Annotated in this window: 58 protein-coding genes (1 of these 58 running past the window's edge); 36 read left to right on the forward strand and 22 right to left on the reverse strand. The window is 69.2% G+C overall.

What is annotated here, in order from left to right; all coding sequences use genetic code 11:
* Positions 1–157: 157 nt before the first annotated feature.
* From prmC to hisS, 3 genes are all read right to left on the reverse strand, one after another.
* On the reverse strand, positions 158–979 hold the full coding sequence (gene prmC, locus ACLBKU_RS06570) for a peptide chain release factor N(5)-glutamine methyltransferase (RefSeq protein ID WP_410178726.1): 822 nt from the start codon (positions 977–979) through the stop codon (positions 158–160).
* Between the two features lie 2 nt (positions 980–981).
* Positions 982–2,049: a peptide chain release factor 1 gene (gene prfA, locus ACLBKU_RS06575; protein ID WP_410178727.1), complete on the reverse strand. Its 1,068-nt coding sequence runs from the start codon at positions 2,047–2,049 to the stop codon at positions 982–984.
* Between the two features lie 106 nt (positions 2,050–2,155).
* The gene (gene hisS, locus ACLBKU_RS06580) at positions 2,156–3,391 is read right to left on the reverse strand and encodes a histidine--tRNA ligase (protein WP_410178728.1); all 1,236 of its coding nucleotides are present in this window, start codon (positions 3,389–3,391) and stop codon (positions 2,156–2,158) included.
* Positions 3,392–3,495: 104 nt separating this feature from the next.
* On the opposite strand from hisS, the gene ppa reads away from it, so the two are divergent.
* On the forward strand, positions 3,496–4,029 hold the full coding sequence (ppa, locus tag ACLBKU_RS06585) for an inorganic diphosphatase (RefSeq protein WP_410178729.1): 534 nt from the start codon (positions 3,496–3,498) through the stop codon (positions 4,027–4,029).
* Between the two features lie 239 nt (positions 4,030–4,268).
* Here ppa and ACLBKU_RS06590 read toward each other — a convergent pair whose 3' ends face one another.
* Complete coding sequence (locus ACLBKU_RS06590; protein WP_410178730.1) at positions 4,269–4,679, reverse strand: hypothetical protein; 411 nt, start codon at positions 4,677–4,679, stop codon at positions 4,269–4,271.
* Positions 4,680–4,893: 214 nt separating this feature from the next.
* Here ACLBKU_RS06590 and lptB point away from each other — a divergent pair, with 214 nt between their 5' ends.
* The 3 genes from lptB to ctrA all read left to right on the forward strand — a co-directional run bounded on the left by lptB (position 4,894) and on the right by ctrA (position 8,088).
* Positions 4,894–5,670: an LPS export ABC transporter ATP-binding protein gene (gene lptB, locus ACLBKU_RS06595; protein ID WP_410178731.1), complete on the forward strand. Its 777-nt coding sequence runs from the start codon at positions 4,894–4,896 to the stop codon at positions 5,668–5,670.
* Positions 5,671–5,678: 8 nt separating this feature from the next.
* On the forward strand, positions 5,679–7,172 hold the full coding sequence (gene rpoN, locus ACLBKU_RS06600; protein ID WP_410178732.1) for an RNA polymerase factor sigma-54: 1,494 nt from the start codon (positions 5,679–5,681) through the stop codon (positions 7,170–7,172).
* Between the two features lie 220 nt (positions 7,173–7,392).
* Positions 7,393–8,088, forward strand: a complete 696-nt coding sequence (gene ctrA / locus ACLBKU_RS06605; RefSeq protein WP_017665026.1) for a response regulator transcription factor CtrA — start codon at positions 7,393–7,395, stop codon at positions 8,086–8,088.
* 175 nt (positions 8,089–8,263) lie between these two features.
* Here ctrA and ACLBKU_RS06610 read toward each other — a convergent pair whose 3' ends face one another.
* The gene (locus ACLBKU_RS06610) at positions 8,264–8,494 is read right to left on the reverse strand and encodes a hypothetical protein (RefSeq protein ID WP_410178733.1); all 231 of its coding nucleotides are present in this window, start codon (positions 8,492–8,494) and stop codon (positions 8,264–8,266) included.
* A 108-nt stretch (positions 8,495–8,602) separates the two neighbouring features.
* Between ACLBKU_RS06610 and ACLBKU_RS06615 the strand changes: the two genes are divergently transcribed.
* The 5 genes from ACLBKU_RS06615 to ACLBKU_RS06635 all read left to right on the forward strand — a co-directional run bounded on the left by ACLBKU_RS06615 (position 8,603) and on the right by ACLBKU_RS06635 (position 11,578).
* Positions 8,603–8,809 carry a DUF2945 domain-containing protein gene (locus ACLBKU_RS06615; protein WP_410178734.1) on the forward strand — a complete coding sequence of 69 codons (207 nt, stop codon included), beginning with the start codon at positions 8,603–8,605 and terminating at the stop codon, positions 8,807–8,809.
* A gap of 4 nt (positions 8,810–8,813) precedes the next feature.
* On the forward strand, positions 8,814–9,140 hold the full coding sequence (locus ACLBKU_RS06620) for a hypothetical protein (protein WP_410178735.1): 327 nt from the start codon (positions 8,814–8,816) through the stop codon (positions 9,138–9,140).
* Positions 9,141–9,173: 33 nt separating this feature from the next.
* Positions 9,174–9,875, forward strand: coding sequence for a tRNA (guanosine(46)-N7)-methyltransferase TrmB (gene trmB / locus ACLBKU_RS06625; RefSeq protein WP_410178736.1), 702 nt, complete (start codon positions 9,174–9,176; stop codon positions 9,873–9,875).
* Positions 9,876–9,951: 76 nt separating this feature from the next.
* A complete protein-coding gene (locus ACLBKU_RS06630) occupies positions 9,952–10,953 on the forward strand; it encodes a glycoside hydrolase family 43 protein (protein ID WP_410178737.1) in 1,002 nt (333 codons plus the stop codon).
* A gap of 124 nt (positions 10,954–11,077) precedes the next feature.
* On the forward strand, positions 11,078–11,578 hold the full coding sequence (locus ACLBKU_RS06635; RefSeq protein ID WP_410178738.1) for a ferritin-like domain-containing protein: 501 nt from the start codon (positions 11,078–11,080) through the stop codon (positions 11,576–11,578).
* A 175-nt stretch (positions 11,579–11,753) separates the two neighbouring features.
* On the opposite strand, the gene ACLBKU_RS06640 is transcribed toward ACLBKU_RS06635, so the two are convergent.
* Both ACLBKU_RS06640 and ACLBKU_RS06645 read right to left on the reverse strand, forming a co-directional pair.
* Entirely contained in the window at positions 11,754–12,878 is a 1,125-nt protein-coding gene (locus ACLBKU_RS06640) for an aminotransferase class V-fold PLP-dependent enzyme (RefSeq protein WP_410178739.1), read from the reverse strand.
* A 4-nt stretch (positions 12,879–12,882) separates the two neighbouring features.
* Positions 12,883–15,156 (reverse strand): NADP-dependent malic enzyme, encoded by a 2,274-nt coding sequence (locus tag ACLBKU_RS06645; RefSeq protein WP_410178740.1) that lies wholly within the window; start codon positions 15,154–15,156, stop codon positions 12,883–12,885.
* A gap of 147 nt (positions 15,157–15,303) precedes the next feature.
* Between ACLBKU_RS06645 and mutS the strand changes: the two genes are divergently transcribed.
* Positions 15,304–17,949: a DNA mismatch repair protein MutS gene (mutS, locus tag ACLBKU_RS06650; protein WP_410178741.1), complete on the forward strand. Its 2,646-nt coding sequence runs from the start codon at positions 15,304–15,306 to the stop codon at positions 17,947–17,949.
* A gap of 49 nt (positions 17,950–17,998) precedes the next feature.
* Positions 17,999–18,373, forward strand: coding sequence for a hypothetical protein (locus tag ACLBKU_RS06655; RefSeq protein ID WP_410178742.1), 375 nt, complete (start codon positions 17,999–18,001; stop codon positions 18,371–18,373).
* Positions 18,374–18,396: 23 nt separating this feature from the next.
* Here ACLBKU_RS06655 and ACLBKU_RS06660 read toward each other — a convergent pair whose 3' ends face one another.
* The 5 genes from ACLBKU_RS06660 to gluQRS form a co-directional block, all read right to left on the reverse strand.
* Positions 18,397–18,984, reverse strand: a complete 588-nt coding sequence (locus ACLBKU_RS06660) for a hypothetical protein (RefSeq protein ID WP_410178743.1) — start codon at positions 18,982–18,984, stop codon at positions 18,397–18,399.
* Between the two features lie 71 nt (positions 18,985–19,055).
* Entirely contained in the window at positions 19,056–19,925 is an 870-nt protein-coding gene (locus ACLBKU_RS06665) for a 3-hydroxyacyl-CoA dehydrogenase NAD-binding domain-containing protein (protein ID WP_410178744.1), read from the reverse strand.
* A gap of 63 nt (positions 19,926–19,988) precedes the next feature.
* Entirely contained in the window at positions 19,989–20,555 is a 567-nt protein-coding gene (locus tag ACLBKU_RS06670; protein ID WP_410178745.1) for a cob(I)yrinic acid a,c-diamide adenosyltransferase, read from the reverse strand.
* Between the two features lie 12 nt (positions 20,556–20,567).
* Positions 20,568–20,798 carry a hypothetical protein gene (locus ACLBKU_RS06675; RefSeq protein ID WP_410178746.1) on the reverse strand — a complete coding sequence of 77 codons (231 nt, stop codon included), beginning with the start codon at positions 20,796–20,798 and terminating at the stop codon, positions 20,568–20,570.
* Positions 20,799–20,822: 24 nt separating this feature from the next.
* Positions 20,823–21,653, reverse strand: a complete 831-nt coding sequence (gene gluQRS, locus ACLBKU_RS06680; protein ID WP_410179008.1) for a tRNA glutamyl-Q(34) synthetase GluQRS — start codon at positions 21,651–21,653, stop codon at positions 20,823–20,825.
* Between the two features lie 143 nt (positions 21,654–21,796).
* On the opposite strand from gluQRS, the gene ACLBKU_RS06685 reads away from it, so the two are divergent.
* From ACLBKU_RS06685 to hisN, 5 genes are all read left to right on the forward strand, one after another.
* Positions 21,797–22,405, forward strand: a complete 609-nt coding sequence (locus ACLBKU_RS06685; protein ID WP_410178747.1) for an HNH endonuclease — start codon at positions 21,797–21,799, stop codon at positions 22,403–22,405.
* 375 nt (positions 22,406–22,780) lie between these two features.
* Positions 22,781–24,169 carry a family 16 glycosylhydrolase gene (locus tag ACLBKU_RS06690; RefSeq protein WP_410178748.1) on the forward strand — a complete coding sequence of 463 codons (1,389 nt, stop codon included), beginning with the start codon at positions 22,781–22,783 and terminating at the stop codon, positions 24,167–24,169.
* Positions 24,170–24,347: 178 nt separating this feature from the next.
* Positions 24,348–25,283, forward strand: coding sequence for a ribose-phosphate pyrophosphokinase (locus ACLBKU_RS06695; RefSeq protein WP_410178749.1), 936 nt, complete (start codon positions 24,348–24,350; stop codon positions 25,281–25,283).
* Entirely contained in the window at positions 25,283–25,636 is a 354-nt protein-coding gene (locus ACLBKU_RS06700; RefSeq protein WP_410178750.1) for a ribose-phosphate pyrophosphokinase, read from the forward strand. Before ACLBKU_RS06695 ends, ACLBKU_RS06700 begins: the two co-directional genes overlap by 1 nt.
* Positions 25,626–26,396 carry a histidinol-phosphatase gene (gene hisN, locus ACLBKU_RS06705; RefSeq protein ID WP_410178751.1) on the forward strand — a complete coding sequence of 257 codons (771 nt, stop codon included), beginning with the start codon at positions 25,626–25,628 and terminating at the stop codon, positions 26,394–26,396. The genes ACLBKU_RS06700 and hisN overlap by 11 nt, the downstream gene beginning before the upstream one ends.
* Positions 26,397–26,400: 4 nt before the next feature.
* Here hisN and ACLBKU_RS06710 read toward each other — a convergent pair whose 3' ends face one another.
* On the reverse strand, positions 26,401–27,054 hold the full coding sequence (locus ACLBKU_RS06710; RefSeq protein ID WP_410178752.1) for a class I SAM-dependent methyltransferase: 654 nt from the start codon (positions 27,052–27,054) through the stop codon (positions 26,401–26,403).
* Positions 27,055–27,304: 250 nt separating this feature from the next.
* On the opposite strand from ACLBKU_RS06710, the gene rpmI reads away from it, so the two are divergent.
* From rpmI to ACLBKU_RS06725, 3 genes are all read left to right on the forward strand, one after another.
* Positions 27,305–27,508, forward strand: a complete 204-nt coding sequence (gene rpmI / locus ACLBKU_RS06715) for a 50S ribosomal protein L35 (RefSeq protein WP_026092007.1) — start codon at positions 27,305–27,307, stop codon at positions 27,506–27,508.
* A 132-nt stretch (positions 27,509–27,640) separates the two neighbouring features.
* The gene (rplT, locus tag ACLBKU_RS06720) at positions 27,641–28,000 is read left to right on the forward strand and encodes a 50S ribosomal protein L20 (RefSeq protein WP_264393186.1); all 360 of its coding nucleotides are present in this window, start codon (positions 27,641–27,643) and stop codon (positions 27,998–28,000) included.
* A 143-nt stretch (positions 28,001–28,143) separates the two neighbouring features.
* A complete protein-coding gene (locus ACLBKU_RS06725) occupies positions 28,144–29,073 on the forward strand; it encodes a helix-turn-helix domain-containing protein (protein WP_410178753.1) in 930 nt (309 codons plus the stop codon).
* Positions 29,074–29,166: 93 nt separating this feature from the next.
* On the opposite strand, the gene ACLBKU_RS06730 is transcribed toward ACLBKU_RS06725, so the two are convergent.
* Positions 29,167–30,048, reverse strand: a complete 882-nt coding sequence (locus ACLBKU_RS06730) for an SH3 domain-containing protein (RefSeq protein ID WP_410178754.1) — start codon at positions 30,046–30,048, stop codon at positions 29,167–29,169.
* Positions 30,049–30,154: 106 nt separating this feature from the next.
* Between ACLBKU_RS06730 and ACLBKU_RS06735 the strand changes: the two genes are divergently transcribed.
* From ACLBKU_RS06735 to ACLBKU_RS06780, 10 genes are all read left to right on the forward strand, one after another.
* A complete protein-coding gene (locus tag ACLBKU_RS06735) occupies positions 30,155–31,063 on the forward strand; it encodes a helix-turn-helix domain-containing protein (protein ID WP_410178755.1) in 909 nt (302 codons plus the stop codon).
* 82 nt (positions 31,064–31,145) lie between these two features.
* Positions 31,146–32,246: a phenylalanine--tRNA ligase subunit alpha gene (gene pheS / locus ACLBKU_RS06740; protein WP_410178756.1), complete on the forward strand. Its 1,101-nt coding sequence runs from the start codon at positions 31,146–31,148 to the stop codon at positions 32,244–32,246.
* The gene (gene pheT / locus ACLBKU_RS06745) at positions 32,243–34,633 is read left to right on the forward strand and encodes a phenylalanine--tRNA ligase subunit beta (RefSeq protein ID WP_410178757.1); all 2,391 of its coding nucleotides are present in this window, start codon (positions 32,243–32,245) and stop codon (positions 34,631–34,633) included. The genes pheS and pheT overlap by 4 nt, the downstream gene beginning before the upstream one ends.
* Entirely contained in the window at positions 34,630–35,379 is a 750-nt protein-coding gene (locus ACLBKU_RS06750) for an SDR family NAD(P)-dependent oxidoreductase (RefSeq protein WP_410178758.1), read from the forward strand. Before pheT ends, ACLBKU_RS06750 begins: the two co-directional genes overlap by 4 nt.
* Positions 35,380–35,391: 12 nt before the next feature.
* Positions 35,392–35,676 carry a hypothetical protein gene (locus ACLBKU_RS06755; protein ID WP_410178759.1) on the forward strand — a complete coding sequence of 95 codons (285 nt, stop codon included), beginning with the start codon at positions 35,392–35,394 and terminating at the stop codon, positions 35,674–35,676.
* A gap of 4 nt (positions 35,677–35,680) precedes the next feature.
* Positions 35,681–37,201, forward strand: coding sequence for a peptide chain release factor 3 (locus tag ACLBKU_RS06760; protein ID WP_410178760.1), 1,521 nt, complete (start codon positions 35,681–35,683; stop codon positions 37,199–37,201).
* Positions 37,202–37,324: 123 nt separating this feature from the next.
* Entirely contained in the window at positions 37,325–38,194 is an 870-nt protein-coding gene (locus tag ACLBKU_RS06765; protein ID WP_410178761.1) for an alpha/beta fold hydrolase, read from the forward strand.
* Positions 38,195–38,211: 17 nt separating this feature from the next.
* Positions 38,212–38,769: a pyridoxamine 5'-phosphate oxidase family protein gene (locus ACLBKU_RS06770; protein ID WP_410178762.1), complete on the forward strand. Its 558-nt coding sequence runs from the start codon at positions 38,212–38,214 to the stop codon at positions 38,767–38,769.
* A gap of 182 nt (positions 38,770–38,951) precedes the next feature.
* On the forward strand, positions 38,952–39,290 hold the full coding sequence (locus ACLBKU_RS06775; RefSeq protein WP_410178763.1) for a P-II family nitrogen regulator: 339 nt from the start codon (positions 38,952–38,954) through the stop codon (positions 39,288–39,290).
* Positions 39,291–39,303: 13 nt separating this feature from the next.
* Positions 39,304–40,722 (forward strand): ammonium transporter, encoded by a 1,419-nt coding sequence (locus ACLBKU_RS06780; protein ID WP_410178764.1) that lies wholly within the window; start codon positions 39,304–39,306, stop codon positions 40,720–40,722.
* Positions 40,723–40,964: 242 nt separating this feature from the next.
* On the opposite strand, the gene ACLBKU_RS06785 is transcribed toward ACLBKU_RS06780, so the two are convergent.
* Genes ACLBKU_RS06785 through ACLBKU_RS06800 form a run of 4 tightly spaced genes read right to left on the reverse strand, consistent with a single transcriptional unit; the run spans position 40,965 to position 44,393 of the window.
* Positions 40,965–42,554: a GMC family oxidoreductase gene (locus ACLBKU_RS06785; RefSeq protein WP_410178765.1), complete on the reverse strand. Its 1,590-nt coding sequence runs from the start codon at positions 42,552–42,554 to the stop codon at positions 40,965–40,967.
* Positions 42,555–42,579: 25 nt separating this feature from the next.
* Complete coding sequence (locus tag ACLBKU_RS06790) at positions 42,580–43,545, reverse strand: sterol desaturase family protein (protein ID WP_410178766.1); 966 nt, start codon at positions 43,543–43,545, stop codon at positions 42,580–42,582.
* Positions 43,538–43,960 (reverse strand): hypothetical protein, encoded by a 423-nt coding sequence (locus ACLBKU_RS06795; protein WP_410178767.1) that lies wholly within the window; start codon positions 43,958–43,960, stop codon positions 43,538–43,540. The genes ACLBKU_RS06790 and ACLBKU_RS06795 overlap by 8 nt, the downstream gene beginning before the upstream one ends.
* 1 nt (position 43,961) lies before the next feature.
* Positions 43,962–44,393: a TIGR01244 family sulfur transferase gene (locus ACLBKU_RS06800; RefSeq protein ID WP_410178768.1), complete on the reverse strand. Its 432-nt coding sequence runs from the start codon at positions 44,391–44,393 to the stop codon at positions 43,962–43,964.
* 252 nt (positions 44,394–44,645) lie between these two features.
* On the opposite strand from ACLBKU_RS06800, the gene ACLBKU_RS06805 reads away from it, so the two are divergent.
* The 7 genes from ACLBKU_RS06805 (at position 44,646) to ACLBKU_RS06835 (ending at position 51,514) form a co-directional block, all read left to right on the forward strand.
* Positions 44,646–45,422: a cold-shock protein gene (locus ACLBKU_RS06805; RefSeq protein ID WP_410178769.1), complete on the forward strand. Its 777-nt coding sequence runs from the start codon at positions 44,646–44,648 to the stop codon at positions 45,420–45,422.
* A 139-nt stretch (positions 45,423–45,561) separates the two neighbouring features.
* On the forward strand, positions 45,562–46,758 hold the full coding sequence (locus tag ACLBKU_RS06810; protein WP_410178770.1) for an aspartate aminotransferase family protein: 1,197 nt from the start codon (positions 45,562–45,564) through the stop codon (positions 46,756–46,758).
* Positions 46,755–47,711 carry an ornithine carbamoyltransferase gene (gene argF, locus ACLBKU_RS06815; protein ID WP_410178771.1) on the forward strand — a complete coding sequence of 319 codons (957 nt, stop codon included), beginning with the start codon at positions 46,755–46,757 and terminating at the stop codon, positions 47,709–47,711. Before ACLBKU_RS06810 ends, argF begins: the two co-directional genes overlap by 4 nt.
* A gap of 55 nt (positions 47,712–47,766) precedes the next feature.
* Positions 47,767–48,666: an Hsp33 family molecular chaperone HslO gene (locus ACLBKU_RS06820; protein WP_410178772.1), complete on the forward strand. Its 900-nt coding sequence runs from the start codon at positions 47,767–47,769 to the stop codon at positions 48,664–48,666.
* 86 nt (positions 48,667–48,752) lie between these two features.
* Positions 48,753–49,172 carry a hypothetical protein gene (locus ACLBKU_RS06825; protein ID WP_410178773.1) on the forward strand — a complete coding sequence of 140 codons (420 nt, stop codon included), beginning with the start codon at positions 48,753–48,755 and terminating at the stop codon, positions 49,170–49,172.
* Between the two features lie 47 nt (positions 49,173–49,219).
* Positions 49,220–49,918, forward strand: coding sequence for a 7-cyano-7-deazaguanine synthase QueC (gene queC / locus ACLBKU_RS06830; RefSeq protein WP_410178774.1), 699 nt, complete (start codon positions 49,220–49,222; stop codon positions 49,916–49,918).
* 39 nt (positions 49,919–49,957) lie between these two features.
* On the forward strand, positions 49,958–51,514 hold the full coding sequence (locus ACLBKU_RS06835) for a spinster family MFS transporter (RefSeq protein ID WP_410178775.1): 1,557 nt from the start codon (positions 49,958–49,960) through the stop codon (positions 51,512–51,514).
* A gap of 245 nt (positions 51,515–51,759) precedes the next feature.
* Here ACLBKU_RS06835 and ACLBKU_RS06840 read toward each other — a convergent pair whose 3' ends face one another.
* The 4 genes from ACLBKU_RS06840 to ACLBKU_RS06855 all read right to left on the reverse strand — a co-directional run.
* Positions 51,760–52,908 carry an OmpA family protein gene (locus tag ACLBKU_RS06840; protein ID WP_410178776.1) on the reverse strand — a complete coding sequence of 383 codons (1,149 nt, stop codon included), beginning with the start codon at positions 52,906–52,908 and terminating at the stop codon, positions 51,760–51,762.
* 169 nt (positions 52,909–53,077) lie between these two features.
* Complete coding sequence (locus ACLBKU_RS06845) at positions 53,078–53,425, reverse strand: DUF2793 domain-containing protein (protein ID WP_410179009.1); 348 nt, start codon at positions 53,423–53,425, stop codon at positions 53,078–53,080.
* A complete protein-coding gene (locus tag ACLBKU_RS06850; protein ID WP_410178777.1) occupies positions 53,310–53,945 on the reverse strand; it encodes a terminase large subunit domain-containing protein in 636 nt (211 codons plus the stop codon). Before ACLBKU_RS06850 ends, ACLBKU_RS06845 begins: the two co-directional genes overlap by 116 nt.
* On the reverse strand, positions 53,942–54,084 hold the final stretch of the coding sequence (locus tag ACLBKU_RS06855; protein ID WP_410178778.1) for a hypothetical protein. It continues 301 nt past the right edge of the window; only the last 143 of its 444 coding nucleotides appear in the window; its start codon lies off the right edge, out of view; its stop codon occupies positions 53,942–53,944. Before ACLBKU_RS06855 ends, ACLBKU_RS06850 begins: the two co-directional genes overlap by 4 nt.

Genomic DNA, 54,084 nt, shown 5'->3' on the forward strand with positions numbered 1-54,084 from the left:
CGCTCCGCGCTGCCGCAGTCGGGGACGTGCCCTGACGGCCGTATCAGCTGAGTTTAGGAGCTCGGCCCAGCGGTTTGCGCCCTTCGCAATCCGTCTGGCCGTCTTGACACGTAGCGATGCGAAACCCGTTTGCCAAGCCTTTGCGACCGCTTTTCTCTCACCCGAGCACGAGCGCGCGCGGCCGCCCTGCGAGATCGCGGCGCAAGGCTACGGTGAAACCCGCAGCTGCCGCGAGGGCTCCCACCGCCTCGGCCTGATTCGTACCGATCTCGAGAATCGCGACGGCGCCCGGGTTTATCAGCTGGCGCAGCTGGGGGATGAGGATGCGGTAATCGTCAAGCCCCTCGGGCCCCGCGAAGAGCGCCGTCGCCGGCTCGAAGTCGCGGACCTGAGGATCGAGCGTGGCGGCCTCCTCGACATAAGGCGGGTTGCAGAGGATCAGGTCGAAAGTGCCGAGGCCCTCGGCCCACCCCGCCGCGCGCCAGCTCAGGTGGTGCCACGCGCTACGGTGCGCAAGGCCGAGCGCCGCGGCATTGCCCTCGGCCACCGCCAGCGCCTCGGCCGAGGCGTCGATCCCCACCCCTTCCCAGCCGGGCCGCTGCGCCAGCACCGCGAGCAGCAGCGCGCCCGATCCGGTGCCGAGGTCGAGTGCGCGCCCCTCCGGCCCCGCTCGCTCCAGCGCCGCCTCGATCAGCGTCTCGCTGTCGCCGCGCGGGATCAGGGTGGCGGGGGTGACCTTGAGGGTGAGGCCGTGGAACTCGGCCTCCCCGGTGATGTAGGCGACCGGCTCGTGCGCCGCGCGGCGCTCGACCAGCGCGGCGAAGCCCTCGGGTGCGGGGTCGCGCATCGCCTTCAGCAGCATGTCGGAGCGGGTCGTCCCCAGCGCGTGCGCCATCAGCAGCTCGGCATCCAATCGCGCGGTGTCGCTCGTCGCGGCGAGGCGTGTCGCGGCGGCGCGGAGGGCTTCGCCGACGGTCACGCTCACTCCGCCAGCGCCGCCAGCCGCTTGCCCTCGTCCTCGGCGATCAGCGCGTCGACCAGTTCGGCGAGGCCCGGCCCGGCGAGCACCTCCTCGAGCTTGTGCAGGGTCAATCCGATGCGGTGATCGGTGACGCGCCCCTGGGGAAAATTGTAGGTGCGGATCCGCTCCGAGCGGTCGCCGCTGCCGACCATCGCCTTCCTCGCCTCGGCCTCGGCGCCTTGCGTGGCCTCGCGCTGGGCGTCGTAGAGGCGCGTCCTCAGCACCTGCATCGCCTTCTCGCGGTTCTTGTGCTGGCTGCGCCCGTCCTGGCAGGTGACGACCGTGCCGGTGGGCAGGTGAGTGATGCGCACCGCCGAATCGGTGGTGTTGACGTGCTGGCCGCCGGCTCCGCTCGCGCGGTAGACGTCGATCTTGAGGTCCTTATCCTCGATGCGCACGTCGACCTCGTCCGGCTCGGGCAGCACCGCGACGGTTGCCGCCGAGGTGTGGATGCGCCCGCCGCTCTCGGTGACGGGCACGCGCTGGACGCGGTGGACGCCGCTCTCGAACTTGAGCTTGGCGAACACGCCCGTGCCGGTGACGTTGGCGATCACTTCCTTGAAGCCGCCGATGTCGGAGGCGGCGATGCTGACCGGCTCGACCTTCCAGCCCTGCTCGGCGGCGTATTTCTCGTACATCCGGTAGAGATCGGCGGCGAAGAGCGCGGCCTCGTCGCCCCCGGTGCCGGCGCGGATCTCGAGCATCGCGGGCTTGGCATCGGCGCTGTCCCGCGGGAGGAGCGCGATCGCGAGGCGGCGTTCGAGATCGGGGAGGGCGGACTTGAGGGCGGCGAGATCCTCCTCAGCCATCGCCTTCATCTCGGGGTCGGCGAGCATCTCGGTGAGCCCCGCCATCTCCTCGCGCGCGGCCTTCACCTCGGCGGCGATCTTGGCCACCGGTTCGAGCTCGGCATAGTCGCGGGAGGCGCGCACGAAAGCCTCGCCCTCGAGCGTTCCGGACGCCATGCGCGCTTCCAGCTCCGCAAAGCGGTGCGCGATCTGGTCGAGGCGTTCGGGGGGGATTTGCATTGCGATATTCTCTCTTCGTCATCCCCGCGAAGGCGGGAATCCAGCTCAGCGTGGAGGCTGCCGCAAGGCAGCTGGACCCCCGCTTTCGCGGGGGTGACGAGGGTGGCTAACGGTAGGCGCCGAGCACGCCGAGAACGCCGGCGCCGGGATTCTCTGTGGTCACGCCGTGACCCATCTCCGGCCGCAGCGAGAGGATGACCTCGGCCCCGCGCTTCACCGCCTTGTCATAGCGCTTGCGCGGCGATCCCGATGCGACAAGCTCGGCGGTGAAGCCATGCCTGCGAACATCGCCGATCAGCCCGATGGCTTCGGCAAGGCGTGTGTCGTCCTCGACCACGATGATAAGGTCGGCAGGCGCTTCCTCCCGCGCCCCCACCAGCATCGCCAGACGCTCGATTCCGGCAGCCCAGCCGACCGCGGGCGTCGGCGCGCCACCGAGCGATTCCATCAGCCCGTCATAGCGTCCGCCGCCGAGGACGGTGCTCTGCGAGCCGAGCGCGGCCGCCGAGGCGCTGCCCTCGTCGGGGATGAACTCGAAGGCGGTGTGCCGGTAGTAGTCGAGCCCGCGCACGAGGCTCTCCGCGCGCACCCACTTCACGCCCGCCGCGTCGAGGCCGGACGTCACCGCCGCGAAGAAGGCGCTCGCCTCCTCCGAGAGGAAGGCGTCGATCTTCGGCGCGCCCGCCAGGAACGGCTTGTCGCGCGGGTCCTTGGAATCGAGGATCCGCAGCGGGTTCTTCTCCAGCCGCTCCTGGGATTCCTCGGAAAGCTGGTCCTTCACCGCCCAGAAGTATTCCACCAAGGCCGCGCGCCACGCCTCGCGGCTCGCGCCGTCGCCGAGCGTGTTGAGGTGCAGGGTGACGTCGTGGATGCCAAGCTCCTTCAGCAGCTGGTCGGCCATCGCCAGCAGCTCCACGTCCGCCAACGGCTCGGCAGCGCCGATCACCTCGGCGTCGATCTGGTGGAACTGGCGGTAGCGGCCCTTCTGCGGGCGCTCGTAGCGGAACAGCGGGCCGTGGGTCGCGACCTTGAGCGGCGCATTTTGCTGCCAGCCGTTGGTGAGGTAGGCGCGCGCGATCCCGGCGGTGAACTCGGGGCGCAGGGTCAGGCTCTCGCCCCCGCGGTCCTCGAAGGAATACATCTCCTTCGAGACGACGTCGGTGGTCTCGCCCAGGGAGCGGGCGAAGACCTCGGTCTTCTCGAACACCGGCATCTCGACCCGGCGGAAGCGGTAGAGGCGGCGGACGCGCTCGAAGGTCTCGACCACGAAGGCGAAGGCCTCGGCATCGGCGCCGAAGATGTCCTGGGTGCCGCGGATCGGCTGGGGCGTTTTCTTGGTCATACTGCCCGCGCGATTAGGCTCACCTAGGGTCTTTCGCAATCCTGCGGCACCGATTAGAGCGCGCCGCGTTACCTCTCGCAACGCAAACGACAAAGAGAACAGCCATGCGCATCGACAAGATCCCCACCGGGGTGAACCCGCCCGACGATCTCAACGTGATCATCGAAGTGCCGACCGGCGGGGAGCCGGTGAAGTACGAATTCGACAAGGAAAGCGGAGCGCTGTTCGTCGATCGCATCCTGCACACCCCGATGCGCTACCCGGCGAACTACGGCTTCGTGCCGCACACGCTCTCGCCCGACGGCGACCCGCTCGATGCGCTGGTGATCTCGCGCTCGCCCTTCATCCCGGGCTGCGTGGTGCGCGCGCGCCCGATCGGGGTGCTCAACCTCGAGGACGAGCAGGGCGGCGACGAGAAGCTGGTCTGCGTGCCGGTCAACGAGACCTTCCCCTATTACGCCGAGGTCGAGGAGACCACCGACCTGCCCTCGATCATCTTCCAGCAGATCGAGCACTTCTTCACGCACTACAAGGATCTCGAGGCCGAGAAGTGGGTGCGCGTCGGCAAGTGGGGCAACGCGGCCGAAGCGCGCAAGATCACCCTCGAGGCGATCGAGCGGTACGCTTCCTCGAAGTAAGCAGCCGCCTCCGCGGCTGCTCCTCGGCGTATCTCAGGCCCTCACGGACCTGATCGCCTGCGGCTCGCGCGGGTGCGCTCGCGGCCGCTGGTGCGACCGATGCAGCCTTTCACGACAGGTCGGCGCTGACCCGGCCCGCGATCCGACGGGTCGCGAGGCCACGCGGCCGAGCCGCAGGTGCTCGGGCCCGCAGGGCTCGAAACGCACCGAGGACGCAGCCGCGGATGCGGCTGCGCAAATCAGAAGAAACTCAGCACCGCCTTGAACACCAGCGTCAGGGTGATCGGCAGGCCGATCGCGAGCGCCCACAGGATCGCGGCGTCGCGGCGGAAGGGGGCGGCGAGGGCGGGGTCGGCGGCCTCGGCGTCGTCGAGGTCCGCCCAGCGCCTCTCGAACCAGCGGCACACCGGGATGATGCCGGCGACCAGCACCACCAGCGAAAGGTAGGGGAGGATGCTCGACGTCCCCTCGCCGAGCGCCTTGATCGTGAAGATGATCTGGAGGCCGGTGTAGACCAGCAGGCCGTAGGCGACGTGGTCGCTCATCCCCTTGCGCCAGTCGCGCGTGCGGGAGACCGAGCGGGTGACCGGAACCGCCGCGACCTGCTTGTCGGATTTCACCATCGTGCCGCTCCCCGGAGGCTCGTTCATCTGCGCGACAGTATTGCCCAGCCGCTGCGAAGTTGCAACATCCCGCCCGTTCGCGCCATTTTGTTGCGCCGCGCGCAATCGGCGCGATGCAAGGCCTTCTAATCGCGCGCCTCTTGCCCGAGCTGCGGCTTCGAGCCCGCGACTAAGCAAAAATCCTGCCAAACCCGCGCTTGCCCTTTTCTGGCCTGCCACAGGTGCTAAAGACGCAAACACCATGAGCACTGCCACCCTCACCCAACCGGCCACCGATGGCACCCCCCAGCCGATCGGCAGCGGGCTCGAGGTGATCTCGATCGCCAAGAGCTACGACAAGCGCGCGGTGCTGAACGACATCTCGCTGACCGTGGCGAAGGGCGAGGTGCTCGGCCTGCTCGGCCCCAACGGCGCGGGCAAGACCACCTGCTTCTATTCGATCATGGGGCTGGTGAAGCCCGATTCGGGCCGCATCCTGATGGACGGCGAGGACGTCACCAAGCTGCCGATGTACCGCCGCGCGATCCTCGGCCTCGGCTACCTGCCGCAGGAGACGAGCATCTTCCGCGGCATGACGGTTGAGCAGAACATCGCCTGCGTGCTCGAGCTGGTCGAGCCCGATCATGCCACGCGCGCCTCGGAGCTCGAGCGGCTGCTCGACGAGTTCGGCCTCATCCGCCTGCGCGAATCGCCCGCCATGGCGCTCTCGGGCGGCGAGCGGCGGCGTTGCGAAATCGCCCGGGCGCTCGCGGCCAAGCCCTCGATCATGCTCCTCGACGAGCCCTTCGCAGGCATCGACCCGCTTTCGATCAGCGACATCCGCGACCTCGTGAAGGATTTGAAGCAGCGCGGCATCGGGGTGCTCATCACCGATCACAACGTGCGCGAGACGCTCGACATCGTCGACCGCGCCTGCATCATCTACGGCGGCCAGGTGCTGTTCGCCGGGAGCCCGCAGGAGCTGGTCGCCGACGAGAACGTGCGGCGGCTCTATCTCGGCGAGAGCTTCACGCTCTAGCGGCGCGCATGGCCCTCGGCCCCCGCCTCGACCTGCGGCAGTCGCAATCGCTGGTGATGACGCCGCAGTTGCAGCAGGCGATCAAGCTGCTCGCGGCCTCCAATCTCGAGATCGAGACCTTCATCGCCGAGGCGCTCGAGGCCAACCCGCTGCTCGACACCGGCGGGCCGGCGGAGCCCGGCGCCGAGCCCGAGCGGGTCGAGGTCGCGCCGCCCGCGGGCGAGGAGGCGACCGCCGACCAGCTGATGCTCGCGGGCGGCGGGGAGGGCGACGCGCCGCTCGACCTTTCTTCCGTGGACCGCGACTGGGACACCGGCGACGGCTCCGCCCCCTCGCGCGATGCCGAGTGGGGTGCCGCGGCGACCTCGATCGGCGACGGCGAGATGCCCGACTGGGAGCAGCTGCGCGCCGCCGAGGTGACGCTCGCCGAGCACCTCGAGGGCCAGGTCGGCGCGCTCACCGACAATCCGCGCGAGCGCTTCATCGCCCGCCACATCATCGGGCTGCTCGACGATGCGGGCTATCTTGCGGCGACCCTCGAGGAGGTCGCCGAGGACCTCGGCGTCGAGCTCTACGAGGCCGAGGCCGCGCTGGCGCTCGTCCAGTCGATGGACCCCTCGGGCGTCGGCGCGAGGAGCCTCGCCGAATGCATCGCCATCCAGGCGCGCGAGGCCGATCGCTACGATCCCTGCATGGCGGCGCTCATCTCCAACCTCGACCTCGTCGCACGCGGCGAGATCGAGCGATTGAAGCGCCTGTGCCGGGTCGACGACGAGGACTTCGCGGACATGCTGAGGGAGCTCAGGGGCTACAACCCGCGCCCGGGCCTCGCCTTCGCGCCTTCGGATGCCGGAACCGTGGTGCCCGACATCCTCGTCACTCCGAATGCGGGCGGGGGCTGGGACATCGCGCTCAACGAGGAGACGCTTCCCAAGCTGATCGTCAACCGCGGCTACTATCTCGAACTCAATGCCGGGGCGACCAGCCGCGAATCGCAAGGCTGGCTCAAGGAGAAGCTCGCCGATGCGCACTGGCTGATCCGCGCCCTCGACCAGCGGCAGAAGACGATCCTCAAGACCGCCGCCGAGATCGTGAAGCAGCAGGACGGCTTCTTCCGCCGCGGCGTCTCCGAGCTGCGCCCGCTCACCCTGCGCGAGGTCGCCGAGCAGATCGGGATGCACGAGAGCACCGTCAGCCGCGTCACCAGCAACAAGTACCTGTGGTGCGAGCGCGGCACGTTCGAACTCAAGTACTTCTTCACCAGCGGCGTCGCGTCTGCGGATGGCGAGGGCGCATCATCCGCCGCCATCAAGGCGCGGATAAAGGCGCTGATCGACGCCGAGGGGCCGAAGAACATCCTTTCCGACCAGCAGCTTGCCGAGCTGCTCCAGAAGGAGGGCTTCGACCTCGCCCGGCGGACGGTCGCGAAATACCGCGAGGCGATCGGCCTCGGATCGAGCGCCGAGCGGCGGCGGGCGAAGAAGCTCGCGAGCGTATCCTAGCACTTTCCCCTAGGCGACGCGCAGGGCTTAAAGGCCTATCCCTTCGAGCCGATCTAAACCGGCGCGGGGTGTCACTCGAAAGACTCACTCCAAAAAGTTAACGCCCTAAACCTCTCATTAACCTTTTTCGGTGAGAAGTGGCGTGGTTAACAGACGGCAACCCTTCCTAAGCGGGGGTTACCACGGGGCCAAGACACCAGGGCAAGGACAGGGGAATACGATGCGCGTTCTGCTGATCGAAGACGAGCCGACCACCGCCAAGGCGATCGAGCTGATGCTCACCACCGAGGGCTTCAACGTCTATTCGACGGACCTCGGCGAGGAGGGCCTCGATCTGGGCAAGCTGTATGATTACGACATCATCCTGCTCGACCTGAACCTGCCCGACATGCACGGCTACGACGTGCTCAAGAAGCTGCGCGTCGCCAAGGTGCAGACCCCGGTGCTGATCCTTTCGGGCATTTCGGAGATGGATTCGAAGATCCGCAGCTTCGGCTTCGGCGCGGACGATTACGTCACCAAGCCGTTCCACCGCGAGGAACTGGTCGCCCGCATCTACGCCGTGGTGCGCCGCTCGAAGGGCCACTCGCAGTCGGTCATCCGCACCGGCAAGCTCGCGGTGAACCTCGACGCCAAGACCGTGGAGGTCGACGGCGCCCGCGTGCACCTCACCGGCAAGGAATACGCGATGCTCGAGCTGCTCTCGCTCCGCAAGGGCACGACGCTCACCAAGGAAATGTTCCTCAACCACCTTTACGGCGGGATGGACGAGCCCGAGCTCAAGATCATCGACGTGTTCATCTGCAAGCTGCGCAAGAAGCTCTCGCTGGCCTGCGGCGGGGACAACTATATCGAGACCGTCTGGGGCCGCGGCTACGTGCTGCGCGATTCGGAAACCGAGGTCGAGGCGGCGTAATTCTTTGCGAGGGCCCATCCGGGCCCTCGTCCTCGGCGAGTTTCCGCCGCTGCGCGACGGATCGCCTCGCGGCCCTTTGGGCCGGATCGGTTATCTCTCTCTTCTTCTGAATAGTTGGACGCCCGGGCCCTGGCCCGGGCGTTCGCGTTTCAGCTCACGCGGCGGAAGGTCGTGGTCACGATGTCGGCATCCCGTAGGCCGAGAAGACGATCGTCCCGGTCATCGTCTTGCGGTCCTTCGCCACGGTGTAGACCCGGGTCGAGACCCGCTCGCCGCCCTTGCCGAGCGTCATCACCAGCGTGCCGCGCTCGGGCTGGCGCAGCGACACCGAAACGATCTCCGCCATCGAGCCCGTCACCAGCACCGCCACCCCGCCGAGCGCAGGCAGCGATTCGGCCTTGTGCATGGCGCCCTCTCGGGTCGGCTCGCCGCGCCGGGGGCTCGGCGGATCGCCTTCACCGGAACGGCGCCCCGGCGCCCCTGTTCGACCCCTCATAGGCAAGGAGACACGGACATGGCCGACAATCTCAAGGCAGGCGACAAGGTGACGTGGTCGAGCCATGGCGGAACCGCGCACGGCAAGGTGGTGAAGAAGCTCACCAGCGAGACCCAGATCAAGGGCCACAAGGCCGCCGCGACCAAGGACGACCCGCAATATCTGGTCGAGACCGACGAGGGCAAGCAGGCCGCGCAAAAGCCCTCGGCGCTGAAGAAGGCTTGAGGCGATGGCGGAGGAGAAGACCTTCACTCCCACGCAGGCGATGGCCGCCGCGGCGAAGAAGGGCCTGAAGCTGCGCGAAAAATTCGGGCGCGGCGGCACCGAGGTGGGCGTCGCCCGGGCAAACCAGCTCGCCGGCCGCAAGCCGGTCAGCGCCGCCGACGTCAAGGCGATGAAGAGCTACTTCGCGCGCCACGCTGTCGACAAGGACACGCACACCCACGCATGGGGCTCGGACACCGATCCCAGCGCCGGGTGGATCGCGTGGCTCCTGTGGGGCGGCGATGCCGGGCGCAAGTGGGCCGAGGCCAAGGCGAAGACGCTCGAGAGTTGACCCTCCGGCGAGCGCCTGCCAAGCGCGCGGCCCATGACGGCATACAAGGAAGGCGATCCGACCACCCTCGCGCGGCTCTACGGGCGTTCTGTCGGCAAGAAGCTGCGCCAGCGCCAGCAGGGGCTGGTCGACAACCTCCTGCCGCAGATCGCCGTCCCGGCCGAGGGCCCGGTCACCTCCGAGCGGCTGTTCGGCGATGATCGCCCGCTCCATTTCGAGATCGGCTTCGGCGGCGGCGAGCACCTCGCCTATCGCGCCGACCTCCTCCCCGATCACGGCTTCATCGGCGCCGAGCCCTTCGTCAACGGCGTCGCCCAGGCGCTCACCCACATCGAGGACCAGCGCCTCGCCAATGTCCGCCTGCACTGCGGGGACGCGCTCGAGGTGCTCGCCCGCGTGCCCGACGGGGCGCTGACGATGCTTTATCTCCTCCACCCCGACCCCTGGCCCAAGGCGCGCCATGCCAAGCGGCGGATGATGAACGACGGGCCGGTGCGGCTGATCGCGGACAAGCTCAAGCCCGGCGGCGAGTTCCGCTTCGGCACCGACCACGCGGTCTACCTGCGCCACGCGCTGATGGTGATGCAGCGCCACACGGACCTCTTCGAGTGGGTCGTGGAGAAGCCGGAGAACTGGCAGGTCCGCCCCTCCGGCTGGCCCGAGACCCGTTACGAGCACAAGGCGCGGCATGTCTACAGCCACGAGGTCTGGTACTTCCGGTTCCGGCGGCGCTGAGGCGCTCCTCACATAGGTGATCTCCCCAGGGTGCCGCGCGTGATAGGCTCGGGGCTCTGCGACAGGGGAGGCTCGTTTGATCCGCATAGCGCTCGGGGCCGCCACCCTGCTGCTCGCCGCGTGCGTGGGCGCTGGACCTGTGCCGCCGGAGGGGCCGCGGGTGGCGATCGACGCCGATTTTCCCGATCCGGCCGCGATCACGGCCGCGGACGGCACCACCTATGTCTATGCCACGCAGGGGATGGTCGAGGGGCGGATGGCGAACATCCAGCTCGCCCGCTCGCGGGACCTCGCCCGCTGGGAGCGGCTCGGCGATGCGCTGCCGGTGAAGCCCGCCTGGGCGAGCCGGACGCAAGACTTCTGGGCGCCGCACGTCGCGAAGGTCGGGGAGCGCTGGCTGCTCTACTACTCGGCCAAGCCCGATGCCGCGCTCGCCGATCCGGAGCGGGGGCTGTGCCTCGCCGTGGCGAGCGCCGCGCGGCCCGAGGGGCCTTTCACCGACATGGGAGCGCCGCTGCTGTGCGGCCCCGGCTTCGTCAACATCGACCCGATGCTGTTCGCGGACCCGGCGAGCGGCAGGCTGTTGCTCTACTGGGGCTCCGGCTTCGGGCCGATCAAGGTGCAGGAGATGACCGCCGACGGGCTTGCCTTCGCCCCCGGCAGCAAGCCAGTCGACCTCGTCGCGCCGGTCGCGACCGAGGACCCGGCGAACTATCGACGGCTCGTCGAGGGGGCCTGGGTCACCTATCGCGAAGGCTGGTATTATCTTTTCTTTTCAGGCGACAATTGCTGCGGGCCCAAGGCGCATTACGCGGTGATGGTGGCGCGTTCGCGGAGCGCGACGAGGCCCTTCGCCGTCAAGCCCGGGAACGGCGGCGTGATCCTCGAGGCCGACGCCAGGTGGATCGCACCGGGGCACAACGCGCTGCTCGAGGCGAAGGGCGAGACGCTCCTCCTCTACCATGCGGTCGATGCCGAACAGCCCCGGAGCCGCCCCTCGGACGAGGTCAATACGCGCCGGGTAATGCTGACCCGCCGGCTGGTGTGGAAGGACGGCTGGCCCGCAGTCGCGGACTAGCGCCTCGCTCCGCCGCAGCCGCCCGGCGCCTCGTCGGATCGGGGCGGGCTTACCCACCCATGAGGGGACAGGGCGAGCCCGCCCGCGGCATCATCCGGCGGCCACCCGAACCGGAGAAATCGCCATGACAATCAGCACCTTGAAGGACCTCTACATCGACCAGCTCCAGGACCTCTACAGCGCCAACCGGCAGGCCTTGCAGGTCACCCGCGAGCTCAAGGAGGCGGCGAGTTCGGCGCAGCTGCGCACCGCGCTCGAGGCGGGGGCGCAGGGGATCGAGCAGGGGATGGATCAGCTCAAGTCCTTGATCGAGAACCACGAAGCCAATCCGCGCGGCGAGCATTGCCGCGGGATGGAGGGCCTCGTCGCCGAGGCGCGGGCGCATGGCGTCGAGGCCGATTTCTCCGACGAGGACGTGCGCGATGCCTCGATAATCGCGCAATATCAACGCATGACGCATTACGGCATCTCGGGCTACGGCACCGCGCGGGCCTTCGCGGCGCGGCTCGGGCTCGAGCAGGATGCCGAGGTGCTCGAAAAGTGCCTCGAGGACACGCGGGGCGGGGACAAGCGGATGACCGCCATCGCATCGGGCGAGGTCAACGCGGCCGCCGCCGAGGCGTGACCAAGGGCGATGTTTCACGTGAAACATCGCCAAAAAGCCCGGGATAGCTGGGGTCTGGCGGGGGTCTGACGCGGGTCTAGGCGGGGCTAGGGCGGGTCTGGAGCCGCTTTACTTCTGGGTCACGCGCCTCCGGCGCGTGCCACCTCCCCATTGCTTTGCAACGGGGAGCGACTTGTCAGCGCAAGGCCGCGATCAGCGCCTCGGCGTCGGCGGCGTCGTTATAGAGGTGCGGCGTCACCCGCAGCGAGGCTCCGCGCAGCGAGACGAAGACTTCGCGCGCGGCGAGGCGTTCGGTCAGGCCCTCGGGCACCCCGTCCGGGAAGCCGAGCGAGAGGAAGTGCGGCGCCCGGACGCCGACCGGCGCCGCTTCCAGCCCCAGGGCGGCGGCGCGGGCGGCGAGCGCCTCGGTCTGCGCGGCGAGGCTCGCGGCGATCGCCTCGACCCCGAACTCGAGGAGAAAGTCGAGCCCCGCGCTCGCGCCCATCAGCAGCGGCGGGTTGGCCTTCTCGCCCATGTCGAAGCGCCGCGCGCCGGGCTGGAAGTCGGCGCGATACTCGACGAGGCGCGCAAAATCCTCCGAGCCGCCGCGGTTGATCCAGTTGTGCTTGATGGGCGTCCCCGCATGGTGCCGGGGCGCGATGTAGAGCATCCCCGTCCCGTAGGGCCCCATCAGCCACTTGTAGCAGGCGGCGACCATGAAATCGGGGTCGACCGCGGCAAGGTCGATCGGCATCGCGCCCAGCGACTGCGTGAGGTCGAGCACCAGCGCTGCGCCGACCTCCCGGCACTTGGCGCCGACCGCGACGAGATCGACCACCCGCCCGTCGGCCCAGTGGCAATGCGGCACGGCGACGAGCCCGGTGTCGGGCCCGATCGCGTCGAGCAACGCCTCGCTCCAGCAGCTCTGCGAGGGGCGCTCCACCGCGCGCACCACAGCGCCGACCCGCGCGGCGAGCTCCTGCCAGACATAGACGTTGGAGGGGAATTGCCCGGCGAGCGTCACCACCTCCTGCGCGCGCGCGAGCGGCACGTTCGCCGCCGCGACCGCGAGGCCGTAGCTCGCCGAGGGCACGATGGCGATGCAGTCGTCCGGCACCCCGGCGATCCGCGCCGCCCGCTCGCGGAAATGCTCGGACACGGTGAAGAAGTCCGCGGGCCGGTAGCGCCACGGGCTCGCCTTGGCCCGCGCGCCTGCGTCCATCGCGGCGATGACGTCATGCGACAGCGGCGCCATGTAGGCGCAGTTGAGGTAGTGCACCTCCGGCGGAACCGCGAAGCGCTCGCGCTGGCAGGGGATCATGCCCTCAGCCCACCACCCCCGCGCTCGCCAGCACCGCGAGGGTCAGCACGTCGGGCACAGCGGCGGTCATGGGCACGATCTGCACCGGCTTTTCCATCCCGATCATCATCGGGCCGATCGTCGCGTTGCTGCCAAGCTCGCGCAGCAGCTTCGCCGAAAGGTTCGCCGATTGCAGCCCCGGCATGATGAGCACATTGGCCGGGCCCGAGAGGCGGCTGAAGGGGTAGAGCGCCATCACCTTGGGGTTGAGCGCCGCATCGGGCGCCATCTCGCCCTCGTATTCGAAGCCAGGGTCCTCGCGGTCGAGAATCGCCACCGCCGCGCGGATGTTGTCGAGCCACTGGCCCGAGGGGTTGCCGAAGGTCGAATAGGACAGGAACGCCACCCGCGGCTCGTGGCCCATGCGCCGGGCGACCGCGGCGGTCTCCTTGGCGATATGCGCGAGCGCCTCGGCATTGGGGCGCTCGTTCATGGTGGTGTCGGCGAGGAAGGTCGTGTGGTTCTTGCCGATCATCATGTGGATGCCGAAAGGCAGCGCGCCCTCCTTGGCGTCGAGCACCAGCGCCACCTCGCGCACGGTCTGCGCGAAGGTGCGGGTCATGCCGGTGATCATCGCATCGCCGTGGCCCAAGGCGACGAGCAGCGAGGCGAAGACGTTGCGGTCCTGGTTGACCATGCGCCGCACGTCGCGCTCGGTGAAGCCGCGCCGCTGCAAGCGCTTGTAGAGATAGGCGACCATCGCCGGCACGTGCTCGCTGTCGGCCGAGTTCTGGATCTCGAAGCTCCCCGGATCGCCGACCGACAATTGGTGCAGCTTGTCGAGCACCGCCTTGGTGCGCCCGACGAGGATCGGCGTACCGTAGCCGTAGTCGCGGAACTGGATCGCGGCGCGCAGCACCACCTCCTCCTCGGCTTCGGCGAAGACCATCCGCTTGGGGTTGCTGCGGGCGATCTCGTAGACCCCCGAGAGCACCGAGGTGGTCGGGTTGAGGCGGCTGCGCAGCTGCATCCGGTAGGCGTCGAAATCCTCGATCCGCGCCTGCGCGACGCCCGAATCCATCGCCGCCTTGGCGACCGCCGAGGAGACCACCTCGATCAGCCGCGGATCGAAGGGCGCGGGGATGATGTAGTCCTTCCCGAACTTGTGGTTCTTGCCGTAGGCCGAGGCGACCTCCTCGGGCACCTGCTGGCGGGCGAGCTCGGCGATGGCCTCGGCGGCGGCGACCTTCATCTCCTCGTTGATGGTGGTCGCCTGCACGTCCAATGCGCCGCGGAAGATGAAGGGGAAGCCGAGGACGTTGTTGACCTGGTTCGGGAAGTCCGAGCGGCCCGTGGCGATGATCGCGTCGGGGCGGACGGCGCGCGCCTCGTCGGGCATGATCTCGGGGACGGGGTTCGCCATCGCGAAGATAATCGGCTTGTCGGCCATCTTCTCGACCCATGCGGGCTTGAGGGCCCCGGCAGCGGACAGGCCGAGGAAGATGTCGGCGCCCACGAGGGCCTCCTCGAGGCTGGTGGCGCTGGTGGCGACCGCGTGGGCGCTCTTCCACTGGTCCATGCCCTCGCGGCCCGGGGTGAGCGGGCCTGAGCGGTCGCACATGATGACGTTCTCGTGGCGCACGCCCATCGCCTTAACGAGCGCGGTGCAGGCGATCGCCGCGGCGCCCGCGCCGTTCACCACCACCTTGACGTCGCGGATGTCGCGCCCCGTCAGGAAGCAGGCATTGAGCAGGCCCGCCGCGGTGATGATCGCGGTGCCGTGCTGGTCGTCGTGCATCACCGGGATCTTCATGCGCTCGCGCAGCGCGGCCTCGATGATGAAGCACTCGGGGGCCTTGATGTCCTCGAGGTTGATGCCGCCGAAGCTCGGCTCCATCAGCGCGACGGCGTTGACGAACGCCTCGGGGTCCTCGGTGGCGAGCTCGATGTCGATCGAATCGACGTCGGCGAAGCGCTTGAACAGCACCGCCTTGCCCTCCATCACCGGCTTGGCGGCGAGCGCGCCGAGGTTGCCGAGGCCGAGGATCGCGGTGCCGTTGGAGATCACCGCGACCATGTTCGAGCGGGTGGTGTAGCGCGCGGCGAGCGAGGGATCGGCGGCGATGGCTTCCACGGGCACGGCAACGCCGGGGGAATAGGCGAGGGAGAGGTCGCGCTGCGAGGTCAGCGGCTTGGTGGCGTTGATCTCGAGCTTACCCGGGCGGATCGTCTCGTGGTAGAACAGCGCCTCGCGCGCGGTGAAGCCGCCCTTGTTCTGAGCGGCGCTTTCCTCGGCCATGACAGGTCCTTCGTGTATTCGCCTTCGGTTCGTCGCGCCCCGCTTAGCGGTGCGAGGGGCGATGCGATAGGCCGGAAATCGCGCGACTTCGGGGAAAGGCGAAGGGGGCGGCGTTCCGAATCGGGGCGGCGGCGGGTAGGCGGGGGCATGGCCGCGCGCGACGATCCCAAACCCACCCCGATGATGGCGCAATACCTCGCGCTGCGGGAAGAGGCGGGCGACGCGCTGCTGTTCTACCGCATGGGCGACTTCTTCGAGCTGTTCTTCGAGGATGCCCGTCGCGCGGCGGCGATCCTCGACATCGCGCTGACGACGCGCGGCGAGCATGGCGGGCAGCCGATCCCGATGTGCGGGGTGCCGGTGCATTCGGCCGAGAGCTACCTTGCGCGGCTCATCAAGGCGGGCGAGCGGGTCGCCATCGCCGAGCAGGTCGAGACTCCCGAAGAGGCCAAGGCGCGGGCAAAGCGCGAGGGGACGCCCTCGTCGAAGGTGCTGGTGGGGCGCAGCATCGTGCGGCTGGTGACGGCGGGGACGCTCACCGAGGAGGCGCTGCTCGAGCCGCGGCGCGCCAATGTGCTGGTCGCGCTGGCCGAGCTGCGGGGCACGGTCGGGATCGCCGCGGTCGATGTCTCGACCGGCGCGATGGTGCTGGAGGAATGCCCGGCGGATTTGCTCGGCGCGGCGCTGGCGCGGCTGGCCCCGAGCGAGGTCGTGGTGCCCGAGGACTGGCCGCACGGCCCCGAGGAGGCGATTGTCCGCCCTCGCACCACCTTCGCGAGCGATGCCGGGGCCGAGCGGCTGAAGGCCGTCCACGGGGTCGCGACGCTCGATGCCTTCGGTGCCTTCACGCGCGCCATGCTCGCGGCGGCGGGGGGCCTTGTGAGCTATCTCGACCACGTCGGGCGCGGGAGCCTGCCGCTGCTGCTCCCCCCGGTGCTGCGCGAGACGGCCAAGACGATGGCGATGGACGCCGCCACCCGGGCGAGCCTCGAGATCCTCGAATCCGCCCAGGGCGGGCGCGCCGGGAGCCTGATCGGCGCGATCGACCGCTGCGTCACCGGGGCGGGCTCGCGGCTGCTGGCGGAGGACCTTTCCGCGCCGCTGCTCGACACCGGAGAGATCGAGGCGCGGCTCGCGCTGGTGCAGTTCTGGCAGGGCCGGCCGATCGAGCGCGCGCGGCTGCGCGATGCCCTGCGCGGCGTACCCGACCTCGGCCGCGCGCTCGGGCGGGTGGTGGCGGGGCGCGGCTCCCCCCGCGATCTCGGCGCCCTACGCGACGGGCTCGCCGAGGCGGCGCGGCTCCACCACTGGCTCTCGGGCGCGCCCGACCGGCCCGCGCTGCTCGACACCGTCCTCGCCCGGCTCACCGGCCACGGCGCGCTCACCGACCACCTGTCGCGCGCGCTGGTGCCGACCCCGCCGACCGAGCGCGCCAGCGGCGGCTTCATCGCCGACGGCTACGACGCGAGCCTCGACGCGCTGCGTGCCGCCTCGGGCGACGCCCGCCGCGCGATCGCGGCTATGGAGGCGCGCTACCGCGAGGAGACCGGGATCGCCGCGCTCAAGATCCGCCACAACGGGGTGCTCGGTTATTTCATCGAGGTGCCCGCGCGCCATGCCGATGCGCTGATGGCAGCGGACAGCGGCTTCACCCACCGCCAGACGATGGCGGGGGCGATGCGCTTCAACTCGCTGACCCTTCACGAGGAAGCCGCGCGCATCGCGGAAGCCGGGGGCCATGCGCTCGCCTGCGAGGAGGCGCATTTCGAGGCGCTGGTCGCCGAGATCGTCGCCGCGCGGGAGAGCATCGCCGCGACCGCCGCGGCGCTCGCCCGGCTCGACGTCGGCGCGGGCAACGCCGAGCGTGCGAGCGAGGCCGACTGGTGCCGCCCGGAAGTCTTGGACAAGCCCTGCCTCACCATCACCGCGGGGCGTCACCCGGTGGTCGAGGCGGCGCTCGCGCGCAGCGGCGAGCGCTTCGTCGCCAACGACTGCGGCCTCGACGCGCACGACCGGTTGTGGCTGATCGGCGGGCCGAACATGGGCGGCAAGTCGACCTTCCTCAGGCAGAACGCGCTCATCGTCCTCCTTGCGCAGGCCGGGTGCTTCGTCCCCGCTTCCGCCGCGCGCATCGGCCTCGTCGACCGGCTGTTCAGCCGCGTCGGCGCCGCCGACAACCTCGCGCGGGGGCGCTCGACCTTCATGGTCGAGATGGTCGAGACCGCCGCGATCCTCGCGCAGGCGACCCATCGCAGCTTCGTGATCCTCGACGAGGTCGGGCGCGGCACCTCGACCTATGACGGGCTTGCGCTCGCCTGGGCGGTGGCCGAGGCGGTGCATTCGCAGATCGGCTGCCGCTGCCTGTTCGCGACGCATTACCACGAACTCGCCCGGCTGGCGGAGACCTGCGAGGCCCTCTCGCTCCACCACGTCCGCGCGCGCGAGTGGCAGGGCGACCTCGTGCTGCTCCACGAGCTTGCCGAGGGCCCGGCGGACCGCTCCTACGGCCTTGCCGTCGCGCGGCTCGCCGGGGTGCCCGCAAGCGTGGTCGCCCGCGCCAAGGCGGTGCTGGCGAAACTCGAGGCGCAGCGCGAGGCGACCGGCGGGATCGCCGCGGGGCTCGGCGACCTGCCGCTCTTCGCCAACCTCAAGCCCGCCGCGCCCGAGCCCGCGAGTCCCGAGCATCAACTCGCCGAGGCCCTGCGCGCCGCCGATCTCGACGCGCTGACCCCGCGCGAGGCCCTGGACCTGCTCTACGAATGGAAGCGCAATCTGCCGAAAGCGGCGCGTTGAGGGCCCGGTCTCAACCAAGGCTTAACCACGCGGGCGCTAGGATCGCCCCATGTCCAGGACCCTGTTCGAGAACAGCAAGGCCGCGCTCGCCTTCGCCGGGTTGACCCTGCTCGGCGCGGTGTCGATCATCGGCACCTCCGAGAACAACGGCGTGCTCCCCGCAGTGGTCGACCGCATCGCCAACAAGCCCGACTACGCCAACCGCCCAAGCGTCTCCGAGGCCGAGCGCGAAGGCGCGCAGCCGACCGACCAGCGCAAGACGGTCGAGGGCTGGAACGACACGCCGCCCTCGGTCTTCGGCGACTATGATCCCGAGGGCGCCACGGCCGCCGGGAGTTCGGGCGGCGAATCCGGCACGGCGGCCAAGGAGACGGGCAATGCGATGAAGGCGCCGCTTTCGCCAACCGCGATCGTCACCAACTGACGGCGAACACGGCGGCGGGGGCGTCAGTCCGCGTCGTCGTCGTCGTCTTCCTCGAGCGCCTCGTCGTCGCCGGGGGTGGTGGCATCGTCGTCGGGCAGGGGCTCGATCTCGTCGGGGCCCCCGTCCTCCCCGGCGTCTTCCCCGGCGTCCTCCCCGGGCACCTCGACATCGGCGAGCAGGTCCTCGAGACCGGCGAGCTCGTCGTCGCCCTCGTCCTCGTCGTCGAGGAGCGTGTCGACCTCCTCCTCGTTCAGCGCCTCGCCGTCGGCGGTGAGCCACTCGGCATCGTCGTCGTCGGTGGTCTCGCCGCCGTAGAGGCCGGGCTCGTCGTCGTGGTTCGGCTCGCCCGCGAAGGCCGACATGTCGATCCTGCCCTCGCCCTCCATGCGGCGCATCTCGTCGATGAGGTCGCCGGTGCTGTCGGGGGCGGGATCGTAGTCGTTGGCCGGGACCTTGGTGCTTTCGAGCGGGCTGGTGGTCGCGCTGTCCTGGTGCATGGCGTCCGAGGCGACGTCCTGCGCCTGGGTGCCGTCATCGTCTTGCTCACGATTGCGGGTCTCGGGCGCGAGCCCATCGGGGTGGCCGGGAAGCTTGGTGTCGCGCTCGCTCATGGCGTGTCTCCTTCGCCGGACCAACCCCGCGAAGGCGCGCTTTGTTGCCTGCCCTGCGGCGGGGCGACGCCTCAGCGCGTTGGGACGGGGGCCTCGCCCGAGTAGTCGTAGAAGCCGCGCCCGGTCTTGCGGCCGAGCCACCCGGCCTCGACATATTTCACCAGCAGCGGGGCGGCGCGGTACTTGCTGTCGCGGGTGGTGGTGTAGAGCACGTTCATGATGTCGAGGCAGGTGTCGAGCCCGACGAAGTCCGCCAGTTGCAGCGGCCCCATCGGGTGGTTGAGGCCGAGGCGGCAGCCCTTGTCGATGTCCTCGATCCCCGCGGTCGACTGGCCGAGCACGAACACGGCCTCGTTGATCATCGGCAGGAGGATGCGGTTGACGACGAAGCCGGGCTCGTCCTGGCTGAGCACCACTTCCTTGCCGAGCGAGCGGGCGAAGGCGGTGGTGCGGTCGGTGGTCGCCTGTGCGGTGGCGAGGCCGGGGATCACCTCGATGAGGCCCATGACGGGGACGGGGTTGAAGAAGTGGAGGCCGATGAAGCGCGCCGGGTCGGGCGAGTGGTTCGCCATGCGGGTGATCGGGATCGAGGAGGTGTTCGATGCCATGATCGCGTCCGGGGCGAGCACCTTGCCGGCCTTTGCGAAGATCGCGTTCTTGATCTCCTCCTTCTCGGTCGCGGCCTCGATGATGAGGTGGGCCTCGGCGAAGGGGGCATAGTCGGCGACCGGCGTGATGCGGGCGAGCAGGCTCTCGGCCTCGTGCGCCTCGATCTTGCCGCGGCCCATCAGCTTGGCGAGCGCCTTCTCGATCGCGAGCTTGCCGGCCTCGGCGCGGGGCAGGTCGACGTCGGTGAGCATCACCTTGAGGCCCTGCGCGGCGCAGGTCTGGGCGATGCCGGTCCCCATCTGTCCGGCTCCGATGACGGCGATGCTCTGCATGGGTGCTTGTTCCTTCGCAAGTGCAGCAAGAGCGCCGCACCTAGCGAGGGAATGGGGCGCTGGCTAGCGGTTAGCGCCGGGGACCCACTTCACGTCGCGCCGTCCCTTGTCGTTCACAACCCGGGCGAGGACGAAGAGGTAGTCCGACAGGCGGTTGATGTAGGCGAGCGCGGCCGGGTTGACCGGGTCCTGCGCCGCGAGGGCGACCATCGCCCGCTCGGCGGCGCGGGTGGTGGCGCGGGCGACATGGAGGCGCGCGGCGAGCTCGGTCCCGCCGGGGAGGATGAAGCTGGTGAGCGGCTCGAGCTTCTCGTTGCAGGCGTCGATGCGCTCCTCGAGCCACGCAACCTGCGAGGGCACGATCCGCAGCACCATCTCCGACGGCGTGAAGTCCTCGCCGGGCGTGGCGAGGTCCGCGCCGAGGTCGAAGAGGTCGTTCTGGATGCGGGTGATCTCCGCACCCGGCGCTCCCGACATCAGCACGGCGGCAAGCCCGATCGCCGAGTTCGCTTCGTCGACCTTGCCCATCGCGGCGATCCGCGCGGAGTGCTTGGGGCAGCGCGAGCCGTCGACGAGGCCCGTCGTCCCGTCGTCACCGGTGCGGGTGTAGATGCGGTTGAGCTTGACCATCGGGCGGAGTGCTCAGCGCGCCACCGCGAGGATGATCGCGACCACGACGATCGCCGCCGCCTGGTACTTGATGCGCGCGAACATCGCCCGGTTCTGGGCGAGCTGCATGTCGGTGGCGGTGGTGCCCTCGCCGGTCTCGAGGTCGATCTTGGTGGTCTTGAGGAAGGCGATCACGCCGCGGACCAGCGAGAAGGCGGTGAGGCCCATCAGGACGACGAGCACAATGACGAGGAAGGTGGTCATGGACCCTAGATGGACGCTTGCGCCTCAGGTTCCAAGCCTCAATTGCTGCAACCTCATTTGCTGCGCGAGCATCCGCCCGTCCTCGCCCGCCGCGCGGCGCTCGGCGAGCGCGGGCGAGCCGCGGCGCTTGGCGAGCTTCTCGCCGTCCTCCCCGAGCAGCAGCGGGTGGTGGTGCCAGCGCGGCACCGGCAGGCCGAGCAGCGCCTGCAAGGAGCGGTGGACGTGGCTCGCCGCGAAGAGGTCCGCGCCGCGCGTCACCAGCGTGACGCCGTCGGCGGCATCGTCGAGCGTGACGGCGAGGTGGTAGCTCGCGGGCAGGTCCTTCCTCACCAGCACGACGTCGCCGAGGCCCGAGAGGTCGACCTGCTGCGTTCCGGCGAGCGCGTCCTCCCATGTAAGCGGCCCGGTTTCGGCAAGGGCCTTTGCCGCGTCGAGCCGCCACGCAGCGGGGCGCGACGGGTCGGGCGGGCGGTGCTTGCAGGTGCCGGGGTAGACGAGGCCCTCCCAGCCGGGGCGCGCGCCGGCCGCCTCGATCTCGGAGCGGGTGCAGGTGCAGGGGTAGAGCAGCCCGCGCGCCCTGAGGCTCTGCGCGGCGGCGGCATAGCTCGGCAGGCGCGTCGACTGGGCGGGGACCTCCTCCCACTCCAGCCCCAGCCACGCGAGGTCCGTCCGGAACTCCGCCGCCAGCTCGGGGCGCGACCTCGGCCCGTCGATGTCCTCGATCCTGAGCAGGAACCGCCCGCCACCCGCGACGGCAAGGTCATGCGCGACGATCGCGCTCAGGGCATGGCCGAGGTGCAGGTGCCCGTTGGGGCTCGGCGCGAAACGGGTCACGGGAGGCGCGGCTCGGTCCATCGCGTCGCCCATGCCACACGACAGATCGTTGCGCTATCCACAGGCCATCCACAGGCTGTCCCTGTGGATATGCGCCCTGTCACGGGTTTGACTCTCAAGGCTGGCAGGTCAGGATGCAAGCCCAGTCAGGGAGGAGCGCGCAAGTGTTCAACGCCGAACTGATCGAGAAGGTTGCCCGGTTCCGCGGGGTCGACGAAGACCCGACGCGCAACCTCTCGGCCTGCCCGGCGCTGGTGCTGAACGCCGACTACACCCCGCTCTCCTACTATCCGCTGAGCCTGTGGCCGTGGCAGACCGCGATCAAGGCGGTGTTCCTCGACCGGGTCGACATCGTCGCGAGCTACGACCGCGAGGTCCACTCGCCCAGCTTCGACATGAAGATCCCGAGCGTGATCGCGCTCAGGCAATATGTGAAGCACTCCGAGTTCCCGGCCTTCACCCGCTTCAACGTGTTCCTGCGCGACCGCTTCCAGTGCCAGTATTGCGGGAGCGGCGAGCACCTCACCTTCGACCACGTCACCCCGCGCCGATTGGGCGGGCGGACGACGTGGGAGAACATCATCACCGCCTGCGCGCCGTGCAACATGAAGAAGGGCGGGCGCACGCCGAAGCAGGCCGGGATGCCGGTCCACCAGGCGCCGATCCGGCCGACCTCGTGGCAATTGCAGCAGCACGGCAAGCTCTTCCCCCCGGGCTACCTCCACGAGACCTGGCGCGACTGGCTCTATTGGGACGTCGAGCTCGAGGCCTGATCGGCCGGCCCGGCCACCCGCTTCCCTGACGCTTGCGCACCGGACGGTCCCGGGGCGCGGGGAGGCGCCTGTCCCGGCCATTGCTCAGCCGCATCTCAGCCTCTAAAGGCACCCGCGAATCGAGAGCGATTCGAAGCAAGCTCTTTTAATAGCTTGTAAACTTCTGCGCCCAGCGGTTTAACAAAAGACACTCGAGGTAACACTTCATTTACCCGTTGCGACCAGTGGTTTATCTTTTGATCAGCTTTTTTCGTACAACACGAGAATTTTCTCAAGTAATTCTTCAACTCGTCCGACATTAAAGTAGATTATATTGACGGGTTAGCATTTCTCTCCGCATCAGGATGGCGCAACCGGCAACAAGGGTCCGCCATCATGAAGCGTCTGATCTGTCTCTCCCTGCTCGTCCCCGCGCTCGCCTCCTGCGGGGGTGACGAGACCGCCTCACCGACCTCCGCGGCGCCCGCCGCCACCGGAGCCGTCACCACCTCGGTCCAGCCGCTGCCCGAGACGTGGGCGGTGAGCGGCACCGCGATCCCCTATTCGACCACCCCCACCAACCCCTTCGCGGCCTTCGACTTCAAGAATGGCACGGTCTATCCGCAGAAGGCCGCGGTGAGCATCGGCACGGTCAGCGTGCCGGTCGGCGCGACCGAGGCCTTCGTGCCCGTCCGCATCAACCGCGCCACCCCCAACACGGTGATCGTCCGGGTGATGACCCGCAACGGCTCGGGCACGCTCGCGGGGATCGAGGGGAGGCATTTCCAGCGCACCGTCACCACGCTGTTCTTCCGCCCGGGCGACCCGCTCGAGCAGACCGTGCGCATCCCCCTCTTGAGGATGGACGCAGGCCGCACTTTCGACCTGATCCTCCCCGAGGGCGCGGTCGGCGCGGGCGGAGTCATCAACTCCTCGGCCGCGATCACCGCCGTGGTCGGCGCGGCGGCAGGCACCGCCAGGACCGCGGGCTTCCGCGCGGCGCGCACTTTCGCGCCCACCGGCACCCTCGCCTACACGCTCGACCCCGCTTCGATGAGGTGGAGCGATGCCGGCGCCGCCGACACCTGGCGCACGCGGCTCTCGCACGGCCGCACCCAGCCCGCCAACGGCGAGAGCGGGCTCTACCTCGACCCGGTGCTCCACCCCACCGCGCTGCCCCCCTTCGCGATCGAGAACAGCGAGCTGGTGATCCGCAGCCAGCAGCTCGCCAGCCCGATCTTCCACGACAGCAAGTACTGGCACCACGGCGCGGCGATCCTCACCGGCCAGCGGATGCCCGCGACGCAGGTGACTTACGGCCAGTACGAGTGGGAGGCGATGATGCCCAACCGCCGCGGCGGCTGGCCGGCCTTCTGGCTGCTGCCCGTCAGCGGCGCCTGGCCGCCCGAGATCGATGTCTACGAGGGCTTCGGCTACTCATCGGGCTGGAACTTCAGCCGCAACATCAGCTCAAACATCCACGGCGGCGCGAACAACACCCGCACCTTCACCGCGCTGATGCAGGCCAACGCCGCGAACGCCTATGCCTTGCAGGGCTTCGACACCTCCTACCACAAGTATGCGGTCGACGTGGCGCCCGACTTCATCACCTTCTTCGTCGACGGGAAGGAAACCTACCAGACCGTCAACCCCTTCAAGGGGACCACCTGGTATCCGCTGATGAACGTCGCGGTGAAGAACGGCACCGCGGAATATCTCGGCGGCACGCCCGAGATGCGGGTGCGCTCCTTCAATGCCTGGAAGGTGCCGGGCCGAGGCACATAACGGCCCGGACGCCTCCAGGTCCGGGGGGCGGCGCGCGGCGGCGGGTACCCCTTTGCCCGCCGCCGCCCTGCCGTTCCCGGCCTTCTTCATAGCTGACGAGAACGCGCGCGGCCTCCTTTGCATTTCCGTGACGCATCGCTAGGGCACGGCTCGTCACGCCTCGGGGATTCGCGCTTCCATGAAGATCATGTCCGGCAACTCGAACCTGCCGCTCGCCCGGGCCATCGCGGCCTATCTCGAGATCCCGCTCACCGATGCCAGCGTCCGGCGCTTCTCGGACGAGGAGGTGTTCGTCGAGATCCACGAGAACGTCCGCGGCGAGGACGTGTTCGTCGTCCAGCCGACCAGCTTCCCGGCGAACGACAACCTCATGGAACTGCTGATCTGCATCGACGCGCTGCGCCGCGCCTCGGCCAAGCGAATCACCGCGGTGGTGCCCTATTTCGGCTACGCCCGGCAGGACCGCAAGCCGGGGCCGCGCACCCCGATCTCGGCGAAGCTCGTCGCCAACCTCATCACCGAGGCCGGGGCCGACCGGGTGCTCGCCGTCGACCTCCACGCCGGGCAGATCCAGGGCTTCTTCGACATCCCGACCGACAACCTCTACGCCGCGCCGGTGATGGCCGCCGACATCCAGGCGCGCTACGGCGATCAGAGCCTGATGGTGGTCTCGCCCGACGTCGGCGGGGTGGTGCGCGCCCGCGCGCTCGCCAAGCGGCTCGACAACGCCCCGCTCGCGATCGTCGACAAGCGGCGCGACCGGCCGGGCGAGAGCGAGGTCATGAACATCATCGGCGACGTCAAGGACCGCCACTGCATCCTCATCGACGACATCGTCGATTCGGGCGGCACGCTGTGCAACGCCGCCGAGGCGCTGCTCGAGAACGGGGCGAAGTCGGTCGCGGCCTACATCACCCACGGCGTCCTGTCGGGGGGCGCGGTGGCGCGGATCGACGGGTCGAGCCTCAAGGAGCTGGTGATCACGGATTCGATCCGCCCCACGGAGGCAACCGAACAATCGAGCCGCATCCGGGTGCTCCCGATCGCCCCGCTGGTGGGCGAGGCGATCCGGCGGATCGCCGACGAGAGCTCGGTCAGCTCGCTGTTCGACTGATGTTCGATCCTGCCGAAGTGCGCGGGCTGCTGATCGAAGCGGCCCGCGCGCGGCAGGTGTTCACCTATGGCGCGCTCCTCAATCTCCTCGGTCACGTCTTCACCCGCCCCCTGATGCGCCAGCTGTGCAAGGTGCTCGACCGCATCGACGAGGATGGCCGGGCAGCGGGCGAGCCGGGGCTGGCGGTGCTGGTGGTGCGCCAGTCGGACGGGCTGCCGGGGCAAGGCTGGTTCGTCAGCCGCACCGGCGTCCACGACGACCTGCCGCTGGCGTGGGAGGGAGCGGAGGCCAGGCGCTACACCGAGGCTCGACAGGCGGAAGCCTTCGATTATTGGAACTTGCATGAACGATAACGACCTCGCCCTTGCCCTGCGCCTCGCCGATGCGGCGGGGGCCGCGATCCGCCCGCTGTTCCGGGGCACGTGGAGCGAGGAGCGCAAGCCCGACCGCAGCTTCGTCACCGAGGCCGACCGCGCGGCCGAGGCGGCGATGCGCAAGCTGATCGAGGCCGAGTTCCCGCGCGACGGGATCATCGGCGAGGAATACGGCACCCGCAACGAGGGCGCCGGGCGGCAATGGGTGCTCGATCCGATCGACGGTACCACCAGCTTCATCGCCGGGCGCCCGATCTTCGGCACGCTGATCGCCCTCTTGCAGGGCGGCTGGCCGGTGCTGGGGATCATCGACCAGCCGATTTCGGGCGAGCGCTGGGTGGGCCGCATCGGCCAACCGACGCTGTTCAACGGCGCCCCCGCCCGGACCAAGCCCTTGAAGGAGCTCGGCGACGCGGTGCTCGCGACCACCAGCCCGCATCTCTTCACCAACGAGGAGGCCGACGCCTTCATGTCGGTCGCGAAACGGGTCGCCGAGAAGAAGATCGTCTACGGCGGGGACTGCTACAATTACGGCCTCGTGGCATCCGGCCATGTCGACCTCGTGATCGAGGCGGGGCTGAAGCTCCACGACTACGCCGCGCTCGTGCCGGTGGTCGAGGGCGCCGGGGGCATGATGAGCGACTGGCAGGGCAACCCCCTCGACGCCGGCAGCGACGGGACGGTGATCGCGCTCGGCGATCCCGCAAGGCTCGAGGACGTGCTCGAGGCGATGGGTTGAAGCGCTACTCCGCCGCCTCGCGCAGGGCGGCGGCCTCGTCCTTCCAGCCCCAGGCGAGGAGGCAGGGCGGGATGTTCCACATGGCGAGGCCGCGGTCGGTGCGGTCGAAGCGCGCCTCGGTGAGGTCGCGCGCGGTGGGCAGGAACTGGTAGGTCATGAACGCGCCGCCGTCGCGCAGCACGCGGTAGGTGGCATCGACGATGCCGCGCGCGACGTCCTCGGGGAGCGCCGTGAAGGGGAGCCCGGAGATCACGTAGTCGGCGCGGGCGTGGCCGGCCTCGCGCACGATGCTCTCGACATCCGCCGCCGAGCCGAGCACCGCCTCGAAGCGCGGATCGTCGATCGTCCGCTTGAGGAACTCGATGAAGCGCGGGTTGGTGTCGATCGCGATCAGGCGCCCCTCGGGCGGCAGGAGGTCGAGGATGCGGGTGGTGAAGGTGCCCACGCCCGGGCCGTATTCGACGAAAAGGCGGCAGCGGCTCCAGTCGACCTTGGCGAGCATCGCGTCGATCGTCGCCTGCGAGGAGGGCACGACCGAGGCGACCATCGCGGGGTGCTCGATGAAGCCGCGCAGGAAGATGCTCGCCGAGCGGAGGAAGCGCAGGAGACCGCTGCGGGCCGGAGCTTTCGCCGGCGAATTCAGGGGAGTCGGGTTCATCTGCGCACCCATAGGCGAATCGGCGCAAGGGGCAATGCCGACCGCGCGCGGCTGGCCGAGCCCTCGTTGCGGTTCGTCAGATGCCGCGCCCGCCTCGTCGCGCCCCGGCGGCGGGACCTGCGCCCCTTCGCCCTTGCCTTTCGCGCCTCTCCCGCCTAAGCGCGCGCACTTCACCGACACGAATCAATCAGCCAGCCTGGCGACAAGGGCTGCCATGGCCGGTTCCGACGTGTCTCACCAGGAGATGAAAATGCCCAAGCTGAAGACCAAGAGCGGTGTGAAGAAGCGCTTCAAGATCACCGCCACCGGCAAGGTCAAGCACGGCGTCGCCGGCAAGCGTCACCGCCTGATCAGCCACAACGCGAAGTATATCCGCACCAACCGCGGCACCTCGGTCCTGTCGGCCAACGATACGCCGACGATCAAGAAGTGGGCGCCCTACGGGCTGGATTAATTCGAGCGGCTGAGCCGCTACCGGGCCTACCCTTTCCTCCGCCCTTCCGCCCGGACCTGTCCGGGTGATCATCCGGGTGGAAGGGCGGGGGAGAGGGTAGGCCCGGTCTCGTGACTGAAAGGAACACAAGACATGCCTCGCATCAAACGCGGTGTCACCACCCGCGCCAAGCACAAGCGGATCCTCGACCAGGCCAAGGGCTATCGCGGTCGCCGCAAGAACACCATCCGCATCGCCCGCCAGGCGGTCGAGAAGGCCGGGCAATACGCCTACCGCGACCGCAAGGTGAAGAAGCGGACGTTCCGCGCCCTGTGGATCCAGCGCATCAACGCCGCGGTCCGCATGGAAGGCCTCACCTATTCGCAGTTCATGCACGGCATCAAGCTCGCCGGGATCGAGCTCGACCGCAAGGCGATGGCCGATCTCGCGATGAACGAGGGCGGCGCCTTCAAGGCCGTGATCGCCCAGGCGAAGGCCGCTTTGCCCGCCTGAAGCGGGCGGGGGGCGGCGCTGCCGGCGTAAGGCCCGCAGGCTCCGGCCCGATCAAGCAACGAGGGGCGGGTTTCCTTGCGGAAGCCCGCCCCTCGCTTTTGTGCGCCTTGTAGAACCGCGCCATATCGGCTTTAGTCGCCCGCATGGGGGAAGGATGTGATCAGCAGGCCGCGGCGGAGCAGGCTCCGGCGCGGGTCGAGCGGCTCACCGCCGTGTTCCGCGAACCCCCCGAGGATTTCGCGGGCTGCTTCACGAGCCTCTACCACCTGACGCTCGAGCAGCCGGCCGGCGCGCCGCCGGTCACCGACTACCTCCAGCCCGAATGGGCCAATATCCGCTTCTTCTGCGGTGCTGCTCCCGATGCAGAGATCGCCGGCACCCGCGTGAGCGGGGCGCGCTTCGTCGGGACTGGCGCGAGCTCGCTGCCCTGCCGCTTCACCCTCGGCCCGGTGAGGATGTGGGGCGTGGGGTTCCTGCCGCTGGGCTGGGCGCGGTTCTTCCGGGCCGAGGCGAGCGCCTGCACCAACCTCATCTGCGACGGCGCCGCGCACCCCGCCTTCGCCCATTTCGCCGGGCTCGAGGCGGTGCTCTGCGATCCCGAAGCGACGCTGGAGGAGCAGTACGACGCCCTCGTCGCGGCGATGGCGGCGGCGATGCGCCCCAACCGGGACGAGCCGCGCATCGCCCGCGTCCACGCCGCGCTGGTGAGCGGGGAGCACGCCGCGGTCGCCGATCTCGCCGAGGCCTGCGCGATGAGCATCCGCACCCTCGAGCGGATCTGCACGCGCTTTTTCGGATTTCCGCCCAAGCTGCTGATGCGCCGCCAGCGCTTCATGCGCAGCCTCACCAGCTTCATGCTCCAGCGCGGCGCCCGCTGGACCGAGGCGATGGACGCGCATTACCACGACCAGGCGCAGTTCACCCGCGAGTTCCGCGAATTCATGACCATGAACCCGAGCGAATATGCCGCGCTCGAGCACCCGATCCTGACCTCGTTCATGGAGGCGCGGGCAAGGATCTGGGGGAGCGCCGCCCAGACCCTCGACCCGCCGCCGCCGCTGTTGCTGCGGTGATGTTGTTTATATTCAGACCGGTAAAGCTGAACAAGTTGATCGCTTTCCGGAAGTTCATTCCTCCGGCCTGCATGTACTAAGCGAACAAAGACCCTACCTCAGGTCCTCGACCGACACCCAGCCGGTGGTGCCGAAACTGTCCTTCACCTCGACGAACAGCCCCTCGCGCCGGCCGGTCGGGGTGAGGCTCGTGCCCACGCGCAGGTTGCGCACGACGGCGCCCTCGCGGGTGGCCGCGGCGCGCATCACCGTGTCGACCGCCACCGACGCGCCCGCGGGTGCGGCGGCCGCGGCGGCCGGCTCGGCGGCACCCTCCATCAGCTGGCGCTGGGCGACGAGCGCGTTGAAGGCGATCACGAAGGCCTCGGTCAGCATCTGCCCGTCCTTGCTCGCGCCGTAGCCCGCCGCATTCGCCGCGCCCGAGGCCCAGCCGCCGCCGGCGAAGCTGATGCTCGATCTTCTCACCACGCCTTGACCCGCAGCCACCGTCAGCCCGTTGGCCGGGCTCACCACCCTTAGGCCCGCAGCGTAAGTCTTTTTCTTGCCGCCGAGCCCGCCGAACATCCCGAGCACCGCGCCGCCCATCGGCACGCCGCGCAGCACCGATCCGGCCGCGCCGCTCCGCACCAGCGCCTCGGTCGCCGCGCCCTTGGCGAGCTCCATGCCCTTGTCGACCTCCTCCTGGCTCCCCGCGATCAGGGTCACGAGGAACTGCGCGGGGGTCGCGTCGGCGGGGTTGTCGACCGTGAAGCAGCCGGATTCGAGCGCCAGCGCGGCGATCAGCGAGCGCGGCGAGCCGAGGCCCCAGTTCGACCACCCCGCCTGGTCCCCCTCGACCAGCGCGACCGAGCCGATCGGCGCCTCGCAGCGCACCAGCTCGGGCGCCTTGACCTCCTCCTTGGCGGCGACGGCTTGCGGCACCGCGAGAGCGGCGGCAATAGCGAGCGGCCATGCCAGCCCCATCGAATTTGTCATGAAACGGTCTCCCCCTTGTCATTCACGCCCCGCTTCGGGATAAGCGGCAAGGTGGGGTTAACCTTGTAAGGAGGCGACCCCGCGCAAGGTCGGGGGGCCGAGGGGCATGCTGGCGGAGAGCGGACGGGCGGTCGAGGTGCGTTTCGCGCTGCCCGCCCCCGCGCTCGCGCCCTTCGTGACCACCTTCTACTGCACCGAGGTAAACGCCGCCGGGCCGGGCGGTTGGATGGAGGATCACCTCCACCCCGAATGGGCCAACCTGCGGTTCCTTGCGCATGCGGCCGCGCAGCAGGCGATCGGCGCGGGCGCGCTGGTGCCTTCGCCGCTCGTGACCCTTGCCGGGCCGACCAGCCGGGCGACCCGCTTCCGCCTCGCCGAGGGGCGGGCGTGGGGCGTGGGGCTGCTGCCCGCCGGCTGGGCCGCGCTGTTCGGCGCGCAGGCCGGGGACTACGCCGACCGCTTCGTCGATGCGCTCGCCGACCCCGCCTTCGCCGCGCTCGGCCCGCTCGCGGAGGAACTGGCGGCTACCACCGGCGGGTTCGACGCCGAGCTGGCGGTCGTGATCCGCCATGTCGAGCGCCTGCTCGAGGGTGCCGCGCCCGATCCGGCGATCACCCGGCTGACCGCCGCGCTGGTCGATCCCGACCTCGCGACCGTCGCCGAACTCGCCGAGCGGATGGGCATGACCGTCCGCTCGCTCGAGCGCCTCGCCCGGCGCGCCTTCGGCTTTCCGCCCAAGCTGCTGATCCGCCGCCAGCGGTTCCTCAGGAGCCTCGCGCAATACATGCTCGATCCGTCGCTGAAGTGGCTCACCGCGCTCGACTGGCAATATCACGACCAGTCGCACTTCGTGCGCGACTTCAAGCGGTTCATGGGGATGAGCCCCTCGGCCTATGCGCGGCTCGACAAGCCGCTGCTCAGCGCCGCGGCACGGGCGCGGATGAAGGCGGTGGGGCAGGCGATGCAGGGGCTGCACCGCCCGGTCGGGGACCTCTCGGCAGGCGCGGCGGCCTGAGGCGCCCTCCCCCTTTGCAATGAGGGCGATTTGCCGCTAGCGGGCGGCGGCAAAATCCTCGCGCGCAGAGCACCCTGTTTCCATGACCGACATCACATCCCGGACCGAGGCCGCGCTGGCCGCCATCGCCGCCGCGGCGGACCTCGACGCGCTCGAGGCCGAGCGGCTCGACACGCTCGGCAAGAAGGGCTGGGTGAGCCTCGCCCTCAAGACCCTCGGCGGGATGACCCCCGAGGAGCGCAACCTCGCCGCGCCAGCGATCCAGTCGGCGCGCGGGCAGATCGCCGAGGCGCTCGAGGCGAAGAAGGCCGCGCTCGAGGCGGCGGCGCTGGAAGAGCAACTGGCGCGCGAGACGATCGACCTGTCGCTCCCCGCGCCCGCCGCGCCGAGGGGCTCGGTCCACCCCGTCAGCCAGGTGATGGACGAGCTCGCCGAGATCTTCGCCGACTTGGGCTTCGCGGTCGCGACCGGCCCCGAGATCGAGGACGACTGGCACAACTTCACCGCGCTCAACATGGACGAGACCCATCCCGCGCGGGCGATGCACGACACCTTCTATTTCCCCGACCGCACGCCCGAGGGCCGCGAGATTCTCCTGCGCACCCACACCTCGCCGGTGCAGGTCCGCGCGATGATCCAGCAGGGCGCGCCGATCCGCGTGATCGCCCCGGGCCGCGTCTACCGCTCCGACAGCGACGCCACCCACACCCCGATGTTCCACCAGGTCGAGGGCATGGTGATCGACAAGGGCATCCACCTCGGCCACCTCAAGTGGACGCTCGAGACTTTCTTCAGGGCCTTCTTCGAGCGCGAAGACATCGTGCTGCGCCTGCGCCCCTCCTACTTCCCCTTCACCGAGCCGAGCGTCGAGGTCGATGTCGGCTACTCGAACGAGGGCGGCCGCCGTGTCGTCGGCGGGCACGGCGATGCGCCGGGCCATGCGTGGATGGAACTGGGCGGCAGCGGGATGATGAACCCGCGCGTGCTCGCTGCCGGCGGGCTCGACCCCGCCGAATGGCAGGGCTTCGCCTTCGGCCTCGGGATCGACCGCATCGCGATGCTCAAATACGGGATGAACGACCTGCGCGCCTTCTTCGATGGCGATCCGCGCTGGCTGGCGCACTACGGCTTCTCGCCCTTCGACCAGCCCACCCTCTCCGCCGGCGTGGGAGCGCGCGCATGAAGTTCTCGCTGACCTGGCTCAAGGACCACCTCGAGACCACCGCCACCGTCGCCGAGATCTGCGATGCATTGAACGCCATCGGCCTCGAGGTCGAGGGCGTCGAGGACCCGGCCGAGAAGCTCGCCGGCTTCCGCGTCGCCAAGGTGCTGACCGCCGCGCGCCATCCCGATGCCGACAAGCTCCAGGTGCTGACCGTCGACACCGGGGAGGGCGAACCGCTCCAGGTGGTGTGCGGCGCGCCCAATGCGCGGGCCGGGATGAAGGGCGTGCTGGGCCTGCCCGGCGCGGTGGTGCCGGCGAACGGCATGGTGCTGCGGAAGAGCGCGATCCGCGGGGTCGAATCGAACGGCATGATGTGCTCGACGCGCGAGCTCGAGCTGGGCGAGGATCACGACGGGATCATCGAACTGCCCGAGGATGCGCCGGTCGGCACGAGCTTCGCCGACTACCACGGCTCCGATCCCGTGATCGAGGTCGCGGTGACCCCCAACCGGCCCGACTGCATGGGCGTTTACGGTATCGCCCGCGACCTCGCCGCGAAGGGTCTGGGGGCGCTCAAGCCGATCGCCGTGCCGGCGTTCAGCGCGTCGGGCGCGTGCCCTGTGGAAATCCGCACCGACGACCCCGAGGGCTGCCCTGCCTTCTACGGCCGCGTCATCACCGACGTGCGCAACGGCCCCTCGCCCGACTGGCTCCAGGCGCGGCTCAAGAGCGCGGGCCAGCGCCCGATCTCGCTGCTGGTCGACCTCACCAATTACCTGATGCTCGGCTTCGGCCGCCCTGCGCACGTCTATGACCTCGCCAAGCTCTCCGGCGCGGTGGTGGCGCGGCGCGCTGTCGAGGGCGAGCAGGTGCTGGCGCTCAACGAGAAGACCTATACGCTCGACCCCGAGATCGTGGTGATCGCCGACGACAAGGGTGTGCACGACATCGCCGGGATCATGGGCGGGGAGCATTCGGGGGTGTCGGAGAGCACCACCGACGTGCTGCTCGAGATCGCCTATTTCGACCCGGCGCGCATCGGCGCGACCGGGCGCAAGCTCGGGCTGTCGAGCGACGCGCGCACCCGGTTCGAGCGCGGGGTGGACCCGGCGTTCCTCGATGAGGGCCTCGACCTCCTCACCGGGCTGATCGTCGAACTCGCGGGCGGCACCCCGAGCGAGGTCGTGCGCGCCGGTTCGCCGCCGTCCGAGCCCAAGCTCGTCGCTTTCGACCCTGGCCTCACCACCCGCCTCGGCGGCGTGGAAGTGGCCGAGGCCGAGCAGAAGCGCATCCTCGAGAGCCTCGGCTTCGCGGTCGGCGAGGGCTGGCAGGTGACCTGCCCGCTGCGCCGCCACGACATCGAGGGGCCGGCCGATCTGGTCGAGGAAGTCGTGCGCATCCACGGCCTCGACAAGGTCGCGAGCGTCGCGCTCCCCCGCGTCGAGGGTGTCGCCCGTCCCACCGCCACGCCGCAGCAGAAGCTCGAGCGCGGGCTCAGGCGCGCCGCCGCTGCGAGCGGGCTCAACGAGGCGGTGACCTGGTCCTTCCTCCCCGAGTGGGCCGCGAACCACTTCTCGGACGGCAACGACACGCCCTGGGTGCTCGCCAATCCGATCAGCGAGGACATGAAGGCCATGCGCCCCTCGCTGCTCCCCGGCCTGCTGATGGCGGCCAAGCGCAACGCCGACCGCGGCGCGGCGTCCTCGCGGCTGTTCGAGATCGGGCGGCGCTATTTCCGCGCCGCCGATGGCCTCAGCGACGAGAAGCCGACGCTCGGCATCGTGCTCGCCGGCGAGAAGACCCCGCGCGGCTGGCAGTCCGGCAAGGCGAAGCCCTTCGACGCCTATGACGCCAAGGCACTCGCGCTCGAGTTGCTCGAGGCGGCGGGGGCTCCGACCGCGAATCTGATGGTGATGGGCGAGGCCGGGCCGCAGTTCCACCCCGGCCAGTCGGCGACGCTCCGGCTCGGGCCCAAGACCGTGCTCGCGCGCTTCGGGATGGTGCATCCGGCGACGCTCAAGGCCTTCGACGCAGACGGGCCTATTGCGGCGGTCGAGCTGTTCCTCGACGCCATCCCGGCGAAGAAGGGCGCCGCCTTCGCGCGGGCGAGCTTCACCCCGCCGGCGCTCCAGGCCGTGACCCGCGACTTCGCCTTCCTCGTGCCGCAGGGCCTCGCCGCGGGCGACCTCGTGCGCGCGGTGCAGGGGGCGGACAAGGCCGCGATCACCGCTGTGCGCGTGTTCGACGTGTTCGCGGGGCAGGGCGTCCCCGAGGGCCGCAAGTCCATCGCGGTCGAGGTCACGCTCCAGCCGGGCGAGGCGAGCTTCAAGGACGCCGACCTCAAGGCCATCGCCGAGAAGGTGGTGGCGGCCGCCGCCAAGCTCGGCGGAGAGCTGCGCGGATGAGCAGGCTCGCTTTCGTCACCGGCGCCACCGCCGGGATCGGCCTCGCCACGGTGCGCCGCCTCGTCGCGGACGGCTGGCGCTGCGTCGCCACCGGGCGGCGGCAGGAGCGGCTCGCGGCGCTGGTCGCCGAGCTGGGCGCCGACACGGTCCACACCGCCTGCTTCGACGTGCGCGACACCGCCGCGCTCGACGCCGCGCTCGCCAGCCTGCCCGAAGGGTTCCGCGAGATCGACCTCCTCGTCAACAACGCCGGGCTCGCGCAGGGGCTCTCGGCAGCGCAGAACGCCAGCCTCGACGACTGGCAGACGATGATCGACACCAACGTCACCGCGATGGTGACGGTGACCCGCAAGCTGCTGCCGAAGCTGATCGAGCGGCGCGGCGCGATCATCGCGATCGGCTCGGTCGCGGGGAGCTACATCTACCCCGGCGGCAACGTCTATGCGGGCTCCAAGGCCTTCGCGAACCACTTCACCCTCGCCCTGCGCGCCGACCTCCACGGCACCGGGGTCCGGGTGACGAGCATCGAGCCGGGGATGGTCGAGACCGAGTTCACGCTCGTGCGCACGGGCAGCCAGCAGGCCTCGGACGACCTCTACCGCGGGGTCAACCCGATGACCGCCGAGGACATCGCCAATACGATCCACTGGATCGCGACCTTGCCGCCGCATCTCAACATCAACCGGCTCGAGCTGATGCCGGTCAACCAGGACTTCGCGGGCTTCCGTGTCGCGCGGGACAGCTGAGGAAGGGGCGGAGTGGAGTTCATCCTCGCCCTGCTCGCTGCGCTGGTCCCGGCGCTGGTCCTGCTTTTCGCACCGCGCGAGTGGTTCAAGCCGCTCGCCGCGGTCGCCCTCGGCCTCTTCCTGCTCGGCGTGATCTGGACCGTCTCCTTCAGCAATACCTGCCAAAGCGACGGCTGCATCGGCATCTTCCTCATCGGCGCGATCACGGCGACCCTGGGGCTCTCGTCGGCTCTGGCGGGTTCGGTCCGCTGGGCGCTGATCGCCAGCCGCAGCCGCCAAGACCATCCAGAAGATTGAGCTCATGACCTCCAACCGCCGCACCTTCGCGATCATCTCGCACCCCGACGCTGGCAAGACCACGCTGACCGAAAAGCTGCTCCTGCAGGGCGGGGCGATCCACCTCGCGGGCGAGGTCAAGGCGCGCGGCGCGGCGCGGCGGGCGCGGTCGGACTGGATGAAGATCGAGCAGCAGCGCGGGATCTCGGTGACCTCCTCGGTGATGACATTCGAGAAGGACGGGATCACCTTCAACCTGCTCGACACTCCGGGCCACGAGGACTTCTCGGAGGACACTTACCGCACGCTGACGGCGGTGGACTCGGCGGTCATGGTCATCGACGCCGCCAAGGGCATCGAGCCGCAGACCCGCAAGCTCTTCGAGGTGTGCCGGTTGCGCTCCGTCCCGATCATCACCTTCGTCAACAAGGTCGACCGCGAGGGCCGCGATCCCTTCGAGACGCTGGACGAGGTCGCCGACATGCTGGCGCTCGACGTCTCCCCGCAGATGTGGCCGATCGGCATGGGCGGCGAGTTCGAGGGCCTGCTCGACTTCGCCACCGAGACGATCAGCCGCCCCGAAGGGCCGAGCCGCGAATACCTCGGCACCCGCGACACGGCGGCGATCCCCGAACGCTTCGCCGACGAGATCGAGCTCGCCCGCGGCGGCTATCCCGAGTTCGACCTCGCGGCCTATCGCCACGGCGACCTAACGCCGGTCTATTTCGGATCGGCGCTCAAGAACTTCGGCGTCACCGAGCTGATCGACTCGATCGCCCGCTACGCCCCGCCGCCCCGGCCGCAACCCGCCGGCGAGGAGCAGATCAGTCCGGACCGCGACGAGGTGACCGGCTTCATCTTCAAGGTGCAGGCCAACATGGACCCCAACCACCGCGACCGCATCGCCTTCATGCGGCAGGTCTCGGGCACCTTCAAACGCGGCATGAAACTGACGCCGAGCGGGCTCGGCAAGCCCATCGCGGTGCACTCCCCGATCCTGTTCTTCGCGCAGGACCGCGAGCTCGCCGATACCGCCGAGGCGGGCGACATCATCGGCATCCCCAACCACGGCACCCTGCGCGTCGGCGACACCCTGTCCGAGCGCAACCAGGTGCGCTTCACGGGCCTGCCCAACTTCGCGCCGGAAATCCTGCGCCGCGTGCAATTGCGCGATCCGACCAAGACCAAGCAGCTGCGCAAGGCCTTGGACGACCTTTCCGAAGAGGGCGTGATCCAGGTGTTCCACCCGGAGATCGGCTCGCAGCACATCGTCGGCGTCGTCGGCCAGCTCCAGCTCGAGGTGCTGATCTCGCGGCTCGAGGCGGAGTACAAGGTCGAGGCCGTGCTCGAACCCTCGCCCTTCGCCACCGCGCGCTGGATCAAGGGCGACGAGAAGGCGCTCGACGAGTTCGCGAGCTTCAACCGCGCGAACCTCGCCAAGGACCGCGACGGCGACCTCGTGTTCATGGCCAAGAGCCCGTGGGACGTGAGCTACCAGGTCGAGAAGAACCCGCAGCTGACCTTCTCGGCGACGAAGGAACGTTAGACTCCCTGTTCCGTTCGCCTCGAGCGAAGTCGAAAGGCCGTGCGCGGGTGTCTCGACTACGCTCGAGGCGAACGGATGTGGTGTGCCTTGCCCAAACCGCACAGTTTGGCCAAAGCATCCCCCATGCATACCGCCGCCCCGACCTCGCAGACCTTCATCTCGCAGCGCCTCCGGCTCCACTATCTCGACTGGGGCGGGCGGGGTAAGCCGCCGCTGGTGCTGGTGCATGGCGGGCGCGATCATGCGCGCTCGTGGGACTGGACCGCAGCAGCGCTGCGCGAGGACTACCATGTCATCGCGATGGACCACCGCGGGCACGGCGATTCCGACTGGGTCTCGGACGGGGTCTATTCGGCGGGCGACATGGTCTATGACCTTGCGCAGCTGATCCACCAGCTCGGGGTCGGCCCGGTCAGGATGGTCGCACATTCGATGGGCGGGAATGTCGCGCTGCGCTATGCGGGGGCCTTCCCCGACATGGTGACCAAGCTCGTCGCGATCGAGGGCCTCGGCCCCTCGCCCGAGTGGCGCGCCCAGCAGCGCGCCGTGCCCTATCCCGAGCGCCTCGCCGAATGGATCGAGAAAAAGCGCAAGGCCGCCGGGCGCACCCCGCGCAAGTACGAGAGCATCGAGGCGGCGCTCGCGCGGATGATCGAGGAGAACGCCTACCTCACCGAGGAGCAGGCGCGCCACCTCACCGTCCACGGGGTCAACCGCAACGAGGACGGGACCTATAGCTGGAAGTTCGACCCTCACCTCAACGTCTGGCCGGTCGAGGACATCGGCGACGAGTTCATCGAGGCCTTGTGGGGCGCGATCACCTGTCCGACGCTGCTGCTCTACGGGGCCGATTCCTGGGCCTCGAACCCGGAGAAGGACGGGCGGCTGGCGCATTTCAACACCGCGCGGGTGATCGAGTTCGAGAAGGCCGGCCACTGGCTCCATCACGACCAGTTCGACCGCTTCATCACGACCTTGCGCGACTTTCTCTAGAGACCCGGGGGCAGGACATGGCGGATTTCTTCGAGGCACTGAACGAAAAGCATATCGCCATGATCGCCGCCCAGCCGGTGTTCTTCGTCGCGACCGCCGCGGAAGGCGCGCGGATAAACCTCAGCCCGAAGGGCTATGACGCCTTCCGTGTGCTTTCGCCCACGCGGGTCGCCTATCTCGACCTTGGTGGATCGGGGAACGAGACTCACGCGCACCTTGCCGCCGATGGCCGCATCACCCTGATGTTCTGCAACTTCCAGCAGCCGGCGCTGATCCTGCGCATCTACGGGCGCGGGCGCGCGGTGCTGCCGCAGGACGAGGGGTGGGAGGCACTCGCGGCGCACTTCACGCTGATGCCGGGCACGCGCCAGATCTTCGACATCGCGGTGGAGAGCGTGCAGACCTCCTGCGGGTGGGGCGTGCCCTTCATGACGCTGGAGGGCGAGCGCGAGACGCTGAAGAAGGCGCACCGGCAGTCCGATCCCGATGCCTGGGCCGAGAAGATGGCGAAGCGCACCCGCAGCATCGACGGCCTGCCGACCCGCGCGACGAATCGCTACATCGCGGGCGAATGATGCACGACTGGTCGCAGAAGTTGCCTAATCGTTAATCAGATGATGAAGATTTAGGCAGGTATTCTCCCGCAGCTGCGAAGAGAGTCGCCGGATTCCGTTGCGTCAGTTCCGTTACACCGATCTGGCACGCTTGTTGCTGTGATCCTGCTGGCCGGACCGATCCGGTGCAACAGGGGCCACAGATGAAGTTCATCATCGCCATCATCAAACCGTTCAAGCTCGACACCGTGCGCGAGGCCTTGAGCGGCATCGGCATCGCCGGGATGACCGTGACCGAGGTCAAGGGCTTCGGCCGCCAGAAAGGCCAGACCGAGATCTACCGCGGTGCCGAATACTCCACCAACATGCTTCCCAAGGTGAAGCTCGAGATCGCTGCCAGCGACGAAATCGCCGAGCAGGTGGTCGAAACCATCCAGCAGACCGCCAACACCGGAGCGATCGGCGACGGCAAGATCTTCGTTCTCGATCTTGCCTCGGCAACCCGCATCCGCACCGGCGAGTCCGGCGAAACCGCGCTGTAAGGGGACCCAATCGATGAAGCGAATTCTCTCCACTGCCGCGATGGTGGCGACCGGCGCAGCGCTGCTCGCCGCGCCGGCCCTCGCCGCGCCTGCGGCGGCGCCCGCGCCGTTCGTGCCCACCGCCGAGATGGTCGACAAGGGCGACGTCGCCTGGATGATGGTTTCCACCGCCTTCGTACTGATGATGAGCGTGCCCGCGCTCGCGCTGTTCTACGGCGGCCTGGTGCGCGCCAAGAACATGCTGAGCGTCCTGATGCAGGTGCTTACGATCGTCTGCGTCGCCTCGCTGGTGTGGTTCGGCTGGGGCTATTCGATGGCCTTCACCTCGACCGGCTCGCCTTTCCCGGCGCTGTTCGGCGGGCTCGACAAGGCCTTCCTCAAGGGCGTTGACGTGACCACGCTCGCCGCAACCTTCTCGAACGGAGTATACCTCCCCGAGCTGGTCTTCGTGATGTTCCAGATGACCTTCGCCTGCATCACCCCGGCGCTGATCGTCGGCGCCTTTGCGGAGCGCGTGAAGTTCACCCCGCTGATCATCTTCGTGGTCGCGTGGATGACACTCGCCTATTTCCCGATCGCGCACATGGTGTGGTACTGGGCCGGCCCCGACTTCCTTCACGCCGCGCCGACCGACTACGGCCTGCTGTGGGGCTGGGGTGCGCTCGACTTCGCCGGCGGCACCGTGGTGCACATCAACGCCGGGATCGCGGGCCTGATCGGCTGCCTCGTGATCGGCCCGCGCATCGGCTACCAGAAGGAGCCCATGCCCCCGCACAGCCTGGTCATGACCATGATCGGCGCCAGCCTGCTGTGGATCGGCTGGTTCGGGTTCAACGCCGGCTCGGCGCTCGAATCCAACGCCTTCGCCGCGCTCGCCTTCATCAACACCTTCGTCGCAACCGCAGCAGCGGGCGTGGCCTGGGCGGTGATCGAGAAGGTCGCGCACGGCAAGCCCTCGCTGCTCGGCGGTGTCTCGGGTGTGGTCGCCGGACTCGTCGCGATCACCCCGGCGGCAGGCTTTGCCCACCCGGGCACCGCGATCATCCTCGGCGCGGTCGCCTCGCTGGTCTGCTACTTCTTCGTCACCACGGTGAAGAACAAGCTCAAGTATGACGACACGCTCGACGTGTTCGGCATCCACGCCGTGGGCGGGATCGTCGGCGCGATAGGCACCGGCGTGGTCGCCGACCCGGCACTCGGCGGGCAGGGGTGGATCGACTACACCGCCCCGGTCGCCAAGGCGGGCGAGTTCGACCTCGTCGGCCAGGTCATCACCCAGTGCTGGGCGGTCGGCACCACCATCGCCTGGACCGGCGTCGTCTCGGCGGTGCTGTTCCTCGCCCTCAAGTACACCATCGGCCTGCGTCCCGACGCCGAGGCCGAGACCAACGGCCTCGACATCTCCGAACACGGGGAGCGCGCCTACAACTGATCCCCAGTTTGGCGGGGGGAGGCCTCTCTCTCCCTCTCCCCTCCCCCCGCCTCACCTTGTTCCTCCTGCGAACGAACAGACTGGATATGGCCGGAGCAGCGCAAGCTCTCCGGCCTTTTTTTGTCATCTGCGAATGTTTCACGTGAAACATCGCCGCGCCGCCCCCGGTGGAGGGGGTCTGGAAGGGGTCTAGGCGGGGTCTAGGGCAGGTCTGGGCCGACCTGCGAGCGGGCGAGCGGGTGTCAGGCCCGCTCTGCCGCCATCACGAAATCCGCGCAGCGCTCGCCGATCATGATGCTCGGCGCGTTGGTGTTGCCGCTGACGATCTTCGGCATCACGCTCGCATCCGCCACCCACATCCCCTCGAGCCCGTTCAGCCTGAGCGTCGGATCGACCACCGCATCCCGGTCCGCGCCCATCCGGCAGGTGCCGACCGGGTGATAGACCGTGTCGGCGCGGCTGCGGATGAGGTCGTCGAGCGCCGCGTCGTCATCGAGGTCGACGGGGTGGCGATCCCGCGGTCCGAAGGCCATCAGCGGCGGCGCCTCGGCGATGCGGTGCGACAGGCGCACGCCCGCGCGCATCACCGCGAGATCGCGCTCGTCAGCGAAGAAGTTGGGGTCGATCACCGGCGCCGCCGCCGGATCGGGCGAGCCGAGCCGCACCGTCCCGCGGCTCTCGGGCCGCAGGACGCAGGCGTGGAGCGAGAAGCCGTGCGCCTTGACCTTCTCGCGCCCGTGATCCTCGAGCACGGCGGGGACGAAGTGCCACTGAATGTCGGGCGCGGGGCTGCCGGGCATCACCGACCAGAACCCGCCGGCCTCGGCGAAACAGGTGGTCATCACCCCGGTGCGGCTGCGGCGGTGCTCGATCATCGCCGCGACCATCTTGAGCGAGCCCTTGAGCGTCTGGCCCATCAGCACGTTGCTTTCCGTCTCCCAGCCGGAGACGTAGTCGATATGGTCCTGGAGATTGCCGCCCACCGCCGGGCGATCGAGCACCACATCGATGCCGTGCTCCCTGAGGTGCTCGGCCGGGCCGATGCCGGAGAGCATCAGGATCTGCGGGGAGTTGAAGGCGCCAGCGGAGAGGATCACGCCCCGTCGCGCGAGCAGCGTCTCGCGCTTGCCCCTGCGGCGGACCTGCACCCCGGTCACCCGCCCGCCCTCGATCACGAGCTTCTCGACCAGCGTGTCGGTGCGCACCGACACGTTGCCCTGGTCGCGGATCGGCTCCACGTAGGCCCGCGCCGCAGACCAGCGCTCGCCCTTGTGCTGGGTCACCTGGTAGAGGCCGAAGCCCTCCTGGCGCGCGCCGTTGAAATCGGGATTGGTGCGCAGCTGGAGCGCGGCCGCCGCCTCGACGAAGGCGTGGCTCGCGGGGTTGGCGTGCTTCTGGTCCTCGACGAACAGCGGGCCGCCCGCGCCGTGCCACTCGTCGCCGCCGCGCTCGTTGGCCTCGGCGCGTTTGAAGTAGGGGAGCACGTCGTCATAGGCCCAGCCGGTGCAGCCCTCCGCCGCCCAGTTGTCGTAATCCCAGCGGTTGCCGCGGATATAGACCATCGCGTTGATCGCCGAGGACCCGCCGAGCCCGCGCCCGCGCGGCTGGTAGCCGGTGCGCCCGTTGAGGCCCTTCTGCGGCACGGTCTCGTAGCGGTAGTTCGAGGCCTGCGGGATGAAGGGCATGAAGCCCGGCGTCTTGATCCAGATGGTGTTGTTGTGGCCGCCGGCTTCCAGCAGGCACACCCGCCGCGTCCCGTCGACCGCGAGGCGCCCGGTCACGGCACTGCCGGCGCTGCCGCCGCCGATGACAATGTAGTCGAAACTCTCCATGATCTCTCCCTTTGTGGGGAGAGGATTAGGCAGCTTCGGCGCCGCCCGCAATCGGGTTTCGATCAGCCACTGATGTTGCCTGCGACGCAACAGCTGCGCCGGTCCGGACCTGCCATCTGGCACGGATCATGTCGCTGGTCTCGCGGCTGCCGTCGTGGCTCCAGCCGGGCTCGCGCAGGAGATAGGAGAGCTTGTGCCGCCACGGAGCGCGGGCGATGTCGGCGAGCATCCCGATCCACTCGTGGAACACCGCCCACAAGAGGTTGAAGCTGCCGAGCTGCTTGACGATCCCGTAGCGGATCGGCTCGTCATCGACCTCGGGGGTGAAGGTGCCGAACAGCTTGTCCCAGACGATGAACACGCCCGCGTAATTGGTGTCGAGGTAGCGCGGGTTGGTCGCGTGGTGGACGCGGTGGTGCGAGGGGGTGTTCATCACCGCCTCGAACCAGCGCGGCATCTTGCCGATTGCCTCGGTGTGGATCCAGAACTGGTAGACGAGGTTGAACCCGCCGCAGATCGCGATCATCACCGGGTGAAACCCGAGCAGCACCAGCGGCACCGCGAAGAGGAAGCCGAAGGTGAAGGCCCCGGTCCAGCTCTGCCGCAAGGCGGTCGAGAGATTGTAGTGCTGCGAGGAGTGGTGGTTGACGTGGCTCGCCCACATCCAGCGGATGCGGTGCCCGGCGCGGTGCACCCAGTAGTACTTGAGGTCGTCGAGCACGAAGCACACTGGCCAGGCCCACCACACCGTCCACCATTGCGGGCCGAAGTCGAACAGGCGGTATTCGTAGGTCTGGATGAAAACGCCAAGCGCGAAGCCGCCGAGGAGGACGCCCGCGATCGTCGAGCCGAGGCCGAAGGCGAGGCTGACGAGGGTGTCCTTGGGCTCGTAGGCTTCCGGCGCGCGCAGCTTCGCCCAGATCATCTCGGCGAGCACCGCGACGACGAACAGCGGGACGGCGAGTTCGGTGGGCTTGATGAAGTCAGGCATGCTGGCGCCCGTTTAGCCGATCGATCGCCTCGGCCCAAGCCTCGGGCTCGGGGATGGTGAGGAACACCCGGCCGAAGCGCGGCTCGCCCGGATCGACGACGAGGTTGCATTCGCCGGGATGGTCTTCGGGCACGGCGCGGGCGGCTGGGCCGAGGATGCGCCCGGCGAAGCGGTTGCCGTGGCGCTTGATGAGCATGATCCGCCCGCTCGCGTCGCGGGCGAGCGCGGCTGCGCCCACGGCATCGCAGGCGGCGGCGACGGGCACGAAGCCGTCCTCGACCTCGCCGGCCGCGCGGGCGACGCTATCCTCGCTGTCGAGGCGCGGGTCGCCGCCGAGCTTCAGCCACCACGCGAGGCCCGCGAGCGCGAGGATCGCGGCGAGCGAGACGGCGGTCTGGAGCGCGAAGCCGGACATCTCAGCGCTGGCTGAGCATCTCGATCATGGTGCGAATCGGGCTCACGTCGTAGCCCGCCTGCGCCGCGGTGCGGGCGATCGCGTCGGGGTTCTCGCCCTGCTTTGCCGCGGCGAGCGCCCACAGCAGGGTCGAGCGGGTGCCCGAGCGGCAATAGGCGAGAATCGGTCCCTCGGCCTGTTCAAGCGCTTGGATCATCGCGTCGACCTGCGGCTCGCTGAAGCCCGCATGGCCGACCGGAATGGCAACATAGTTGAGGCCCGCGGCGGCGGCGGCGTCGGCAACCGCGTCGCCCTGCGGGGCCAAAGGCTCTTCGCCGTCGGGGCGGTTGTTGACGATGGTGGTCACCCCGAGCGCCGCGGCCGCGGCGATGTCCTCGAGTGCAAGCTGCGGGCTGACCAAGACATTTTCCGTCAGGCGCCGAAAATCGCTCATCATCCGTCCTCTTGTGGCCGCAGGTTCCTTGGCGCAATTCATGCCCAAAGCACCGGGACTGCACAAGCGCCCTTGCCGGAGCCTCGCGGTACGGTCGGTTATTTCATTCGCAACGCAAGCATTTGTGCGCTATACCTGATGCCACGTGCGTTGCCGGCCCTCGGGGCGGGAGCGTCTGCGTCCGGTGCGGCTCACTGTCCACGACACCGGCGCAATGGAGGGCGGGCAGTGTGGCAAGGTACGTACTGATCTATGGGTTACGATAGGGGACGCCGGCGCGGCCGCGACAAGCGCGACGGTTTCGGCGAAGATGGCTTCGATCCGTTCGGCGGCGGGATGGACGGTTTTCCGCCCCCGCGCGATTTCGGCGATCGCGGCGGCGACCGGTTCGGCGGCGGTGACCGCTTCGGCGGTGGCGGCGGTGGCGGGGATCGCTACGGCGGCGGCGGTGGCGGCGGCTTCGGCGGCCCGCGCGGCGGCGGTGGCGGGGGCCCGCGTGGTCCCGGCGGCGGTGGTGGCGGCGGTTTCAGCCGCATGCCCGCCCAGATCGTCGGCACCGGCAAGGGCACGGTGAAGTTCTTCAACACCCAGAAGGGCTTCGGCTTCATCCAGCAGGACGGCGGCGGTGAGGACGTGTTCGTCCACATCAGCGCCGTCGAGCGTGCCGGGCTCGAAGGCCTCGCCGAGGGGCAGGAGCTCCAGTACAACCTCGTGGACCGCGGCGGCAAGGTGTCGGCGCAGGACCTCCAGGTGGTGGGCGAGGTGATCGCCGTGGCCGCCAAGCCCGCCGCCCCGCAGCGCGAGCTGACCGGTGAGCGTGCCAAGGGCACGGTCAAGTTCTTCAACGCGATGAAGGGCTTCGGCTTCCTCGTCCGCGATGATGGCCAGCCGGATGCCTTCGTGCACATCAGCGCGGTCGAACGTTCGGGCCTCAGCGGCATCAACGAGGGCGAGCGCTACGAATTCGATCTCGAGGTGGACCGACGCGGAAAGTACTCCGCCGTCAACCTGGCACCGATCGAAGGCTGACCCGGCCGAAACCGCGCTCCCGCGGTTTGACGCGGGACCAGCGGAAGATTAACGGTAAAGCGGATGGCGGCTCTGGTTCAGGGCCGCCATTTGCGTTTTCATCACCCCCCCCGACACTTCAATTGCAGGACCCAAGCCCATGTCGATCACCCCGCTCATGCCCGTCTATCCGCGTTGCGGTGTCCGGCCGGTGCGCGGCGAGCACTGCCATCTGATCGGCGAGGACGGCACCCGCTACCTCGACTTCGCGAGCGGCATCGCGGTGAACCTGCTCGGCCATTCGCACGCGGGGCTGATCTCCGCGATCCAGCAGCAGGCCGCGACGCTGATGCACGTCTCCAACCTCTACGGCAGCCCGCAGGGCGAGCGCCTCGCGCAGTGGCTGGTCGACACGACCTTCGGCGACACGGTGTTCTTCACCAACTCGGGCGCCGAGGCGGTCGAGGCGGCGATCAAGACCGCACGCGCCTATCACCAGAACGCCGAAGGCGGCGACACAAACCGCTTCGAGCTCATCACCTTCCACAATGCCTTCCACGGCCGCACGATGGCGACGATCAGCGCGTCGAACCAGGAGAAGATGCACCACGGCTTCTCGCCGCTGCTCGCCGGGTTCAAGTATGCGCCCTTCGACGATCTCGAGGCCGCCAAGGCGCTGATCGGGCCCAACACCGCAGGCTTCCTCGTCGAGCCGATCCAGGGCGAGGGCGGCATCCGCCCGGCCTCGCAGGAATTCATGCAGGGCCTGCGCGCGCTCGCCGACGAGCATGACCTCATGCTGATCCTCGACGAGGTGCAGTGCGGCGTCGCGCGCACCGGCAAGCTCTACGCCTACGAGCATTACGGGATCGAGCCCGACATCATGGCGACCGCCAAGGGCATCGGCGGCGGCTTCCCGCTCGGCGCCTGCATCGCCACCGAGAAGGCCGCGCGCGGCATGACCTTCGGCACCCACGGCTCGACCTATGGGGGCAACCCGCTCGCGATGGCGGCGGGGACCGCGGTGATGGAGGCGGTGGCGAACGAGGAATTCCTCAACTCGGTCGCCGAGAAGGGCGAGCGCCTGCGCACCCGGCTCGAGCAGTTCATCGGCAACTACCCCGAGCTTTTCGAGCTGGTGCGGGGCAAGGGCCTGATGCTCGGCCTCAAGATGAAGATGGAGAGCCGCCCCTTCTACGTCCACCTGCGCGACAACCACCAGCTGCTGACGGTGGCAGCGGGCGACAACACGATCCGCATCATCCCGCCGCTGGTGATCGGCGAACCTGAGATCGACGAGTTCTTCGACAAGCTCTCCGCCGGTGCGGCGAGCTACAAGGTGCCGGAAGCGGCATGAGCGGCGCGGGGGCAGGGGGCGCGCTGCGCCATTTCCTCGACCTCGGCGATGCCGGGGGCGATGCGCTCGCGGCGATGCTGAACGACGCGATCGACCGCAAGGCGGGGCGCGTTGGGCTGCCGAAGGGCGCGCCCGATGCCGACGCGCCGCTCGCCGGCCGCGTGCTGGCGCTGGTGTTCGAGAAGAACTCGACCCGCACCCGCGTCAGCTTCGACATCGCGATGCGCCAGCTCGGGGGGACGGTGCTGATCCTCGATTCGGGATCGAGCCAGCTCGGGCGCGGGGAGACCATCGCCGACACCGCGCGGGTGCTGAGCCGGATGGTCGACGGCATCATGCTGCGCACCGACGATCATGCCAAGATCGAGGAGATGGCGGCGCACGCCTCGGTGCCGGTGATCAACGGCCTGACCGACCTGTCGCACCCCTGCCAGATCGTCGCCGACCTGCTGACGGTGATCGAGCACGGCAAGGCGCTCCCGGGGCTCGAGGTCGCGTGGTTCGGGGACGGGAACAACGTGCTGCACTCGATTCTCGAGGCGGCGGGGCTGATGAAGTTCAACGTCCGGGTGGCGACGCCGGCGGGCTACGAGCCCGATCCGGCCTTCGTTGCGCAGGCGCGCGAGCGCGGGGCGGTGGTGACGCTGACGCAGGACGCCGCGGCAGCGGCGCGCGGCGCGGACGTGCTCGTCACCGACACCTGGATCTCGATGGGCCAGGCCGACGCCGCCGAGAAGAAGGCGGCGATGGCGCCCTATCAGGTCAACGCCGCGCTGATGGCCGAGGCCAGGCCCGACGCGATCTTCCTCCATTGCCTCCCCGCGCACGTGGGCGACGAGGTCAGCGAGGAAGTGTTCGAGGGGCCGCAGTCGGTGGTTTTCGACGAGGCCGAGAATCGCATCCACGCGCAGAAATCGGTGCTGCTCTGGGCCTTCGGGCTGCTCGGCGACTGACCGCGCGGCGGCAGGGGTCTTTCACCTGACGCGAAGTATCCCCATATGCGCGGGGATGACCGAGACCATCGCCACCGCCGAGACCTATTCCGACACCCTGCTGGGCTTCACCCTGCAGGGCCGCAATGCGCGCGGGCGCATCGTGCGGCTCGAGGGCGTGCTCGAGGAGGTGCTCTCGGCGCACAGCTACCCCGCGCCAATTACCCACCTGCTCGGCGAGGCGCTGGTGCTCGGCGCGCTGATGGGCGGGCTGCTCAAGGGCGAGCACGCGCAGATGACGATGCAGGCGCAGACCAATGGCGGCGTGGTCCGCCTGCTGGTGTGCGACTACCGCGCGGGCGCGGTGCGCGGCTATGCCGATTTCGACGCGGAGCGGCTGGCGAAGCTCGGCGCGAATCCGTCGCTCGCGGCACTGTTCGGGGAGGGCTATCTCGCGATCACCTTCGAGACCGAAGGGCGCCAGCGCTACCAGGGGATCGTCCCGCTCGAGGGGGACAGCCTCGCGGCGGCCTGCGAGACCTATTTCAGCCAGTCGGAACAGATCCCGACGCTGATCCGCGTCGCCAGCCGCTCGGGCGCGGGCGGGCGGACGGCGGCGGGCCTGCTCGTCCAGCACCTGCCCGACGGCGAGGAGGGGCGCGAGCGGCTCCACGTGCGGATGGATCACCCCGATTGGGAGCACGTCGCGATCCTCGCCGGCACGATCGGCCACGACGAGCTGCTCGATCCCGCGCTCTCGCTCGAGGCGATCGCCTGGCGGCTGTTCCACGAGGAGGAGGAGGTGCGCGTCCAGCCGGGCGCCGCGCTGACCCGCGGCTGCCGGTGCTCGACCGCGCATTACGAGGCGATCATCGCCCGCTTCCCGGCCGACGAACAGGACGAGATGCGCGGCGAGGACGGGGTGATCGCGGTCGACTGCCAGTTCTGCTCGCGCAGTTTCGCGCTGGCGATCTGACCGGGGCCCGCGAAAACTCGACGAGCGCCGCCAAATCGACCATTTTATGCAAGGCGCCGCGGCGCGGGGGTGGCATGAGGACAGGGATGACAGGTCACGGGCAGACGAGATGGGGGGCGCTGGCTCTGGGGGGCCTCGCGGGCGTCGCGGCGCTGGTCCTGTCGGTGCCGGTGCTGGCGCAGGGCGGCGGGCTCGCGATGCTGGGCACGCTGAGCAAGGGCGAGTGGACGCTCAAGGGCCGCGGCATGGCGGCCGATCGCCGGATCTGCGTAAAGTCGGGGGCCGAGCTCATCCAGATCATGCACCGCGAGGGCGGGTGCAGCCAGTTCGTCGTGGAGGACAGCCCCGCGCGCGTGACGGTGCAGTACACCTGCCCCGGCAACGGCTATGCCCGCACCAGCATCCGGCGCGAGACCGGCGCGCTGGTGCAGGTCGAGAGCCAGGGCATCCACAACGGCATGCCCTTCGAGGTCACCGCCGAGGCGCGCCGCACCGGGCCCTGCTGATTGCCCGCCAGGATTGCCTTCGCGGGCGCGCGTGATAGGGCCGCGCCATGAGCGATCCTGAATACGCCTCCGCCAAGCCTCTCGCCGTGGTGCTGCTCTCGGGCGGGCTCGATTCGATGGTGACCGCCGCGCTCGCGCAGGAGGCGGGCTTCGCGGTCCATGCGCTGACGGTCGACTATGGCCAGCGCCACAAGCTCGAGCTCCAGTCCGCCGCGCGGATCGCCGAGCGGCTGGGCCTCGCGCGGCACACGCAGATCGCGCTCGACCTGCGCGCCTTCGGCGGCTCGGCGCTGACCGACAGCATCGCGGTGCCCAAGGACGGCGTGGGGGACGACATTCCCGTCACCTACGTACCCGCGCGCAACCTCGTCTTCCTCGCGCTGACCACGGCCTGCGCCGAGGCGGCGGGAGCGCGCGACGTGTTCATCGGGGTGAATGCGCTCGACTATTCGGGATATCCCGATTGCCGGCCGGAGTTCATCGCCAGCTTCGCCGAAACCGCGCGGCTCGGCACCAAGGCGGGGGTGGAGGGGGCGCCCTTCACGATCCACGCGCCGCTCCAGCACATGACCAAGGCCGACATCGCCCGCGAATGCGCCCGGTTAAGCCTCGATCCGGCGTGGAGCTGGTCGTGCTACGACCCGAGCCCCCAGGGCCTCGCCTGCGGGCTGTGCGATTCCTGCCGCCTGAGGAAAAAGGGTTTTGCCGAGGCCGGGATTGTCGATAGCACGCCCTACAAGGCATGATCGGCCGCGCCGCCGGTCGCACGGGATAGGGGATCGAAGTTGAGCGACACCACCACCGCACCCGAGGCGGCGAGCGAGCCGTCGGCGTCGGCCTACAGCTGGTATGTGCTGGGCGTGCTGGTGGTGGTCTATATCCTCAACTTCATCGACCGCCAGATCCTCTCGATCCTTGCGGTCGACATCAAGCGCGACCTCCAGCTGACTGAAGACCAGCTTGGCTTTCTGGGTGGCGCGGCCTTCGCGGTTTTCTACGCGCTGTTCGGCGTGCCGCTCGGGCGGCTTGCCGACCGCTGGCACAGGGTGCGGCTGCTGAGCATCGGCCTGTTGCTCTGGTCGACGATGACCGCCCTGTCCGGCTTCGCCCGCAACGTTTTCGTCCTGTCGTTCGCCCGCATCGGTGTGGGTGTGGGCGAAGCGACGGCGAGCCCCACGGCCTATTCGCTGATCTCGGACTACTTCCCCTCGCGCCAGCGCGCGACGGCGCTCGCGATCTATTCCTCGGGGCTGTATCTCGGGGGCGGGGTGTCGCTGCTGATCGGCGCCAAGATTTCGAAGGCATGGGATGCAGCCTATCCGGGCGGCGGCATGGCGGGGCTGGTCGGGTGGCAGGCGGCCTTCGTCGCCGTCGGCTTGCCGGGAGTGCTGCTGGCGCTGTGGGTGGCATCGCTTCGCGAGCCGGTGCGGCAAGCGAAGGCGGCGACAGGGGAGCGGCATCCCTTGCTCGATTTCCTCATCGACCTGTCGATGCTTCTGCCGCCATTCACGCTGATTCATGCTGCGAGGCGGGGCGCGAAGGCCGTGATGGTCAACATCGTCGTGGCGGCAGCGATGGCCGCCTTCGCGTTCGGGATGATCAAGCTGGCGGGGAACTTCCCGCAGTGGTCCTCGGTCGCCTTCGGCTACTACGCGGTGTTCTCGTGGGCGAGCACCCTCAGACAGCGCGATCCAGCGACCTTCCGGCTGATCTGGGGGACGCCGGCGTTCATCTGCACGGCCCTTGGATACGGGCTCGTCTCGCTCGTTGCCTATGCGCTGGCGTTCTGGGGACCCTTCTTCGCTGAGACCGTGCTGAAGCTACCGAGGGACCAGCTCGCGTTCGTGCTCGGCGGGGGCGGGGCGCTTGCCGGCTTCCTCGGGGTGATCCTCGGCGGGCGCATGTCCGACTGGCTGCGCGGGCGCAATCCGGCAGGCCGGATCCTGGTGGTGATGTTCGGGGTGCTCGCGCCGATCGTGCCGATCTGGGTGGGGTTCACGACCGACAGCGCGGTGCTGTTCTACGTCATGAACTTCCTCGCGGTGACCTTCGCGGCCACGGCGCTGGGCGCGGCGGCGGCGACGACGCAGGACCTCGTCCTGCCCCGGATGCGCGGGACGGCGACCGCCTCGTTCTTCCTCGCGACGACGCTCGTCGGCCTGGCGCTCGGGCCCTACATGGTGGGCCAGATCTCCGAGATCAGCGGGAGCATGCGGACCGGCGTGCTGTCGCTGATCGGCATCGCGCCTGTCGCGCTGGCGCTGCTCGTCTACGCCTATCGCGCCCTGCCGCAGGCCGAGGCGACGATCGAGAGCCGCGCAAGGGCGGCGATGGGGGAGTGAGCGGGAGCGAGGGCAGCCGGGCCTGAGGCTTCGAAACCCGCTTCAGCCGTGTGAGGCCTGTGCCGTCGCCGGCGCGGAGCACCTCTCGCGGCCGTGCATTCCGGGGTCTGACGCGACGCTTCCAATGCCCTTCGGAGACGCCGCCGGATGGTGGCGGGCTCCCTCAGCGGCGCTCGCGAAGCGCCCAAAGAAAAAAGGGGCCGGATCGCTCCGGCCCCTCTTCCCTAGCTTCGTGAAGCGGTGGCTTACATGCCCGAGCCCGGACCGTAGGTCACTTCCACACGACGGTTCTGCGCTTCGCGCACGCCGTCGGCGGTCGGCACCCGCGGCTTGGCTTCGCCAAAGGCCTGGGTGGTCATGCGAGCGGTCGGAACACCGCGGCCGCCGAGGTAGGCCTTCGCCGCGTCGGCACGACGCTGGGCGAGACCCAGGTTGTACTGGGTGCTGCCCGAGCGGTCGGTGTGACCGGCGAGCATCACGTTGGCCGTGCCGCAGTTCGCGTAGGCCGTCGCGGCGCTGTCGAGGATGCGGGCAGCTTCGGCCGTGATGTCCGACTTGTCGAAGTCGAAGAACACGATGTACGGGCCGGTGTTGCACGCAGCCTTGGGCGGCGGCGGGGGCGGCGGGGGCGGCGGCGGAGGCGGCGGAGGCGGCGGGGGCGGGGTCACCGCAGGCGCCGGCGGCGGGGGCGGCGGAGCTTCCGCGCCACCGAAGTTGTAGGTGATCGAGCCCAGCAGCGAGTGGCTGTTGAACTTGGTGTCGAGCGCACGGCCGAGCGGATCGGTGAGGTTCACGTCGGGCGCGTTGAAGTAGCGATACTTCAGGCCGACATCCCAGTGATCGTTGATCGGCGCGCGCACACCGGCGAGCAGCTGCCAGGCGAAGCCGGTGTCCGAATCGTTCCACACGCCGGGGCCGTTCGCGTTGACGCGGCCGTCCATGTCGACGCGGGCCACCCCAACGCCGCCGCCAGCGAAGCCCTGCAGGCCGTCGTCCTTGCCGAAGTCGAACAGGCCATTGAGCATGAAGCTCAGCACGTTCGCCTCGCCAAGCGCTTCGCGCGTGTCGAAGAAGCGGTTGAAGCCGCCACCGGCGACCGGGTTGAGGGCGAGGCCCTGGCTCCCGGCGGTGACGCTCTCAAGATCCGCGGCGCGGTAGCTGGTTTCGGCCTCAAGACGGAAGGCGCCGAAATCGTAACCGACGGCAGCACCGAAATCGTAGTCGGTGTCGTACTCGGCGCTGGCGTTGCCGGTCACGCCGTTGACGTCGAGGCTCTGGTCCTCGACGATCATCACGCCGCCGTCACCCTGAATGTACCACTGACCCTCGCGGGCCATGGCGGGCGTGGCCAGCGCGGTCGAAGCCATCGCCATCCCAATGACGAGTTTGCGCATATCCAAAATTCCCCTTTGCATTAGACTTGAGGCACAGGCCGTCTCTATCTTTTCCCCCTGTGCGAGGCAAGCCGTCAATACCCTCTCTGTGTTGCAAGAATGTCGCGATCGGGGGCTTGTGGATAAAAAATGTTGGGCCGAAATGCGCGGTTTTCAGCCATTCTCGCGCTCAGGGGCTGGCTGCGGCGAGGATGCCGACGGCCTTGAGGGCGGCGATCAGGGCGGTCAGAGAGGCGCGCGCCTCGGCATCGACCACGGCACCTCCGGTGGGAGCGGCCGGGGCCTGCGCGCGCTGCCATCCGCTCCGGAACACCAGCAGACAGTCGCCGGCGCGGTCGAAAATCGCCATCCCGTGACGCGGCGCAACGAAGTGCCAGTCGCCTGCGATCGCCACCGCGATGCTATCCTCGCGGCTGGCCCAGGCGCCGGTCGCGGGTGCGGTCACGCGGTAGCAGTCGGCCTCCACCGGGCTCGCCGGGGGCGCGGGCTGCGAGGCCTTGACCGCGTGCGCGTGCAGCGCGTCGAGCAGCGAAAGCGCCTCGTTGACAAAGAACTCCTTCTGCGCCTGCCCGGCAGGCGTGACTGTGCTGCGGCCCGCGCAGGGTCTCGGGTTCGGCCGCCGAGAAGAGCTGCGCCTGCGCGCCGCTCTTGAAGCGGACGCGGTGGAGCGAGGGCTCGAACACCGGCTTGTGATCCGGACGGCAGATCGCGAGCAGGCCGCTCTCGCCCTCGACCATCACCGCGCGCGCCTCGGCGAGCGAGGAGGAGACGAGGGCGATGCGCGCGCCGGGGTTCGCGTCGGCGATCATCCGCACCCATTCGGCGCCCGAGCGGGTCTTGCCGAAGCCGCGGCCCGCCATGATCATCCAGATGCGCCAGTCGCCCGGCGGCGGGAGCTGTTCGTTGCGGGCGGTGAACTCCCAGACGAAATCGAGACCGTTTTTCTCGCCCTGGTCCAGCTTGTCGGCCAGCGCGTTCCCGAACCTCGCCTTGGTGTCCGGGTCCTGTTCCCTCGCCCAGTCGAAAGGATCCGTCATCCGCGGCCGGCCTTTGCAGCGTCCTGCCGCTCGATGGTGCGGCGGACGTTCTCGATCTTGCGTGTGATCGATGCGCGCACCTCGGCGATGCTGACGTCGCGAACCTCGCCCACCCCGCCCTTGGCACTGTCACGATGCG

The sequence above is a fragment of the Erythrobacter sp. NE805 genome, assembly GCF_046452355.1.
Taxonomy (GTDB): Bacteria; Pseudomonadota; Alphaproteobacteria; order Sphingomonadales; family Sphingomonadaceae; genus Erythrobacter.

What these genes read in the sequence shown, in the direction of transcription:
- prfA (WP_410178727.1), bottom strand. Translation starts at nt 2,049, where the DNA reads ATGCAAATCCCCCCCGAACGCCTCGACCAGATCGCGCACCGCTTTGCG.
- hisS (WP_410178728.1), bottom strand. Translation starts at nt 3,391, where the DNA reads ATGACCAAGAAAACGCCCCAGCCGATCCGCGGCACCCAGGACATCTTC.
- ppa (WP_410178729.1), top strand. Translation starts at nt 3,496, where the DNA reads ATGCGCATCGACAAGATCCCCACCGGGGTGAACCCGCCCGACGATCTC.
- ACLBKU_RS06590 (WP_410178730.1), bottom strand. Translation starts at nt 4,679, where the DNA reads ATGAACGAGCCTCCGGGGAGCGGCACGATGGTGAAATCCGACAAGCAG.
- lptB (WP_410178731.1), top strand. Translation starts at nt 4,894, where the DNA reads ATGAGCACTGCCACCCTCACCCAACCGGCCACCGATGGCACCCCCCAG.
- rpoN (WP_410178732.1), top strand. Translation starts at nt 5,679, where the DNA reads ATGGCCCTCGGCCCCCGCCTCGACCTGCGGCAGTCGCAATCGCTGGTG.
- ctrA (WP_017665026.1), top strand. Translation starts at nt 7,393, where the DNA reads ATGCGCGTTCTGCTGATCGAAGACGAGCCGACCACCGCCAAGGCGATC.
- ACLBKU_RS06610 (WP_410178733.1), bottom strand. Translation starts at nt 8,494, where the DNA reads ATGCACAAGGCCGAATCGCTGCCTGCGCTCGGCGGGGTGGCGGTGCTG.
- ACLBKU_RS06615 (WP_410178734.1), top strand. Translation starts at nt 8,603, where the DNA reads ATGGCCGACAATCTCAAGGCAGGCGACAAGGTGACGTGGTCGAGCCAT.
- ACLBKU_RS06620 (WP_410178735.1), top strand. Translation starts at nt 8,814, where the DNA reads ATGGCGGAGGAGAAGACCTTCACTCCCACGCAGGCGATGGCCGCCGCG.
- trmB (WP_410178736.1), top strand. Translation starts at nt 9,174, where the DNA reads ATGACGGCATACAAGGAAGGCGATCCGACCACCCTCGCGCGGCTCTAC.
- ACLBKU_RS06635 (WP_410178738.1), top strand. Translation starts at nt 11,078, where the DNA reads ATGACAATCAGCACCTTGAAGGACCTCTACATCGACCAGCTCCAGGAC.
- ACLBKU_RS06640 (WP_410178739.1), bottom strand. Translation starts at nt 12,878, where the DNA reads ATGATCCCCTGCCAGCGCGAGCGCTTCGCGGTTCCGCCGGAGGTGCAC.
- ACLBKU_RS06645 (WP_410178740.1), bottom strand. Translation starts at nt 15,156, where the DNA reads ATGGCCGAGGAAAGCGCCGCTCAGAACAAGGGCGGCTTCACCGCGCGC.
- mutS (WP_410178741.1), top strand. Translation starts at nt 15,304, where the DNA reads ATGGCCGCGCGCGACGATCCCAAACCCACCCCGATGATGGCGCAATAC.
- ACLBKU_RS06655 (WP_410178742.1), top strand. Translation starts at nt 17,999, where the DNA reads ATGTCCAGGACCCTGTTCGAGAACAGCAAGGCCGCGCTCGCCTTCGCC.
- ACLBKU_RS06660 (WP_410178743.1), bottom strand. Translation starts at nt 18,984, where the DNA reads ATGAGCGAGCGCGACACCAAGCTTCCCGGCCACCCCGATGGGCTCGCG.
- ACLBKU_RS06665 (WP_410178744.1), bottom strand. Translation starts at nt 19,925, where the DNA reads ATGCAGAGCATCGCCGTCATCGGAGCCGGACAGATGGGGACCGGCATC.
- ACLBKU_RS06670 (WP_410178745.1), bottom strand. Translation starts at nt 20,555, where the DNA reads ATGGTCAAGCTCAACCGCATCTACACCCGCACCGGTGACGACGGGACG.
- ACLBKU_RS06675 (WP_410178746.1), bottom strand. Translation starts at nt 20,798, where the DNA reads ATGACCACCTTCCTCGTCATTGTGCTCGTCGTCCTGATGGGCCTCACC.
- gluQRS (WP_410179008.1), bottom strand. Translation starts at nt 21,653, where the DNA reads ATGGACCGAGCCGCGCCTCCCGTGACCCGTTTCGCGCCGAGCCCCAAC.
- ACLBKU_RS06690 (WP_410178748.1), top strand. Translation starts at nt 22,781, where the DNA reads ATGAAGCGTCTGATCTGTCTCTCCCTGCTCGTCCCCGCGCTCGCCTCC.
- ACLBKU_RS06695 (WP_410178749.1), top strand. Translation starts at nt 24,348, where the DNA reads ATGAAGATCATGTCCGGCAACTCGAACCTGCCGCTCGCCCGGGCCATC.
- ACLBKU_RS06700 (WP_410178750.1), top strand. Translation starts at nt 25,283, where the DNA reads ATGTTCGATCCTGCCGAAGTGCGCGGGCTGCTGATCGAAGCGGCCCGC.
- hisN (WP_410178751.1), top strand. Translation starts at nt 25,626, where the DNA reads ATGAACGATAACGACCTCGCCCTTGCCCTGCGCCTCGCCGATGCGGCG.
- ACLBKU_RS06710 (WP_410178752.1), bottom strand. Translation starts at nt 27,054, where the DNA reads ATGAACCCGACTCCCCTGAATTCGCCGGCGAAAGCTCCGGCCCGCAGC.
- rpmI (WP_026092007.1), top strand. Translation starts at nt 27,305, where the DNA reads ATGCCCAAGCTGAAGACCAAGAGCGGTGTGAAGAAGCGCTTCAAGATC.
- rplT (WP_264393186.1), top strand. Translation starts at nt 27,641, where the DNA reads ATGCCTCGCATCAAACGCGGTGTCACCACCCGCGCCAAGCACAAGCGG.
- ACLBKU_RS06725 (WP_410178753.1), top strand. Translation starts at nt 28,144, where the DNA reads ATGGGGGAAGGATGTGATCAGCAGGCCGCGGCGGAGCAGGCTCCGGCG.
- ACLBKU_RS06730 (WP_410178754.1), bottom strand. Translation starts at nt 30,048, where the DNA reads ATGACAAATTCGATGGGGCTGGCATGGCCGCTCGCTATTGCCGCCGCT.
- ACLBKU_RS06735 (WP_410178755.1), top strand. Translation starts at nt 30,155, where the DNA reads ATGCTGGCGGAGAGCGGACGGGCGGTCGAGGTGCGTTTCGCGCTGCCC.
- pheS (WP_410178756.1), top strand. Translation starts at nt 31,146, where the DNA reads ATGACCGACATCACATCCCGGACCGAGGCCGCGCTGGCCGCCATCGCC.
- pheT (WP_410178757.1), top strand. Translation starts at nt 32,243, where the DNA reads ATGAAGTTCTCGCTGACCTGGCTCAAGGACCACCTCGAGACCACCGCC.
- ACLBKU_RS06750 (WP_410178758.1), top strand. Translation starts at nt 34,630, where the DNA reads ATGAGCAGGCTCGCTTTCGTCACCGGCGCCACCGCCGGGATCGGCCTC.
- ACLBKU_RS06760 (WP_410178760.1), top strand. Translation starts at nt 35,681, where the DNA reads ATGACCTCCAACCGCCGCACCTTCGCGATCATCTCGCACCCCGACGCT.
- ACLBKU_RS06765 (WP_410178761.1), top strand. Translation starts at nt 37,325, where the DNA reads ATGCATACCGCCGCCCCGACCTCGCAGACCTTCATCTCGCAGCGCCTC.
- ACLBKU_RS06770 (WP_410178762.1), top strand. Translation starts at nt 38,212, where the DNA reads ATGGCGGATTTCTTCGAGGCACTGAACGAAAAGCATATCGCCATGATC.
- ACLBKU_RS06775 (WP_410178763.1), top strand. Translation starts at nt 38,952, where the DNA reads ATGAAGTTCATCATCGCCATCATCAAACCGTTCAAGCTCGACACCGTG.
- ACLBKU_RS06780 (WP_410178764.1), top strand. Translation starts at nt 39,304, where the DNA reads ATGAAGCGAATTCTCTCCACTGCCGCGATGGTGGCGACCGGCGCAGCG.
- ACLBKU_RS06785 (WP_410178765.1), bottom strand. Translation starts at nt 42,554, where the DNA reads ATGGAGAGTTTCGACTACATTGTCATCGGCGGCGGCAGCGCCGGCAGT.
- ACLBKU_RS06790 (WP_410178766.1), bottom strand. Translation starts at nt 43,545, where the DNA reads ATGCCTGACTTCATCAAGCCCACCGAACTCGCCGTCCCGCTGTTCGTC.
- ACLBKU_RS06795 (WP_410178767.1), bottom strand. Translation starts at nt 43,960, where the DNA reads ATGTCCGGCTTCGCGCTCCAGACCGCCGTCTCGCTCGCCGCGATCCTC.
- ACLBKU_RS06800 (WP_410178768.1), bottom strand. Translation starts at nt 44,393, where the DNA reads ATGAGCGATTTTCGGCGCCTGACGGAAAATGTCTTGGTCAGCCCGCAG.
- ACLBKU_RS06805 (WP_410178769.1), top strand. Translation starts at nt 44,646, where the DNA reads ATGGGTTACGATAGGGGACGCCGGCGCGGCCGCGACAAGCGCGACGGT.
- ACLBKU_RS06810 (WP_410178770.1), top strand. Translation starts at nt 45,562, where the DNA reads ATGTCGATCACCCCGCTCATGCCCGTCTATCCGCGTTGCGGTGTCCGG.
- argF (WP_410178771.1), top strand. Translation starts at nt 46,755, where the DNA reads ATGAGCGGCGCGGGGGCAGGGGGCGCGCTGCGCCATTTCCTCGACCTC.
- ACLBKU_RS06820 (WP_410178772.1), top strand. Translation starts at nt 47,767, where the DNA reads ATGACCGAGACCATCGCCACCGCCGAGACCTATTCCGACACCCTGCTG.
- ACLBKU_RS06825 (WP_410178773.1), top strand. Translation starts at nt 48,753, where the DNA reads ATGACAGGTCACGGGCAGACGAGATGGGGGGCGCTGGCTCTGGGGGGC.
- queC (WP_410178774.1), top strand. Translation starts at nt 49,220, where the DNA reads ATGAGCGATCCTGAATACGCCTCCGCCAAGCCTCTCGCCGTGGTGCTG.
- ACLBKU_RS06840 (WP_410178776.1), bottom strand. Translation starts at nt 52,908, where the DNA reads ATGCGCAAACTCGTCATTGGGATGGCGATGGCTTCGACCGCGCTGGCC.
- ACLBKU_RS06850 (WP_410178777.1), bottom strand. Translation starts at nt 53,945, where the DNA reads ATGACGGATCCTTTCGACTGGGCGAGGGAACAGGACCCGGACACCAAG.